This is a genomic window from Cellvibrio sp. (assembly GCF_039207905.1).
Taxonomy (GTDB): domain Bacteria; phylum Pseudomonadota; class Gammaproteobacteria; order Pseudomonadales; family Cellvibrionaceae; genus Cellvibrio.
This window is the reverse complement of record NZ_JBCECX010000011.1, coordinates 59445-116732: the sequence shown is the minus strand read 5'-3', so window position 1 is coordinate 116732 and position 57288 is coordinate 59445. Positions and strand designations below refer to the sequence as shown.

Genomic DNA, 57288 nt, shown 5'->3' with positions numbered 1-57288 from the left:
TTGGTAACTCTGCGTTAGGTTCTTCTATTGAAGAAGAAGTAGAAAAGCTGACTTGGGGTGCACGTTGGGGTGCTGATACGGTGATGGATTTGTCCACCGGTAAGAATATCCACGAGACCCGCGAATGGATTATCCGCAACTCACACGTACCAATCGGAACTGTACCGATTTATCAGGCACTCGAAAAAGTAAATGGTATTGCCGAAGACCTTAATTGGGAAATTTTTCGCGATACATTGATTGAGCAGGCGGAGCAGGGTGTTGATTATTTCACCATCCACGCGGGCGTATTGCTGCGTTATGTTCCGCTTACCGCCAAACGCGTGACAGGTATTGTGTCGCGCGGTGGTTCGATTATGGCCAAGTGGTGTCTGGCGCATCACAAAGAAAACTTCCTCTACACGCATTTCGAAGAAATTTGCGAAATCATGAAAGCTTACGATGTGAGCTTCTCATTGGGTGACGGCTTGCGCCCCGGTTCGATTGCGGATGCGAACGACGAAGCACAATTTGGCGAGTTGGAAACACTGGGTGAATTGACCAAAATCGCTTGGAAGCACGATGTGCAATGCATGATCGAAGGCCCGGGTCACGTGCCAATGCACATGATCAAAGAAAATATGGAAAAGCAGTTGGAAGTATGCGACGAGGCACCTTTCTATACGCTTGGCCCATTGACCACGGATATCGCTCCCGGTTACGACCATATTACCTCAGGAATCGGTGCCGCCATGATTGGCTGGTATGGTTGCGCTATGCTTTGTTATGTAACACCGAAAGAGCATTTGGGGTTACCTAATAAAGACGATGTAAAAGAAGGTATCATCACCTACAAAATTGCTGCTCACGCCGCCGATTTGGCTAAAGGTCACCCGGGCGCGCAATTACGTGATAATGCATTGTCAAAAGCGCGCTTTGAATTTCGCTGGGAAGATCAGTTTAATCTTGGGCTTGATCCCGACACCGCGCGTTCGTACCATGATGAAACCTTGCCAAAAGATTCGGCAAAAGTGGCGCACTTCTGCTCCATGTGTGGGCCAAAATTCTGCTCTATGAAGATCACGCAAGAAGTGCGCGATTACGCGGCTAAGAATGGTACTGATATTTCGGTTATTGGTGATCATCAAGTCATTAAAATGATTGATGTTGAAGCTGAAATGAAACAAAAATCCAAAGAGTTTTTGGAGCAAGGTTCCGAGCTGTACCATAAAGTCTAGAGTAATATGCAAGATCGCGCTTTTGGAGATAATTCAAAAGCGCGTCGACCAACGACAAACCTTCACAATAAGACGCTATGATTAAAAAACCGGAATTTACCCGCACGGATGTAGAGATCATTCGCCGCGAAGAAATGTACAAGCGTTTTTTTCGCGTTGAAAAAGTATTTCTTCGTCACAAACTATTTGATGGTGGTTGGGGCAAGGAAATTGGTCGCGAATTATTTGTGCGCGGCGAAGCAGTTGCCGTTGTGCTTTATGATCCCGCTAATGATTTGATTGGTATGGTCGAGCAATTCCGTATTGGCGCGCTCAACGAACCTAATGGGCCCTGGTGCTACGAAGTTGTAGCGGGTATGTTGGAAGAAGGTGAATCGCCTGAAGACGTCGCTCGCCGTGAGCTGATTGAAGAAGCAAATGTTACTCCCTACGCGATGGAGTATATTTGTAATTATTTGTCCAGCCCTGGCGGTTGTGATGAGAAATTACATTTATTCTGTGGCCTGTGCGATCTGAGTCAAGCTGGCGGTATTTACGGATTACCTGAAGAAGGGGAAGATATTCGCGTTCACGTTTTAGCCGCAGATGACGTATTCGCCGAGTTATTAAACGGTGCTTTTAATAACGCCGCCGCGTTGATTTGTTTGCAATGGCTGCAACTGAATCGTAATCGCCTGCGCTCAGCATCTGCAATAAGTGAATAATTTTTTTCAGCCATTGACTTAATATCGAGTCTGGCTAACACTTCCTTCAAGAGCGTTTTAATCGATACCGATTGCGCTCGCTGTCTCTAATGTATTTGTTAATTCCTTTTCATACTGTTAAAGGCCTCTATGTTCACATTGCGCGCTGCCAAAGCCCAACCTGAATACGTTACTTATAAAGAGCGTTACAAGGTGGATTTACCTTTGCAGATGGCTGAATGTGAAACCAACTATGCTCGCTTGAGTAAATTGCTGGTCAAGCAGCAAGCTGATGGTGTGGCGCAAGATGAGTTTCGTTTTATGGTGGCCCGCGGTCATCAGAATTGGCTACATCTGTTGCGCATCACTGAGCGTTCACCTTACACCACCACTCTGGAGTTAAGCCGTACTGCTATCGGTCAGAGTTCCACTTGGTTGGCGATGCCCAAATTGACCCTGCGCATGTATCACGATGCCAAATTGGCTGAGGTCCTGGCCTGGGAAGGGCACAAGCGTCTGCGCCCTCGCTATGAGTATCCCAACCAATCCATGTACCAAAGTGATGAAAAGTATCAACTGAATCGCTTCCTCGGTGAGTGGCTGACGGTCTGCTTGGAGCATGGCCACAGTTTGGATGAGAATTTTTGTTTTGAGTAAAATCGTCTTTTAGGTGTTTTTAGAGGTCTATTCTGGCGCCTCAATAATTGCCTGCTTCTTGTTCGGATCGTAAAAAATGATCGCGAATAATTCTTAACTTCCTCACATTTTTTACACTTCTTGGGCGTAAAACGGGCTTTTTCCACAGTTTCAGGGTGGCGTAAAGCATGATTAGCGTATATCGTTGCGAGTGAAACTTATCCGTTTTGACACTTAAGTCCACGCGAAGATTGAGAGTGGAATTCAGTCTGTTAATCACAGAAACCGACTATCGAAGGACGAGAGCCGACAGTGCGTCTGATTCAGATAACCGATTGCCATTTGGGGCCGCAGCACAGCGAAACCCTTTTGGGGTTAAATACCGACCAGAGCCTTGAGGATGTGCTACTGCTTATCCAACAGGCAGAGCCACGTTTTGATCATTTAGTTTGCACCGGTGATGTCGCCAGTGCTGGCCACATAGATTGCTATCGCCGCTTCGCCCAAACTATCCGCAGTCATTTCTCCCAACCCATGAGCTGGCTCGCCGGCAACCACGATTCAGCCGATATTATGGAGTCGGTTCAGGAGTCTCTTGGTATTCAGGGGCGTTTGGTAGAGCTGGGGGAATGGTTGTTGGTATTGCTGGATTCCAGTGTGCCGGGGCAGGTCTACGGCCAGCTTGCGGCGAGCGAGTTGGACTTTCTCGAACATGTGCTCGAATCCCATCCCGACAAACACATCATTGTTTCCCTGCACCATCAGGTTGTCCCCGTGGGAAGCGAATGGATTGACCAATATGTAGTGCGCAATTCAGACGCGTTGTTTACCTTGGTCGACGAATACCCGCAGGTGAAATTGATCGTATGGGGTCACGTGCATCAGGATTTCGAGATGCAACGCAAAGGTGTCACCCTGGTTGCTACTCCTTCTACTTGTGTGCAATTTAAACCTCAATGTGATGACTTTACCGTGGACACCCAAATGCCCGGTTATCGCTGGTTTGAGCTGAACGATGATGGCACCTTTGCTACCGGCATCGCTCGCGTCACCAATAAGCAATACGTGATTGATTACAAGTCAGCGGGTTATTGATCGCCTATGGCTGCACTGCTGTATATCCACGGTTTTCTCAGTTCTCCCCTCTCGTTCAAAGCGCAGCAAACTGCACAATGGTTGGCGGTGTATCACCCGGAAATTGAATTTCACTGCCCTCAATTAACGCCTTATCCCGCCGACACCCAGCAGCAGCTGGAATCTCTGGTTGAGCGTTTATTACCTGAGCCGGTGTATGTAATGGGTAGTTCGCTCGGTGGCTTCTGGGCGACTTGGCTGGCGGAGAAGTACGATTTGCGCGCGGTGCTTATTAATCCGGCCGTGCGACCGCAGGATTTTATGCCGGCTTATTTAGAGGTTGACCTGAAAAGTTATCACACGGATGATAGCTACCGCTTAAGTGCGCACCATATCGACGAGATTATTGCAGTCGATGTGCCTGTGACGCGCCCGCAAAATTATTGGTTGTTGGTACAGACAGGCGATGAAACCCTGGAATACCGGCAAGCCGTGAAAAAATATCACTCGTGCAAACAGACAATAGAAGAAGGCGGAGATCACTCCTTTCAGGGGTTCGAGCGTTTTCTTGATGATTGCATTACCTTTTTTAAACATTCGATACGTTGAAAATAAGATGGCTAATTATTCCGCAGAAGATATTGAAGTACTCACGGGATTAGACCCGGTTAAAAAACGCCCCGGTATGTATACCGAAACTACGCGCCCCAACCATCTTGCACAGGAAATTATCGATAACTCCGTAGACGAAGCCCTTGCGGGTCACGCCAAATCGATCAATGTTATTTTGCATAAAGATCAATCGATCACTGTTATCGATGATGGCCGTGGTATGCCGGTGGATATCCACCCCGAGCAAGGCAAACCAGGCGTAGAAGTTATTCTGTGTACGCTCCATGCGGGCGGAAAGTTCTCCAATAAAAACTACCAGTTCTCCGGTGGTTTGCATGGTGTAGGTGTTTCGGTGGTAAACGCCTTGTCCGAAAAATTAATCGTGACAGTTAAGCGTGACGGCAATGTTTACCAGATGGGTTTTTCCAACGGTGATAAAGCCAGCGATCTGGAAATTATCGACACCTGCCCAAAACGTCAAACAGGAACCAGCGTTCACTTTTTACCGAACCCGATTTATTTTGATTCCAATAAATTTTCTGTTAGCCGCATGCGTCATGTGTTGCGTGCAAAAGCGGTGTTATGTCCCGGCTTGGCTGTTACCTTTTTGGATGAGCAAACCGGTGAAAAAGATGAATGGTATTACGAAGATGGCTTAAAAGATTATCTTGCCGGTGCTACGCAAGAGTGGCTTACGTTACCAGAGCATCCTTTCGTAGGTGATTTCAGTGGCCAGACAGAGGCAGTGAGTTGGGCATTGCAATGGCTGCCGGAAGGTGGCGAATTAATTCAGGAAAGCTACGTTAACCTGATTCCAACGGCGCAGGGCGGAACCCACGTAAATGGATTGCGCACCGGTTTGTTAGATGCACTGCGCGATTATTGTGAATTCCGCAATTTAATTCCGCGTGGCATAAAACTCGCACCGGAAGATCTGTGGACAGCATGTTGTTTTGTTCTCTCATACAAACATGCCGACCCTCAATTCTCCGGCCAAACCAAAGAGCGTTTAACATCCCGTGAAGCGGCTGCGTTTGTATCAGGGATTACTAAAGATGCATTTGCACTCTGGTTAAACCAGCACACAGAAGACGGCGATAAGCTCGCAGAATTTTGTATCAGCAACGCGCAGAAACGTGTGCGTGCCAGCAAAAAAATTGAACGTAAACGCGTGACCCAAGGGCCGGCATTGCCAGGTAAATTAGCCGACTGTTCCAGCGGTGATCCAGCGCGCAGCGAATTGTTTTTAGTGGAAGGTGACTCAGCAGGCGGTTCTGCTAAACAAGCACGCGATCGTGAATTCCAGGCCATCATGCCGCTACGCGGAAAAATCCTGAATACTTGGGAAGTTGATTCAGGTGAAATTCTGGCAAGTCAGGAAGTGCACGATATTTCTGTCGCGATTGGGATGGACCCGGGCAGTGAAGATCTCAGTGAATTGCGCTATCACAAAATTTGTATCCTTGCGGACGCTGACTCGGATGGATTGCACATCGCTACTTTGTTGTGTGCGCTGTTTGTAAAACATTTCCCAGTGCTGGTGCGTCGTGGCCATGTATTTGTTGCTATGCCACCGCTTTATCGTATTGATATAGGTAAAGAGGTTTATTACGCATTGGATGAAGGCGAAAAGAACGGTGTTCTTAATCGCATCGCAGCTGAAAACAAAAAGGGCAAACCCAACGTGCAGCGCTTTAAAGGTTTGGGTGAGATGAACCCGCTGCAATTGCGCGAAACAACAATGGCGCGTGACACTCGCCGATTGGTGCAACTCACCATCGGTGAAGATGACGGCACTATGCAAGTGATGGATATGATGCTTGCGAAAAAACGTGCAAGCGATAGAAAAAATTGGCTGGAAGAAAAAGGTAATCTGGCTGAGGTTTAAGATTCAGTTTTTTCTGGCAGTTGATTATTAAAAAAGCCTGTTTCATTTTTCGGTGTTAACGCATCGAATAAATGGAACAGGCTTTTTAATATCTAACGATTAAGCAGATTAAACTTAGAAGTTAATATCTTTCTCAATATCTTGCAGTTTTCTTCTAGCAAGCGCGAGGTTTGCTTTTGATTTATCCAGAACGTAATAAACGAACACGCCTTCTTTGCGCGACATCGGGCGTAGTAAGTGGTATTGCTTGCCCAGTGTAATCAACATATCTTCGATAACATCATTCAAGCCAAGTGAACGCATGGTTTTCAATTTTGCTCTCACGACTTCGGTATTACCTGCAGCAGCTACTTCAAGATCTACTCCGGTACCGGCAGAGCCGAGCATCATTCCGCTGCTGGAATCTACTACTGCGCAGCAGAGAGCGCCGTCAAGGGTGAGAAGTTCGTCGAGGCATTGTTTGATAGTTGACATAAAATTTTCCTATTAATTAATAAAAGAATGTATCGCGATCATTTTGCTAGAGATTGAGTCTAGCCCAAGGTTTTTGCATCTTTAATGAGCGTGTGCAAATTGCTAATTACACTGGGCCATTGTGCCCAATCAGTTTTTCCGAGTTTTGCCAGAGTGATCAGTAACATGGTTTCACCGCAGAGCTGGACTCGCAGAATTCCGCGCTCATGCTGTACAAAAATATTGTTCAAATTTCCCATAGCATCAAATATTTGGCCGTTTTTGTGATGCAATGCCCAATAATCGCGGGCGCCTTCGGCCATAACGGTAAATTGATCCTGACTTGATGATGAGAAATAAATCATTCCGGTATCAACGGCAACCAACGCGCAGGCAATAATTCCCGGCGTAGTGGCAATTGAATTCAATTCTGTTTCAATAAACTGATAGTTCAAATGCTTCTTAACCTTTTACTAATTTCACTGCATTGATATATCACTTGCGCCAGGATTGCAGATTGTCCGGCCACCACGTTAAGAATATAGCTGGTGCCAGCTAGTTCGACATGAGTAATGTAAACAAAACCATCTTCGGTATTTACAGTAACGCTTTTGCTTTTACCAAGTTGAACCTCTTGTGACACTACGGCGCCTATGGCAGCAATTGAGCTTGCCATGGCCGCGATGCGGGCGGGATCGAGTGCTTTTGAAACAGCGCTGGCGAGATCAAAACCGTCGCCGCTGGAAATAACAACGGCCATAAGACCGTTCACTTCGTTAAGCAATTGCTGACATTCTGTATATGCGGTGTTGCGGATGTGTTCTGGAGTATTCATTCGGTTCCTATGCGTTAATTAAATCTGCTTCGGCTTGCGCCATTAATATGTCGATCAGCATGGTTACATCTTCCGCGCGGCGTACATCCACGGGGATAACCGGTAGGGTCAGGTTTTGGTTTTCTAGTTTTATTGAGAAATCATCCAGCGATGGATTAGGGTAAGCTTCGGTTCTGCCCACGCCGATCACGCAAGGCGTTGTTTGCAATTCGTGTGAAAATCCGTTGAGATAAACTTCCAGGTCTTCAAGCGGAGCAGGGCGCGAGTTATCAATCAGGATGATTAACCCAAACGCATCTTTCACCAAAATTTTCCACATGAAATCAAACCGGCTTTGGCCAGGTGTGCCAAACAATCTCACGCGATCACCATTGGCAAGATTGATTTGTCCGAAATCCAAACCCACTGTAGTTGATGCTTTAGCCAGAGTAGGGTCAGTGTTGGCAACATCAGTAACTATGGTTGCGGTTTCGCTAATCGCATTAATAGCTGTGGTTTTTCCGGCGCCGGTTGTGCCTGTGAATACCAGTTTATATTCGTTCATATGCCTTCACTTTTTATTATGTTTTACCTAGTCCCAAACGATCTCGTAACTGCGCAAAAAAAGTTTTTTTGGCTGCAGGTTGAGATTCAATTGCTACTGTAAACGCTTGACGGGTAGGGATTAACACTTCACTTAAGAGGAGATTTTTTCTTTCCAGTTCAGATAAAAACTGCATGCAGAAACTTTCATTGTGACCTGAGAGCGTGACCAGGTCAGGAACGGTTTTACTGCCACGACTTAGATATACCGCCAACAGCATGTAATTTTTGTGCAGAGCAAGCAATTCAGCGGGAGGCCACTTTTTCAAACGATAGGTTTTTTGCTGCGCTGAGGGTTGTTCGGCAGATATTGGTGCAGCAGGTTCGTTGTTGGATTGGATAAATAACAGCGTATCAACGAGTTCATCTGCACGAAATGGTTTGAAGAATACGTGGCCGGAAAAAGTATCGCCACGGCGCTTGATCATAATAAGTTGCGTGGTGGGTTTTAATATAAAAGGTGCAAAGCTTTTTTCGGCATTGTAAATGAGGATTGCGTCACATTCGCCGCTATCTACCAGATTCCAACCGCCATCCAAGCGTGAGCTAGTGCGCAAAATCGTCCGGATTAAATCTACTTCGGGTTTTATCAATCCGAAGTAACCAAGGTTCAGTTTGGCCGCCATAACATCGTTGTCTCAAGATCCTGAATTCCAAGACTTAATTGTAGCATTTATAAGTAAATTACATATTCATTTACAAAAATTAATGCCTATATGCTTTTTCGCTCTATACGTTTGCCCTAACAAAATGGTTCACACTCTTAAAAATCGTGGCTACACTTTCCTCATAATTCAATAATAGCGAGTCAGGATCTAATCATGAAAAATAACATTGGTCGTTTGCTGTTGTCCTCTACTGTAGGTTGTTCACTAATTCTGTCCGGTTGTGGTGGTGGTAGCGGTACCGAAAAGCCCCCAGCTCCTCCGGCGGCGGATGTTTATAAAGTCGGTACCAATCCGCGTTTTGATCCCGTCATTTCCGATGTCCCCTTTAATACTGATTTGGTGTTTGCTGCTGCGGCTACATCAGACGGTACTGCGAGCCTTGGTGCAGCGACTGATCCTGTGCGAGCTACCATCAATCAACTGGATGGTTTTTCCACCTCAGCCTTTTTCGATATTTTAATTAGCGGTAGTGTTGATCCCGCTTCGGTGCTTGCATCAAAAAGCGTGTTTTTGATTGAGTTGAATGCAGGCGGTAAAGATGCACTAAATCCCGCTAATATCGTGGGTGTAGTGGGTTTGGCAACTTATGATGCAACTGTTGTTTCGCAAGATGGCGGAACCAACAATACCATCCGTATTCGTCCTACCAAACCACTTAAATCCAAAACTAAATATCTGGTTGCGATTACCAGTGACGTTAAGGATTCCAGCGGTAGTGCGCTGACTCGCTCCTGGACATACAACGCGCTACGCGACACAACTTACGAAACGCTCGCCGGTTTGGCACCAGTGCGCACTGCAATTGTTGGTTGGGAAACGCTCGCGAGTGGATTCCTCGCAGCGGCGAGTGGCGGACAATTATCGGCAGCGGCAGCCAAAGATAAATTGGTGCTGACCTATACCTTTACCACTGGTGATCCTGTTACTCCATTGATTGCGATGGCTGCACCGCGTGCAGCAATTGCGTCTACTCAAATTGCGGCGGGAGCATCACCGTCAGCTGCGGTTTCCAATGCGGTAACGCTCGATTCAATGGGCTTGTTACCCACGCCAAAAAAGCGTGATCTCGCTATTGCTGGCGCAACAGGAATTGATTTCAATAACTTTAGCAGCGCCCTTGCTGCGAACGTTGGCAAGCTCTACACCGGCTATATCAAAGTGCCTTATTACCAAACTGCGGCGACTGGTTTGGCATTTGGGGAATATTTGAAGCGTACCTGGAAGCCAGATCTCACTCTCGCAGGTGCCTTGGGTGTGACAGTTCCGACTGATGTGGATGGCAGCTACAACGTTACCTACCGCTATCCGTTTGCGGCAAAAACAGGCGATGAATCAATTCCTCTGCAAGTCACACTGCCGCAAGATAATTGGGTACCGGGTTATGCCGGTGCCGCTAACTGTGGCCAGATTTACGCGGCGACCGGTTATCCAACTGTGATTTATGTTCACGGCATTACCAGTGATCGCACCTCGGTAGTTGCCCTCGGCCACACCTTGGCGAGTCGCTGTGTAGCGACTGTGGCGATTGATCTTCCCGTCCACGGTGTTCCTGCAAACAGTGCATTTGTAAACGCACTGAACGTAGAGAAGAGCAAGTTGCTTCCATTTGCCACGCTTTACGGTGCTAACGCTCCGCACGAGCGTCACTTTAATGTGGCTGGTTCTGGTGGTGCACCGGCACCGATGAATTTTGAGACCCCGGGTACTACCGATGGCTCAGGTGCGCAATTTATTAACCTCGGTTTCTTGACGAATACGCGTGATAACAATCGTCAGGCGGTGATGGATTTGCTCAACCTCAATGCCAGTCTTGGCGGTATTAATACCGAGATTAAAAAGTCAGTGAGCACTGGCTTGGATGTAAATCGTGTTTATGTCGTAGGTGTATCGCTTGGCGGTATTTTGGGGAGCGTATTCACCACGGTGAACCAGATCGCTATCGCAAACGATGCTCAAGCTGGCTTGCCATCAAACCTCAATCCAATTCGCGGTCTGGTAACGAGCGGAGCGGGTACTCAGGTTGCGCAGATTCTGGTGAACTCCGCTACCTTCGCGCCGATCATTAATAATGGTTTGGCCGCGAGTGGTGTGAATGTGGGGACCAGTAACTACGAGCGTTTCCTCTACGCTGCGCAGAGTGCGATGGACTCGGGTGATCCGGTGAACTTTATGCAGCCATTGGCGCAGTTGGGTGTACCGGTATTGGTGCAGCAAATCAATAACGATGCAGTAATTCCTAATGGTGCAGCTAGCGCTCCATTGGCAGGAACTTCGGCGATGGCATCGCTGCTGAACACTACGCAATTAGGTTTAGGTAGCACCCAGTTGGGGCGTGGTTATGTAAAACATACTGCGGGTGGGCATTCATCCCTGTTGCGTCCTGAAGGTGGTGCGCTGCAAGTGACTGCTGAATTGCAGGCGCAAGTGGTTACCTTCGTGTTAAACAACGGCGGCGTCGCTGTCGGTAGTGGCGCTCCGGGCAATATCGAGTTACCTGCTAACTAAGCTCCGTTAATTTCGTCGATGCAAGACAATAAACCCCGGCTATCTTAAGGTGATGCCGGGGTTTATTTTTTTATCGAACTGTAAGTATTCCGCAACCATGGCGTAATATCTGCTACATAGTTTATATGCGCTAAATCTTTCCGGCATTCTTGTGTTCACACCTGTTTTTCGGGATTATGCCGCCAGCTATTCATCCTGATAGAGATGGATTATTTTTAATCAGCCTTGAGTTCCCAGCATGACCCCACGCAATTACTTATACCTGTTAAAAAAGTACGATGAATACCAACCGCAGATCGAGCGTTTACTGGAGTCGATTGTGACTTCGCTATCGCCCAATAAATTTGGTGCATCCAATGAGCAGCTGAAAGAAATTGTGGGGCGCTTGCATGAGTCCTATCCATTTGTCGAATTAATTTATTGTCTGGACGACCAAGGTGTACAAATTACTGAGTCAGCTGCATCGCCAACCGTTCCTGATCCAAAACGTCGCGAGCCGGGTTTTGGTTCTGACCGCAGCAATCGCGTTTACTACGCGCGCGCGCGCGACAACATCGCTCCTGCAACGGTTACCCAACCTTATCTTTCCAGCGCAACGCACCAGTTAGCAATTTCGGCCGTGCAACGTTTTGTTGATCCCGAGGGCGCTACGCGTTATCTGGTGATTAATTTCAATCTGGAAAAACTTATCACTTTCTTAAATGGCGATAGCTTGCGCCGCATGGTTCACCCGTTCTTTCAGGTTATTTACGGCATCATTGGCGGCATGCTGGTGCTGGTTTCCTGCTTGCTATTGTTCACAGCAGGCAGCTCGATATTTGAGGTCGTGAATGAGCATACTCCTACGCAAGCTTTCAAATTCGTCATTCTGGTAACTTTAGGTTTGGCAATTTTCGATTTGGGTAAAACGATTCTCGAAGAAGAGGTGCTGTTGCACAAAGATATTCATCACACAGGTTCGACGCGCCGTACTATCAGCCGTTTTATGTCGGCGATTGTCATCGCTGTATCGATTGAATCTTTATTGTTGATGTTTAAATCGTTGCTGGGCGACGCAACTCATTTGAATTCAGCGGTGTTAATGTTGTTTGCTGCGGTTGCTTTATTGGTTGGCTTGGGTGTTTACCTCAAACTTACTAGCGAAAAAGAATAATCCATGTCCACTAAAACCAAAAGTGCATTTGTCTGCAATGAGTGTGGTGCTGACTACAAAAAGTGGCAGGGTCAATGCACTGAATGTGGTGTATGGAATAGCCTGAGTGAAGTGCGGTTGGGGCCAACGCCAAGTAATCGCACTGCAAAGTTTGAAGGTTATGCCGGTGGTGCCACTGGCAATAAAATCCAAACGCTCGCTGAGATATCACTCAATGACGTACCGCGTTTTACCAGTGGGGCAGGTGAGTTTGACCGCGTGCTCGGCGGTGGATTTGTGCCCGGTTCGGTTGTTCTGATTGGCGGTAATCCCGGTGCAGGCAAATCGACGCTACTGTTGCAAACCCTGTGCAATCTTGCGCGCTCTATGCCTGCGCTTTACATCACTGGTGAAGAGTCATTGCAACAAGTGGCGATGCGCGCGCAGCGTTTGGGTTTACCGACTGATCAGTTGCAAATGCTGAGTGAAACCAGCGTCGAAAGTATTTGTACAACCGCACAAAAAGTCGCACCGAAAGTAATGGTGATTGATTCAATTCAAGTAATGCATATGGAAGATATTTCTTCCGCCCCCGGTTCGGTATCGCAAGTGCGCGAAAGCGCTGCCTATCTCACTCGTTTTGCCAAACAAACCGGTACGGTATTAATCCTCGTTGGTCATGTTACCAAAGACGGTTCGCTCGCTGGCCCTAAAGTGTTGGAACATATGATCGACTGTTCCATTTTATTGGAGGGGGATAACGACTCCCGCTTCCGCACTTTGCGTGGCCACAAAAACCGTTTTGGTGCCGTCAATGAGTTAGGTGTTTTCGCCATGACCGAACAAGGTATGCGCGAAGTGAATAATCCCTCGGCAATTTTTTTGCAGCGCGCCGAAGATGCATCATCCGGCTCTGTTGTGATGGTGATGTGGGAAGGCACGCGCCCACTCTTGATAGAAATACAAGCGCTGGTTGATGATAGCCACTTGGGCAATCCGCGTCGTGTTGCGGTGGGGATGGATCAAAATCGCTTGGCAATGTTGCTAGCGGTGTTGCATCGCCACGGTGGCATTATGGTGGGTGATCAGGATGTATTTGTGAACGTGGTTGGCGGGGTAAAAGTGATGGAGACCAGTGCGGATTTAGCATTGTTGCTCGCAGTTGTCTCAAGCTTTCGTGACCGCGTTTTGCCGCAAGATTTAATTGTATTTGGCGAAGTTGGCCTCTCAGGTGAGATTCGTCCGGTACCGAGTGGGCATGAGCGTTTGCGCGAGGCAGCCAAACATGGATTTAAGCGCGCGATAGTACCTTTCGCTAATGCGCCGCGTGAAAAGAATTTGGGGATTGAAGTTGTAGCGGTAAAAAATCTGCAGGAAGCGCTAAACGCACTTTGATAAAGACGGATTTATTATTTCGGAACTTTCAGCTCAATCAGATGGCGTTCAATCTTTTGCAGTCGTTCCCAAGCATCGCGAAAGTTAGGAATGGAAAAGAATAAAGCATCCAGACTGCCATCTTGTTGTGCAAGTTCCAAACCCTGTTGAATGCGCTCGGCTAAACCGCTGTCGTTAACAAAAAAATAAATGGGTTGTGGATAATGGATTGCCAGATTTTTTTCCACCGCCAAGTCCAGGTGTCCGTAATTTCTCAGATCAGATTCGACCTCCTGAAGCCCACGCGCCATGTAATCGAAACGCTTTAGTTTTAACATCCTGAACATGGGCTTGTAAGCGTAAGAAGTGACTAACGGCAAACCATTAAAGCGATAAATTTCGGTATCGCTCCATTGCGTACCTGTGCCGATTTTAAATTTCTGTAAATCAACTGCCGTTTTGACCTCATCGAATAATGGTTGGTCAGCAGCGCGAATCAGCAATAATCGATATTCATTAATACCGCGGATTAAACTGAACTTCACCGGGATCAATTCTTCCTCGCGTTTTTTATTACTGCTGCCCCAGACGATATCCAATACGCCTTGTTTGACCAACAAACGTGCGCGTTCGCGATTAACTGCAATGGTGTGGTGATCGAGTTGGATCTGCTCTAATCCATCACTGGTTTTGGTCAGCGCCAGATGCAAAGCCTCTTCGTAAAAGCGGCTTGTGGTATCGGGTTCAAGCGAACCCGCTTTGGGGAGTGTCAGGCGTAGGAGTGTTTCAGCCGTTACCGATTGGCTAAAACAAAGCGGCATCAACAACAGAAAAAAGAACGCCAGATACTGCATAGAGATGTTCTGGTTAATGGTTATTTTCGATCAAGGTTAATAGTTCATACAGCAGCGTTTTATCAACCGGTGTATCAGGTTGGAATTCAAAGCCTAATAAATGTTCACGTACGTGAATTAAACGGCCATGGAGATTTAATAATTTTTTCGGGGAAGTCACTAAAGCAATTTCATCCAATTGGATGTGTACGCGCAAGGCATCACCTTTTTGCAGCAGGTGCTCACCCAGAATCGCCAGGCGCGCGCCGGACTCTGAAAGATCCAGCACATTCGCTTCCCATTTTTTGGAGGAGTATTGTAGTTCGGCGTAAGCGCGCAACGGAAAGCGCGCGTGTCGTCGTTGATCTGCACTGCCTGTGTTTTCAGAAACGATTTCATCACTCATTATTTTGGAAAGCTCCGCCGATAAGTATTTATCCGGCATCTATGTTGTGTCTTGGTTGGATTAGTAGTCACTGATTAATTCAGAGAGTTCTCTTTCTGCGGCTGCGGCATCGCCCAGATTTAATTCGATCAGGCGGCGCAAATGGCTAACGCTATCGATATCAATTGATGCGCAGACCAAGCCGGTTTGGTTGTGATGTTGATGTGCGACGGTGACGGACATGGCGATGCAAGTGTTGTCGGACAGCAGGATTTTCACCAACACGGGTTGGTTCGGGTTCACTTCAGCTGGCAATGTTTGTTGCAGCAATAAACCTTTCAAGGAAATATCCAACAGGCTTGCGCGCCAGTGGAATTCGCCCTGTGCCAGTTCGACATGGGCATCAAAAAGAATGCGGCTAAATTTGCGGCGCTCGTTAGCGGTATTTTTGTTGTTGGTATTGGTCATAGTTTGTTCTATCTGTCACGGTGAGGTCTTGCGCAACAATCCGGTTTTTGGATGCTGCAGATATGCTTTCTCCAGTGTAGCCCTTGGCAGCCGTTTCGCCATTTTTCCAACGCTCGGATTCATCCATTTGCCACTGGTATCTAGCGCCACCTATAATCCCGACACGTTTGATAACAGGCTGATTCTTATGACAGATTTTCGTGTTGGTATCGATCTCGGCGGCACTAAAACCGAGGTGATCCTGCTCAATGGCAACAGCGAGGAGCTGTTCCGCACCCGCATTCCTACTGTTCGCGATGACTATCCTGCAACCCTGCGCGATATCGCCAATTTGGTCGGGCAGGCAGAAGCGGCGGCGGGGCAGAATCACCTGCCGGTGGGGATAGGCATCCCCGGTACCATTTCGCGCAAAACCGGCTTGGTGAAAAACGCCAACTCCACGTGGCTCAACGGCAAGCCTTTCCAAAAAGACCTTTCCGATTTCTTGCAGCGCGATGTCAAAGTCACCAACGATGCAAATTGCCTGGCGGTATCCGAGGCAACTGATGGTGCAGGGCGCGGATACGATTTGGTGTTTGCTGGAATTCTAGGCACCGGCTGCGGCGCTGGTGTGGCATTTCAGGGCAAACCAATTGTTGGCCCTAACGGTGTTGCGGGCGAGTGGGGACACAACCCTTTGCCCTGGACGAGCGACGCCGACCTGAGTGCGCGCCCGTGTTATTGCGGTCGCGCCGGATGTCAGGAGACATTTCTCTCGGGGACAGGCTTGTGTCTCTCCTATCAATTCGCGACCGGCGAAAAAGTCAAAGGCAATGAGATTGTTGCCTTGGCGCAAACTGGCGATAAAACTGCAGTTGCGGTGTTGGATAATTATTTTGACCAGTTGGCGCGTGGTCTGGGTGCGGTGATCAATATCATGGACCCGGACGTGATTGTGCTGGGCGGCGGCGCTTCCAATATTGCCGCTATCTATACGGGAGTGCCCAAACGCTTATCCAAATATGTGTTCGGTGGTGAGTGCGATACGCCGATCAAACCTGCAGTGCACGGTGATTCCAGTGGCGTACGCGGCGCTGCCTGGTTGAATCCTCTTGCGTAGCTTTTATTTAGTGATCGGCAACTTTTTAATGGCTGCCAACAAAAAGCCCGTCCGCTTGGTGATGGGCTTTTTGTTTTTAATCTTGTGCAGCTTTAGTCAGGCGCAGGTCGCTACGGATCAAACAAAAATTCCACAGCGCATTGCATCACTTAATATTTGTATCGATCAATTGCTCTGGGAATTACTGCCGCATGAGCGTTTGGTTTCTATTAGCTATCTCACTGCGAATCCGATTTGGTCGCCTATCGCTGAACAGGTTCGCGGCGTGCCGTTAAATCATGGATTGGCGGAAGAGATAGTGCCGTTAAAACCCGAGGTGGTTTTTGCGGGCGAATTTGATGCGCCCAATGCAATTGAATTATTGAAAAAACTCGGCTTGCGTGTTGAGCGATTACCATTACCGCGCAAGCTGGACGACATCAATGTACAGATTGTGCAACTGGCCGAATTCATCGGTGCACAACAAAAAGCACAGCAAATGGTGCAGGACATTAACCACAAGGTTGCGGAACTAAAAGCAGCCAATGTTGGCAAAACCCCGCTGACGGCATTTTGGTATTCCGCTAATGGTGTCGTGATTGGCGATGGAACTTTGGAGCATGAATTGATGCAACTCGCCGGATTGCGCAATCTGGCGGCAGAGCGGGGCATGTTCAGTTTCAATCAGCTCGATCTGGAATTATTGCTCAGTGCAAAACCACAAATTTTAATTGTGGAGGAGAGCAGTGATGAAGCCTTTTCCCTCGCGAAAGAATATTTATCGCACCCGGCACTCAAGCATGCTGATTTTAAAATCGTTGTGTTACCCGCGGGTTTGTCGGGTTGTGCGGCCTCGGTGATTGGCGATGTCGCGAATGCGTTGAAGCTGGCGCTCGCAACAGATACTAGTAATCATGCTAAAGATGCAAACCATTAATTAACCTCACAAGAAGAGTTTATTTTGCGAACTACTATTTCGTTTACGGCGTTAACCGGTACTTTGTTAGTGGCACTTGTCGCTGCCGCTGTACTTGCGCTGAATACCGGGCTTGCTGATATTGAAGTCGTCGTGGGTTTACAGGATTTTTTTAATGGCGAACAAAGTCTGGCGGCGAATGTCGTCGGGCAAATTCGTTTGCCGCGTTTGATTCTGGCGATAGTCATAGGCGCAACCTTGGGAATGTCGGGCGCAGCTATGCAAGGGTTGCTGCGCAATCCGCTCGCTGATCCCGGCGTATTGGGGGTGAGTAGTGGTGCTGCATTTGGGGCGATAGTCACGCTGTATTTTGGCATTGCTGCCAGTGCCTGGTATTGGCTGCCGGGCGCGGCGATTGTCGGTGCGTTGTTTACCTTATTTATGGTGTATTTGCTGGCGGGAATGCACAGCAGTATGTTGGCGTTAATTTTGGCGGGCACGGCCATGAGTTCCATCATGGTTGCGTTTATTGCAGTCGCGTTAAATTTTGCACCCAGTTTATACGCGATGCAGGAAATTGTTTTTTGGTTATTGGGTTCGCTGGCTAATCGCCATTTTGATCACGTGTATATCGCGCTGCCGCTCGCGGTTATCAGTTGGATTATGATGTTGAGCCGCAGCCGTTTTCTTGATGCGCTTAGCTTGGGTGAAGACAGTGCACGTTCACTGGGTTTTAATAATCATCGCGAACGCGGTGTTTTATTGTTGGGAATTGCAATCGGTGTAGGTGCTTGCGTTGCGGTGAGCGGCGCGATTGGTTTTATCGGTTTAGTGATTCCACATCTGTTGCGACCTTTTGTTGGTTATCGCCCGGGGCGTTTGATGTTTGCCAGTGCACTGGGCGGAGGCTTGTTGTTGGTGCTGGCCGATATTCTGGTGCGCCAGTTTGATAGCGCTCGCGAATTGAAAATCGGTGTGGTGACATCATTAATCGGTGCACCGTTTTTCCTGTTATTAATTTTAAAAACCCGTTCACGGTGGGCATGATGATGACAGCAACACTCAGCGCCCAAACGATTTCATTCGCACGTGATGGCAACCACATTCTCGATAATGTGGCCATGCAATTATCATCTGGAGAAATTGTAGGTTTGATCGGGCCGAACGGCGCCGGTAAAAGTTCACTTTTGCGCGTGATGGCCGGTTTGCAACAGGCTGATACAGGTAGCGTTAGCTTGTCATTGGATGATGCGGATAAAAAATCATTAAATGACTTTTCCGGTCGCGAGCGTGCGCAGATTCTCGCTTACTTGCCGCAGCAAGAAATTCCTGCATGGCCTTTACAAGTGGAGCATTTGGTTGGCCTTGGTCGTGCTCCTTGGCACACGCCACTGACTGGAAAATCCCCGGCGGACAAACAGGCAATCGAGCGCGCGTTGGAGCAGACTGAATTGCAATCGCTGCGTCAGCGTATTGTGACTACACTTTCCGGTGGCGAATTACAGCGTACGTTATTAGCTCGTGTGTTTGCGGGCGAACCGCAGATTATTCTCGCCGATGAACCTATCGCCGCGCTCGATCCTTATCATCAATTGCATATGATGGAATTGCTCGCTGAACACGCTCAGCAGGGCGGGGCAGTATTAGCGGCGTTGCACGACCTGAGTTTGGCGGCACGCTTTTGTTCTCGTTTGGTGTTATTGCATCGTGGAAAAGTTGTTGCCGATGGCAGCCCGATTGATGTGTTAACAACCGAAAATTTACAACAGGTTTACGGTATAAGCGCGTATGTTGATTGCCGCGATGAAGGTGTGGTGATTATCCCGCGTAAGCGGGTGCTTTAATATGGTTTCGCGCAAGCGGGTTGTTTAGATAGCAAGGTGCGAAAGGTCTTGCGGAATTTTTACTAAGACCCGCCGTGAATCCATCCCTGGAGGCTCGACTTCGGCATCCATGCCTCAGACGGTCTCAGTAAAAACTCCGCAAGACCTTAAATAGTTTGTGCTTAATACTGAGGTTGAAAAAATGAAAGCAGGTGTATTTAAATTTGGAGCCAATCTCTGGCCGCCACTATTTTTCTCCGGTATCAAGTTAACCTATCTCGCAGCAGATTATCGCGAAGCGCATGTCACCTTAAAGCTGCGTTGGTATAACCAAAATTACGTCCGTACCCAATATGGCGGCAGCTTATTTTCCATGACTGATCCTTGGTACATGCTGATGATCATGAACAATCTCGGGCGCGATTATTTTGTGTGGGACAAACACGCCGAGATAGATTACATAGCTCCCGGCAAAACCCATGTACATGCTCACTTCAGTATTAACGATGAAATCCTTGATGATATTCGTGCAAAAACCGCCGGCGGTGAAAAATACGTGCCCGAGTTTTTGGTTGAAATCAAAGATGATGACGGTCAATTAGTTGCACGGGTAAAACGCCGCGTCTATATCAAATTAAAACCTCGTGCACGGGATAATTAAATTTAACTCTCGCACGTCTGATAGCTGGAAAATTTTATGATTAATGTTGCTCTCTGCTCTTACGGTATGTCGGGTAAAGTATTTCATGCTCCGCTTATTACTGCGGAATCTGGTTTGCATTTGCATACCATTTTGCAGCGCAGTGAACCTACAGCGTTGGCAGATTATCCTCAGGCCAATGTTGTAAAAACCTTTGAAGAAATTCTTGCCAATCCGGATATTCATTTAGTGGTAGTAAATACGCCGAATGAATTGCATTACCCCATGACAAAAGCGGCCTTAGAAGCTGGCAAACATGTAGTGGTGGAAAAACCCTTTACCCTGAGCCTTGATGAAGGTAATGAATTAATTGTACTTGCGGGTGCGCAGCAAAAAATTCTGGCAGTTTTTCAAAACAAACGTTTAGAGAGCGATCATCTTGATGCGCAAAAAATAATTGCATCGGGTGCGCTCGGGCGTATTGTCGAAGTGGAATGGCATTACGACCGCTACCGTACTAATGTCACTCATAAAAAATGGAAAGAAGACAAACTTCCCGGTTCCGGCACCTGGTTTGATTTGGGGATTCACATGGTAGATTCCATGTTGAGTTTATTTGGCAAGCCTAAAGCTGTGTATGGCGATATGCGCAGCTTGCGTCGTGCGGAAGGATCAACGGATTATTTCAATGTGATTTTTCACTACGATGATATGCGCGTAATCTTGCGCTCCAATACGTTTGTCAGTGAGAAAGGCGCAACGGTAAGTATTCATGGTGATAAAGGTTCATTCCTGAAATTTGGTCAGGATGTACAAGAGGCGCAAATGATGCGTGGCATGATTCCCGGTACTGCGGGATGGGCGCAACCGGGGGAAGATAATTACGGCGTGTTGCACGCTCACAACAACGGCGAAGCAACGCGCACAATTATTCCTGGCCAGCGCGGCTGCTACGAACATTATTATCAAAATATCGCCGCTGCAATTAACGGAGAAAGCGCGCTGGAATTTATGCCGCAACAGTCTTTGCTCGGCGTTGAGTTGTTATTGGCAGGTGAAGAAAGCGCTAGCCGACAACAACTAATCCAACTCTAAATCTGGTGTAGTAACTTATTTCGGTGTCGGGAAATTCCGGAGATTGATCATGAGAAAATATTGGTTATTGTTAGCTGTGTTATTCGTTTCATCCAGCGCGCTTGCGGGGCGCATGCCGGATAGCATTGAAAGCGTTGAGTCTATCGGTAAGGGTTATGTAAAACTGAATATCGCCAAAAATTCTCCGGATGCGGAATACGATTATCAGGTCGTCAGCGCCATCGACATTAAGCGCTTGGTTGGCAGCTCAGATAAAAAGACCTGTTTTATTTTTTATTTCACTGGCATAGAAACACTGAAAATTCCGGTATCCAACCAGGCTTGTAGTGCGATTGTGAAAGAATTAATCCTCGCGCAAAGCTGATAGCCTTTCATTTTCACCTTCTTAACCTTCAGTATTATTTTCACTTGAGGTTGCGACGATCATCACACTCTATCGTCGCGACCGCCATTGTCTTGGCGTCAAAATTCCCATCCGTACTTAGTGGCACTTGTTTGGTTCCAAAGCTAGAACTTCCCACCCAAAGTCGAACCGCAAATCGAAAACTGGGACTGGCCTTTCATTCTCTGCCGTTTTAGGATTTTTTTGCCCGCTATAAATCATGTTTTCCCGGGGTTAGGTTTGGTTATAGCGGAAAATAAATCCCAATAAATGTCTAATCAACTTGAGTAGCTACAACGGGTATGGCCGTTATAGTTGCCGATGAAGGAGAATGTGAAAGTGCAAATAATCAACAAGCGTTCCGCCATTTCTCGTGTTAAAACCCTAGGTCTTTCAGCTGTTGTTGCCAGTGCGGCATTTCTGGGAGCGGTCGATGTAAGCGCGCATGGTTATGTTTCCTCACCAAAAGCCCGCGTCATCATGTGTAAGGAAAATGGTATTGAGAACCCAACCCTTCCTGCGTGCGCCGCTGCAAAAGCGGCAGGCAATGTTGGCTTTTATTCGCCACAAAGTATTGCGATTGGTGGTGTGAAAGATAACCATCAATCGGTAATTGCTGACGGTAAATTGTGTAGCGCCGGTGTAGGTGGTTATGGCGGTCTTGATCTGGCCAGAACCGATTGGCCTGCTACCTCGGTAGCGGCTGGGCCGCGTGAATTTGTATGGACTAACACTGCACAGCACCGCACCATGTACTTCCGTTATTACATTACCAAGCAGGGCTACAACCCGGCGAATCCATTGAAGTGGTCGGATCTGGAGCAAATCCATCAGTCTGCACCAACGGGTCAGGAAGCAACGTCTCGCCACGTGGTGACTCTGCCTGCACGTACTGGTAAACACGTGGTTTACAGTATTTGGCAGCGTGATTACTCAGATGCACCGGAAGGCTTCTATCAATGTATTGATGTGCAGTACGGTGGCTCTAACTCAAGTATTACAACTACCAGCAGTTCAGTACCATCGTCTTCACGCTCATCTGTTTCAACGTCAAGCATAACCAGTGATACCTGTGCTGGTTTGTCTACCTGGAATTCAGCGACTGCGTACACCAATCCACAGCAAGTGAAGTTCAACAACAGACGTTACCAAGCTAACTATTGGACTCAAGGCAACAACCCTGAGTTGACCAATGGCCAATACAACTATTGGTTGGATCTGGGCGCTTGTAATAGCAACCCAACCAGCTCGGTTGCACCGTCTTCAAAATCAAGTTCAGTTGCACCATCCTCAAGATCAAGTTCATCAACACCGACTACTGGCGGCAACTGCTCTTCGCCTAACTATGTAGACGGCGCAACCTATGCAAACAACGCGCTGGTGAAAAACGCTGGCAGTGAATACCGTTGCATCGTTGGCGGCTGGTGTACTGTTGGTGGTCCATACGCGCCGGGCACTGGCTGGGCTTGGACTAATGCATGGACCCTTGTGCGTAGCTGTAACTAATCCATAGCATGTTCGATAAAAACGGCAGCTCAGGCTGCCGTTTTTTTTGCCTCTGCAATAGTTGCGTATACTTGATCCAATAAGATTGCCCACCGCTCGCTTATCAGGCTCAAGCAATGACTCAAGACCTCTCGCGCAACACCAATCGTTTTATTGCCTTCTCGGTATTTTTTACCGCACGCGCCTACTATCCGGTGCTCGCTATTTTATTTCTCGATCTTGGGCTGACGCTCGATCAATTTGTCTTCCTCAACCTTATTTGGGCGCTCACCATTTTTTTATTCGAGGTTCCCTCGGGCGCTCTGGCCGATACTTTTGGGCGCAAACGATTGTTAGTTGCAGCCTCGGTGTTGATGGTGATTGAAATGCTGTGCCTGTTGTTGGCGCCTACCAACGGCGGTGCATTGTTGCTGGCACTTTGTGTTATCAACCGTATCTGTTCCGGATTATCAGAAGCTTGTGCAAGCGGCGCGGATGAGGCGCTGGCTTACGATTCATTGCCACAGGAAAATCGCGCAAGCGCTTGGGATAAATTACTCGCGCAAGTAATGCGTTGGCGCTCGGCCGGTTTTGTGGTGGCGATGATTATTGGCGGTGTGCTGTACGATGCTGACACGATCAATGCCATCTTGCCGGACAGTTTTCATATGAGCGATGAAACTGCGCATCGCCTGCCAGTTGCATTGGTATTGATACAGGCTTTGGTGTGCGTTGTTATCAGTTTGCGGATGCAGGAGCCCGAGCACAGCAATGCTGGCTCAACCGTTGCGCATGCCGTTAAATTAGTAGTGTCTACCGCGCGCTGGGTGTTTACCACGCCGGTGACCTTGGTGGTGATACTGATTGGTGTTGCGCTGGATTCCATCGTGCGCAATTTCGCCACCATCACCAGCAGTTATTATCGACTAATTGAATTGCCGGCGTGGACTTACGGTTTTCTCGGTGCTGCGATGGGATTGTTTGGCTGGTTTGTGCCGGGAATTGCCAAGCGTTTAAATGCGCGTTTCAGCATGCTAACCAATCTGGCTTTGATTGCAGTTATGACGCTCATCAGTTTGGCTGCGCTGGTGCCTGCATGGCCTATCTACGGCGCTATACCAACGCTGTTGTTAATGTCGATGATTGGATTTCTCACCTTCACCGTTAGCCGCGTATTACACGAGCAAGCTGATTCCTCGCGGCGCGCTACTGTGCTGTCGGTGAAAGGGTTGGTCTTTAATCTGGGTTACGGCCTATTTAGTTTGGGCTTTTCTGCGCTGCTCGCGAGCTTTCCTGATTCGCCTGAAGGTGCCTCATTGCGTAATGCGTTGCTGTGGCAGATTCCATTTTTTATCGCCGTTACAACTGCGTTGCTTTGCTTGGCGTTTTTTAAATTGCGCGCCCGAGCAAACGGTTAAGCGCATATAAACTGACGCACCAAAACAGGATCAGCAGCGACAGCAGTAAGATGGCGATGAACGCAAAAATATCCGGTGCTTTCATTAGGGTTGTCATCAGTGAATCCTGATAATAGAAAAACCACTGGTGCCCGTCGGGAAACACCTGCACATGAAACCAATAAAAAACAGCAGTAGGGCCAACAGCCAACACGACAATCGTGACCAACGCGAAACCGGCCAAAAATCCCAGCAGGATTTTTTTAACGGCCGGCAACTTCAGTTTTTTATAATAGGCATAAGCAATTAAACCTATCCAGATTAGCAGGCAAATTATTCCTGTTAGATAAAACACATCAATCAAGTTAGCGACATCTTGCAGGTGAATTATTTCCGCTTCGTGCATCAGTGCCGTGCGCTCGCCGGTTTTTAGCGTGTAACTGATCTCGCCCAAACCTTTGCCGCTGGATTGCACTGCATCGCTAATCTCGCCAAAAAGCCGCCAGTGCTCTGCCGGTGCGGTGAATTCAAAATCCTCTTTAAAGCGGTTGAGCGGAGCATATTCAGCGATGTGTTTGTCCAGATGCAGCAACTGGTAGCCGCTCGGGTACGCAAAATGAAATTGCGCCAACAAATGCCAACTCACCAGCGCGAGTGCGATAAGTTGGCAGGTGAAAAATAATGGCCAGAAAATAAAACGTTTAATCATGTCGAATAACTCGATAGCGGCAAAAATGACAGCGCGGCAAAAATAACACGTAGCTCTTGTGCGCGGCTAGGGTTGCAGCGCGGTGAAGTGTGTCTCCATTATTTAAGCAGCTTTAAAGAAAAAAGCCGCAGAATCATCTGCGGCTTGCTTGCTCCGGCCTTTACCCAGCCAGTCTTTTACTTTGCGGTCAGTATCCTGCCGCTCGGATTTGCGTTTAGCTTTGTTGGTTTTTTCATGCACACCACCTTTACGCATTATCGGGTGGAATGCATGGCCATTGCGTTTTTCCTGTTTCATTGCCAGTTCCTCGTTTGGTTAGCCTTTAATACATAAGACTTGTTTAAGTGTGTGTACCACTTCAATCAGGTCGGATTGGTTGTCCATCACCGTATCTATATCCTTGTACGCCGCTGGAATTTCGTCGATGACGTTTTTGTCCTTGCGGCATTCCACCCCTTTGGTTTGGGCAATCAAATCCTCTTTGCTAAACAGGTTGCGCGCCGCTGTGCGGCTCATTTTCCTGCCTGCACCGTGGGCACAGGAACAAAAAGAATCTGCATTACCTTTGCCGCGCACAATAAATGACTTGGCTCCCATACTGCCGGGGATAATCCCGAGTTCATCAACGCGCGCGCTTATTGCTCCCTTGCGTGTCACATACACATCAGCACCAAAATGGTTCTCGCGACTGACGTAATTGTGATGGCAATTAATCGCGTGGCGATCTGCATGGAATGGGGGCAGGAAAGGTGCAATTGCCCGCACTACCAAGCCCATCATTTCCTCGCGATTGATACGCGCATATTCCTGTGCCCAATTTACCGCTGCAACGTAATCCACAAAATACTCGCTGCCTTCGGTGAAGTAGGCGAGGTCTTTGTCTGGCAAGTTATGGATATGTTTGCCCATATCCTTTTTCGCCAGCTGGATAAAGTATTGGCCGATGGCATTGCCAATTCCGCGACTGCCGGAGTGCAACATCACCCACACGTCCTTACTGTCATCCACGCAGATTTCAATAAAGTGGTTGCCGCTGCCCAGTGTTCCCAATTGCTTGGTCCAAATGGTGTTGGGCTGCTTCAACATCTTCATCACCGTCGGATGTTTTTCAAAAAGCCACTCAACACCATGCGCCAATTTGTTGCAGCTACTGGTGCGCACGTTAATGGTTTTGTGCGCTGCCAAACCGACGGGCACCGCGCGTTCGATTGCACTGCGCATCGCTGCCAGGTTATCCGGCAGCTGCGCTGACTTAATCGACAAACGCACTGCACTCATCCCGCAACCAATATCCACACCGACTGCAGCGGGGATGATGGCATTGAGCGTCGGTATTACCGAGCCGACAGTTGCACCAATTCCCAAATGGACATCCGGCATAGCTGCTATGTGCGAATGCACAATTGGCAGCTGTGCGATTTTTTTCAATTGGGTCAGTGCTTCGTTTTCAATATCCTTGGTGTAAATCTTTACCGGTTTGAAACCATTACCGGCATTTTTGTTCAATTCTATTTTTACAGGCATAAAAATCCCTTAAACGATTGTTAACAATCATTTTTTTGCACTAGAAAATAAAACCTTCGCGCTGGGTAATTGCAATTCCAGTAAAGAAAAAGCCCCGATCAGTTTCCCGATCAGGGCTTTGGGTATTGCGCCTGGCTCGGAAGGTTCGTATTGTTGACCTTCCAAGCGAGTACTCAGAAGGTTTATGCGTTGATATCGTTCGCGTAAGTCATGTTGAGTACTCCTATAGTTGTGCAAGCGAGCTTGCGGTTTGGATGCTACCGAGGCAAGGCCGCGGAAATTGGGCGCGATAATACGCTGAAAATTTTCACTGTCAATAATCTGGAATTATTTTTTCCGGATGGTTGGCGATCTTGCATAGGTTGGTTTTAGTTTTGCTTTGGTTTTGTGTTGATGCGTCACATAAATGTCGCAATTTTGTCATAGACTCCCCGTGTTATTGAGCGAATTCAACTAGGCATGGTGAAGCAGTTCACCCGCGCCTTTTACCAGAGAGATGATATCGTGCCAGAACTAATAGCTCCTCCTGCCAAGAATACCTTTCACACCTACGGAATCTGGTTGTACACCGAAAAAAGCCGCGCGATCAAAGACTTGAAAAAAGAGCGCAGCCCAAGTGTGCATGGAGATAAACACTGGGACTCCAGTTATTTGTTAATGGATTATTTCACTCACAATCCGCTCAAGAAAAAAAGCCGGGTGTTGGATGTCGGTTGCGGTTGGGGGCCAACCTCGATTTATCTGGCGAGCAGTGGTCACGGTGTTACCGGCCTGGATGTTGATGATGAGGTGTTTGCCTTTCTGGATATTCAAGCTGAGTTGAATGGTGTCGAGATTAAAACTCGCCAAGGCGCAATGGCGTCGATGAAAAAAGCGGATCTTTCCAAATACGATGTGATTGTCGGTGGCGATATTTGTTTTTGGGATGAGTTGACGGACGAGTGGTTTGCAATGCTCAAACGCGCTGCCAGTGCGGGCGTTAAAAAGTTGGTGCTAGCCGATCCGGGCCGCAGTCCATTTTTGAATCTGGTCGATAAATGCTACGACCGCTGGGATTGCGAAATGTTTACCTGGTACTGCTTTGAACCCAAACGTTTTACCGGCAGTATTTTAGTGGTAAACCTTGATTCTTGATGTGATTGGCAAGCAGCATTAATCAAGAGAGCATCGTCCCTGATGCGGGGTAAATTATTCTGTTCATGAGAAAATCCTTCTCGTATCGTTATTCTTGAATGTTGTTTTTAGTAAGGTTTACGCCTCGGTAGTTTCGGTCTCGATCAAGCGAGTGCCGAATACCTTGGTGTAATCCAACTGCACATTGTCTGGCTTCTGTAGTTCCTCTCCTGACTTTTGCAGTACCTCCACCACTTTTTCCACTTCTGTGTTTGGCGCTGCGGGCACAAACGGTGCAACGGGTTTAACGTGCTCGTAACGGCCTGACGCAATCACTTCATTTTCATCCAGTGCGCGTTTCAACATCTGCTGCACCTGTGCACTCGGCGAGTCGGCAGGGCAGGCGATCATATCCATATAGTCGATTCCCAAACGGTAAGGTGGCCAACCATTTTCCAAACCGGTTTTTACCAAGTCGCGATAACAATTTTTAGCGCGCGCCACATCTTCTGGATTCTTGCGATCAAACAATACCGGGATTGTTCCAGAAAGCGTGCGCGATGAACGTGAGGTAACGGCGAGCAGTGGATCAAAACCGTTATCCATTAAGCATTTGCTCATCACCGTGCGGTAGCGTTCCACTTCATCTGCAGTAAATGGCACTAGCGGCGCATACCATAAAATACCGGCACCATCTTTAGCCGGATGAGAATTTACATCGAGTTTTTTTGCGGTGGGATCAAGTGCATAGGCGATTTTTAAAAAGGCAACGATCGGATATCCTTCAACTGTCCCTAGCGTATTTACCAGCGCTCCAAAATGGCGACGCAGCGATGAGAATCCCCAAGAGGGTAAATAGTTTTCCAGTTGTTGCAGTAAACGAATTTCATCGGGACTAAAACTCCAAACGCGGCAATTTTTTAAACGGCGACGAATATCTTTTACCGAACCCGCCACTGCAGCGCGTGAGCCGTATAAAGTACCCAAGCCTGTCCATGCGGAAATGTTGCGTTCTTTGGCGAGTTTTTTTAAATAGCCGGCGCGTTCATCGCCTTTCAGTGGCGATGCTAAAGGTGTATCCACTTGAGTGGAGAGAATGCGGCAATCGTTCATCATAATTATGCCGCCGATGCCGGGAATATCCTCGGTGAGTTTGTTCAACTCAGTTTGGCTGGCGATAAACGCATCGTTACTCTTCCATTCAAATACCAGAATGCGTGTGGCTTCCGGTGAACGCGCCAATTGCACACGCGCTTTAGTGACTATGCCAAAGCTGCCTTGGCGTAAAAGCCCTGCCCAGGAATAACCTGTGCCTGCGTTCCAACGCTTCGCCATTTCGGCACAACCCAGATCCTGATATGTGTGGCGAAACTCGGTGCCGTTACCCCAAAACCCTTCCAGTTCACTGATCGCATTAAAGTGATCGGCAATGGGTGTTAAACCATAACCGCCGTCCAACGCATTGCCGAGAATATTTCCGTTCGGTCCGACGCCAGTGGTCGGCACTAATAAATCCGCGCCGCTTTTTTTAATCGCCGCATGCAAATCGGCTTGGGTAACACCGGGTTCAATTAATGCGGTCGAAGAATTTACGTCGATATAAACGCGGCGCAGTTGTGATAGATCCACAATAAAACTGCGGCTATCCACAGGCAGCGAAGTTCCATAACCAAAGTTGCGGCCGCCACTGATCGGCCAAAGTGGAACTTTAAATTCATTAGCGAGCGCCAACACATCCTGGATTGCATCAACTTCTTTAATAATGATGGCTCCGGACGGCAAACGTTGGCTGGCTCCGGTATCTGCACCATATTGAAAAGCCGCTTCCTCACGACTCAAGACTTTGGCACCGGGGATACGCAATACTTCGCTGAAAAAAGAGGTAGTCATGTTCATCTTCCTTTCAAATGCTGAATGACAAAAATTGCTTGAAGAGCAAAGGGTGGGCTTATTTACTGCGTGCGCATAAATGTTCAAAAAAACGGCACTTGCACGGCAGTCAAGCAAGCATCAGCAAGAACTATGACAAGAATAAATTTCTTATTAATTTCAACGACTTTAATTACTGCTGAACAAATATGTGCCAGCGAATTGACGTTTCTAAACACAAAAAATTAATGTAATAAAAATGATTTTGGCGACAGGATTCAAAATGAATTAATTGTAGTAAATGAACGATTTTTATTGCAGGAGGAAGCAGAGAGAAAAAAATGAAATCGATGCAGGAAAAATAGGGGGAAGCAAAAAATAAACTATCTAATGTGCAGAGTGAAATTTTTAAAAAGGCGGGCAATGCCCGCCTTGATTATTAAGCTAATAATTTTTCCAGCGTCCGCTCATAAATCTTAGTCAGCTTTTCCAAATCATCAGCGCTAATGCATTCATTTACTTTATGGATGGTGGCGTTGATCGGGCCAAGCTCCACAACCTGCGCTCCCGTTGGTGCAATAAAGCGCCCGTCAGAAGTGCCACCGGAAGTAGATAATTCGGTATCAAGACCGGTTTCCGATTTAATTGCATCCACAACTGCATTTACCAAATCACCGCGCGGAGTTAAAAATGGTTGGCCGCTTAAAATCCACTGCAAATCATAATTAACCTTGTGCTTATTTAAGATTGCCTCGGTGCGCTCACGCAAAATAGTTTCGGTAAGCTCAGTCGAAAAACGGAAATTGAAAACAACTTCTACTTCGCCAGGGATTACATTGGTAGCACCGGTTCCACCATTAATATTGGACACTTGAAAACTGGTCGCAGGAAAAAATTCATTGCCATTATCCCAATGCTCCGCCGCGAGTTCTGCCAAGGCGGGTGCAAGTTTGTGGATAGGATTATCTGCCAGATGTGGATAAGCCACATGCCCTTGAATGCCTTTCACTTTTAAAATGGCACCGAGCGAGCCGCGGCGACCATTTTTAATCACATCGCCCACCACCTTAGTGCTGGATGGTTCACCCACAATGCACCATGCCATTTTGGTGTTGTGTGCTTCCAGCCACTCAACAACTTTAACCGTACCATTAATCGATGGGCCTTCTTCATCGCTGGTGATCAGAAAGGCGATACGCCCTTTGTGATTCGGGTGTTGGGCGATAAAGTTTTCGCACGCGATAACCATACAGGCGAGCGACCCTTTCATGTCCGCTGCACCGCGCCCATGCAGCATGCCGTCAATAATGCGCGGCTCAAAGGGCGGGTTGTTCCAATTTGTCTCTGGTCCAGTGGGCACTACGTCGGTATGGCCTGCAAACGCGAGTATGGGGCCGTTTTCACCATCCACTCCATCACGGATCGCCCAAAAATTATCTACCTCGCCAAAGCGTAAGCGCGAAGTTTTAAAGCCAATAGCTTCAAGGCGCTGGATCATCATCTCCTGACAGCCATCATCTTCAGGGGTTACCGAGCGGCAGCGGATCAAATCTGTAGCGAGTTGCAGGGTGGGGGTTAACGCAGTAGTCATCGTGTTTTCCAGAATATAAAAAAGATAGGCAATTCTACAGGTTTGCCTAAATCGGCTCTAGCAACGAGTTTGGTATTCAATACCAATAAAAAAACGAGCCAGTAGGCTCGTTTTTTATTTTTTTAATTGAGATCAGCTTAACCTGCCAATCCCACGTAAACCTCATGCACATCATCATCGTTATCAATCGCAGCAAGGAATGCTTCGACTTCTTCCAATGCTTCGCCGGATAAGCTCACGGGGTTTTTTGGTTTGTAGCCGATCTTGGCGGAGACTACGGTAAAGCCTTGGTCGGGCAGGGCTTTTTGTACCAGATCCAAATCGGTTGGGTCGGTGTAAAAGGTTGCGGTGCCGTCATCATCCAATTCGAAGTCTTGTGCGCCTGCTTCAATCGCCGCAGTTTCCACATCGGCGTCAGCATTTACAGCAGTGGCTTCGATAATGCCAAGGTGATCAAAGTCCCATGACACGGAACCTGATGTGCCCAATTGGCCTTTACGGAACAAACCGCGAATATTGGAGATGGTGCGGTTCACGTTGTCGGTGAGGCATTCAACGATCACTGGAACTTGATGCGGTGCGTAACCTTCGTAGGTTACTTTTTCGTAGCTGGCTGCGCCGTCGAGTTGACCTGAGCCTTTTTTAATTGCGCGTTCTAAAGTTTCGCGCGTCATGGACGCTTTTTTTGCTTGAACGATAGCAAGACGCAGGCGCGGGTTCATGTCTGGATCAGCACCGCTGCGTGCAGCGATCATAATTTCTTTGGTGAGTTTGGTAAAAATTTTACCTTTTGCACTAGCGGCTTCTTCTTTGTGTTTTGCTTTCCATTGTGCGCCCATAATTATCGCCTCATTGGGGCGCTACATATTGCGCCCATCGTCTGTGTTAGGGCGCCGCTTTCTGCGCCCGTTGTAATTTATTTTGCATTTATCTGGGCGCTGTAAGCAGCGCCCTTACTATTAATTTACATGCAGTGCTGCGTTTAATTGCAATGCACTTTTATTGGTGACTACTTCCACGCGGCCAGTGATGGAGTTGCGACGGAATACCAGATCAGAAACGCCGGCGAGTTCGCGAGCTTTCAGGGTTTTCACTTCGCTTCCTGCATCGTCCAATACCACTACTTTTGTACCCGCAGTGATGTAAAGGCCCGATTCTACTTTGCAGCGGTCGCCCAATGGAATACCAATACCGGCGTTGGCGCCGATTAAAGATTCTTTGCCAACGGAGATCACGATATTACCACCGCCGGAGAGGGTGCCCATAGTGGAGCTGCCGCCGCCCAAGTCAGAACCGGCACCAACGAATACGCCAGCAGAGATGCGGCCTTCGATCATCGCTGGACCTTCGGTACCTGCATTAAAGTTAACAAAACCTTCATGCATGATGGTGGTGCCTTCACCCAAGTATGCACCCAAACGTACGCGTGCGGTGTGCGCTACACGAACGCCTTTAGGTACAACGTAGTTGGTCATTTTCGGGAATTTATCTACGCAAGATACTTCCAGCTCTTCGCCATTCAAGCGTGCTTGCAATTGACGCGCAGGCAGTTCGTTGACATCGATTGCACCCTGGTTGGTCCAGGCAACATTTGGCAGTACACCGAAAATGCCAGCGAGAATGGTATTGTGTGGTTTAACCAAGCGGTGTGAAAGCAAATGTAATTTCAAATAGCCTTCAGGAACAGAAGCTGGGTTTGTATCTGTGGCGAGCAAAGTAGCAACCAAAGGACGCTTGCTATTGATGAGTGCTTTGGCAATGTCAGCTTGAGCTGTGTCGCCTGCAGCGGAGAGTGCTTGTGCGATTTCATCTGCTTGACTGTTGGTTAATGCAATTGCCTGATTGCCTTCGGTGTAGCCAACAATATTTGCGATAGCACTTGCGCTGGCTTCTGATGGGTTAAGTTGTGGCAGTGCATAAAATACTTCTAGCCATTCACCTTTTGAATTTTGTGTGCCAATACCTAAACCGAGTGCGTAGAGTTGAGTCATAATTTTTCCTGACAATAGTTTCAATAATTAATTAAAAAGTGTTGCGTATTCTGCGTCTTTAAAACCGACGTGTTTTTGCTTACCGGTATCAAGCAGTGGGCGTTTGATCAGCGTTGGATTAGCGCTAACAATTGCTGGTGCAGTAGCTTCTGAAAACGTGGCTTTGGTGGCTTCGTCCAATTCTTTCCAGGTTGTACTGCGTTTGTTGATCAGTGTTTCCAGTCCGATCTCGGAAATCCAACTGCTAACTTGCGCAGCGGTCAGACCATCTGCACGAAAATCGTGAAAGTGGTAATCCACTTTGTTTTGTTCAAGCCAGGTGCGAGCTTTTTTTACTGTGTCGCAGTTTTTAATGCCGTATAACGTAGTCATAAATTTAAGGCTTCAATACAATTTTGGGTTTCTTGCGGGTCGGATAACAAGTCTTGCAAATTTCACAAGCGGTGCCGTCGCAACCTCGGGCCGAGCAAAACTCGCGGCCGTAATAAATAATTTGCAAATGCAACGCATTCCATGTGTCTTGCGGGAACAATCGTTTTAAATCCTTTTCGGTTTGCACTACATTTTTGCCGTTGGTTAATCCCCAGCGTTGTGCGAGGCGATGGATGTGAGTATCCACCGCAAATGCGGGATGACCAAACGCTTGGCTCATCACCACACTCGCTGTTTTGTGACCAACACCGGGTAAGCGCTCCAACGCTTCCCAATCGGCGGGGACTTGGCCTTGATGTTCATCGATCAGCATTTGTGACAACACTGAAATCGCTTTGGATTTTTGCGGCGATAAGCCGCAAGGGCGAATAATTTCCTGAATTTTTTCGACTGGCAATTTGGCCATGTCGTAAGGATTATCCGCCAGCGCAAACAGCGCTGGGGTCACCGTATTTACGCGTTCGTCGGTGCACTGCGCGGAAAGCAAAACCGCAACCAATAATGTGTAGGCGTCTTTGTGTTGCAATGGAATCGGCGGATTCGGATAAAGTGTTTGCAGCTTGTGCAAAATAAACTCGACCCGTTCCGCTTTAGTTAAATTTTTCTCGCCACTCATAAAGATTGTACAAACGCCTTGATTCGCTCGGCTGCTTGAATGCATTCGGCCAGTGGTGCAACCAAGGCGAGGCGCACATGATTTTCGCCAGGGTTAATGCCATCTGCTGCGCGGGCCAAATAACTGCCGGGCAAAACGGTTACTTTTTGCTGAGCATAAAGTTGTTGGGCAAAGTCTTCACCTTTAATTGGCGTTTTAGGCCAAAGGTAAAAACTGGCATCCGGTTTTTCTACGGCTAATACACCATCCAGTATTGCTAATACTGCATCGAACTTTTGACGATAAGCTTCACGGTTGTCGATTACGTGGCTTTCGTCTTGCCAAGCCGCCAGGCTGGCGAGCTGCGTTGGTACAGGCATGGCGCAGCCGTGATAGGTACGATAAAGCAAAAACTTTTCCAGTATTTTTGCATCACCACCGACAAAGCCTGAACGCAAGCCGGGCAGATTGGAGCGTTTGGAAAGGCTATGAAATACCACGCAGCGAGAAAAATCATCGCGCCCTAATTCAGCACAGGCTTGCAGTAATCCTACCGGTGGATTTTGTTCATCAAAATACAGCTCTGAATAACATTCGTCAGAGGCGATTACGAAATCGTATTGATCAGCAAGGGCAATCAATTGTTTTAACTGCGCACTGCTCATGACTGCGCCGGTTGGATTGCCGGGCGAGCAAATAAATAATAACTGGCAACGCTCCCACACCGCTGCAGGTACTGCTGCGAAATCGGGGATAAAATGATTGTCCGGTGTGCAGTTTAAAAAGTAGGGTTCTGCACCCGATAAAATCGCTGCACCTTCATAGATTTGATAGAAGGGGTTAGGCGATACAATCAGCGGATTTGGTTTGTTGCGATCAACAATCGCTTGCGCAAATGCAAACAGCGCTTCGCGTGTGCCATTCACGGGTAATACGTGTTTGTCTGCGGTGAAAGTTCCGGTATTTAATTGAAAGCGCTTGGCTGCCCAAGTGGCAATGGCTTCGCGTAATTCAGGCAAACCTTTTGTGGTTGGATAATTGGAAAGCTTCCCCAGATTTTTTACTAAGGTTTCCAGTACAAACGCGGGCGGCTCATGTTTGGGTTCGCCGATCGATAGCATAATATCGTTAAGTTGCGCCGGTGGAGTGACTGCGGCTTTGAGCGCGGCAAGTTTCTCAAACGGGTAGGGATGAAGCTGGTTTAAATCCGGATTCATAATCGTATGGCCAAGCTAAATTAAAGTTTGTCGACGCGCTTATCCAGCTGTTCGCGAATTTCCTGTTGTAGTTTTTCGCAAACATCGGGATCACTCAAAGGTTTACCTTCGTTGGTGACGATAAAGAAAATATCTTCTATGCGTTCGCCAAGCGTAGCAATGCGCGCATTGAGTAATTGGATATCAAAATCCATAAAGATACGGCCAATGCACGCGAGCAGGCCGGGGCGGTCGGGGCTGATTACTTCCAACACGCTGCAATTGCGAATAATGTCGGTATTGAGTGAGGTGCGAGTAGGTGATGCAAAATATTTCAGGCGGCGCGGAGTGCGGCGACCAATGACTTCGCGATAGTTATCATTCACCAAGCCGAGTTCGTCGATTAACGCTTGCTGGATTTGTTTGAGCAGAGTTGGATTGTTGCCTAGCGGTTCACCGTTTTCGTTGAGCACAAAAAAGGTATCAATGGTGTAACCGGCTTTGGAGCTGTAAATCTTCGCATCTTGAATGCTGAGGTTACAGTTGCTCAGTGCAGTAGCTGCGGCAACAAACACATTTTTTTGGTTCTTGCTGTAAACGAAAATTTGTGTCGCACCAGCCAATTCTTTGCTACTGGTTTTTTTAATCAGTACTAGCGGTTTGTCGTCGGTACGTGCGGCAATTGCCTGTGTGTGCCAGGCGATATCGGCAAAGTTTTCACGCAAGAAATAATCGTCGCCCATGTCGCCCCAGAGCGCGAGCACCTGTTCTTTACTCATGCCTTTGCGCGCAAGTTTACGAATCGCTGCTTGTTGGGTTTCTTCAATCAGATCTTGCTTATCAACGTTATTTTCCAAACCACGGCGCAATGCGCGGCGCGTATCCAGATATAAGTTGCGCAACAAGCTCGCACGCCAGGTGTTCCACAATTCTTTGTTGGTGCCGTTAATATCGGCAACGGTCAGACAGTACAGATAATCCAGATGCAACTGATCGCCCATGGCGAGTGCAAATTTATGGATGACTTCCGGATCGGAAATATCCTGTTTTTGCGATACTTGTGACATCAACAGGTGTTTTTCAACCAGCCAGCAAATCAAGCGGGTTTCGCGTGGGGAGATTCCGTGGCGTACGCAAAATTCTTCGGCATCCACGGCACCCAGTGTTGAGTGATCGCCACCGCGGCCTTTGCCGATATCGTGATACAAACCAGCGATATAAAGCAGCTCCAGCTTCGGCAGTCGGTTCATAATAGTTGCAGCGACCGGGAAATCTTCTTTTGCGGACGGCAGCAAAAAGTTACACATGTTCTGCACTACTTTTAAGGTATGCGCATCCACTGTGTAGATATGGAATAAATCGTGTTGCATCTGCCCGGTAACTAAACCGAACTCAGGCAAATACAAACCGAGAATACCGTAGCGCGACATACGCTTTAATTGTTCAACCAAACCGGCAGGATGCTGCAAGAGTTTGATAAACATTTGCGTGTTTTTTGGATTGGAGCGGAAGTTGTCATCGATTAAATGACGGCTCTCGCGAATCCAGCGAATGGTAGATGCACGCACACCTGCGATCTGTGGGTTTTGCGCCATTAGCACAAACATTTCCAGCAGTGCGGAAGGGTTTTCTTCAAACACGTAGGTGTGGGTTGCCTCGATAAAATCATCGCGCAACTGAAAGCGTTCGTTAATCGATACGACGCTTTTGGTTTTGCCTTTTTTTAGAATAGCTTCAGACAAAAATTGCAGCACTACATCGTTAAGCTCGCGCAATGCCAGCACCGTGCGATAGTACTTATGCATGAACTGTTCAACGGCAAGTCCTTCATGGTTATCGGTGTAACCAAATATTTTTGCAATTTCGCGCTGGTAATCAAACAGCAAACGCTCTTCCGGTCGCTTGGCGACCATATGCAACGCATAGCGTACACGCCATAGATATTCTTCACCCGAGTTGAGTAGTGAAAACTCTTCGTCGGTAAAAAATCCTTTACCTTCTAATTGTCGCAGGGTGCGCACGCCGAAGTAGCGTTTAGTTACCCAATTAATTGTTTGGATATCGCGCAAGCCGCCCGGTGCATTTTTGATATTGGGTTCGAGGTTGTATTCTGTATCGTTGTATTTTTTGTGGCGATCCAGTTGTTCCTGGTATTTCGCGCGAAAAAACTCTTCAATCGGCCAAATTTTATCGGGCGTTGATGCTTGCAGTAATTCGTAGCGCAGCGATTGGTCGCCTACGAGTGTGCGCGATTCCATAATGTTGGTGGCAACGGTGATATCGGTGCGCGCAATTTCAATGGTTTGTTTAACCGTGCGCACGCTACTGCCGATTTCGAGGCCTATATCCCACAGCAAGGTGAGGAATTTTTCGATATTGTCTTTGCAGCTTTCAAAAATTTCCGGGCGATGCAGGATCAATAAATCGATATCTGAACCGGGATGCAATTCGCCGCGACCATAGCCGCCCACTGCTTCAAGGCTGATGCTTTCCGGCCACTCAAATTGATACCAGGCGTAGTGCAATACACAATCGATAAACAGGGCGCGTTCGTAAACCAGTGCGCGAATATCTTCGCCTTCGATAAAGCGACGATTCGCTTGAGTGCCTGCCGCATTAATCGCATCTTTGAACACAGTAATGATCGGTTTTTCTGCGAGTGCGCGACGAAAGCGGCTTTGATCGAAGAAAAATAATGGCCGTTCAAAGTAGGGCACCGCTGATATCGACATGGGCTTGCTGGGTTCCTGAGGCGATTGAATTTGCGTAGGTTGTTTTTCAGCGGTTGATGCGGGTTTGTTAAAAACCCGCTTTAAAAAATTGGGCAGGCTCATTGGTTAAAAAACTTCGCCGGTGCGCGCGGTAAGTACTTCAACACCATCTTTGGTGACTACCATGGTGTGTTCCCATTGCGCCGAGAGGCGGCCGTCTTTTGTTTCGACAGTCCAGCCATCGCTCTTTAATTTGGTGTGCGGTTTGCCCGCATTGATCATTGGCTCAATGGTGAAGGTCATGCCTTCTTTTAATTCCATTCCGGTACCGGGGCGGCCGTAATGCAGAATTTGCGGATCTTCATGAAATACTTTTCCGATACCGTGGCCGCAATATTCGCGCACTACCGAGTAATAACTACCTTCGGCGTGCTGTTGGATTACATGGCCGATATCGCCCAAACGGCAGCCGGGTTTAACTAGCTTGATCGCTTTGTACATGCATTCCTGGGTGATATTCACCAAGCGCTCGGCGTGAGGAGCGGGTGCACCGACAAAATACATCGCACTGGTATCTCCGTGGTAACCCTCATAAATCACGGTGACATCGATATTGATAATGTCGCCTGCTTTAAGGACTTTTTTCTCGGACGGAATACCGTGGCAAACCACTTGGTTGACGGATGTACAAATAGACTTGGGAAAGCCGCGATAGCCAAGGCAGGCAGGGATGGCTTTTTGTACATTCACAATATGGTCGTGACAGATTTTATCCAGCTCTTCAGTGGTAACACCGGGTTGGACAAAAGGGCCAATCATTTCCAGCACTTCAGCAGCCATACGGCCAGCGACGCGCATTTTTGCGATTTCTTCCGGAGTTTTGATAGTAACTGACATGAATTCGGGCAATCTCGGCGGGTGATTAAAAGTTGCAGCATTCTAAACGATTCAGCCCCTTTTTGACCAAAATCCAGTGTAATTGTTGCCAGTCGGTTTATTTAAGATGAAATAACCAAAGTTAATATATATTAAGTGTAAATAATAATTACTTGTATTTGTATGTTTATAGCACTAACTTTATCAAAGATGAATTTTGATCAAGAGAGGCTCGCTATGCATGCCCAACTTACTGCTTCGGAAGACCAACAGCTGATTCTGGATGCTTGGGTGCAGGCGATTCAGTCAGGTAACCAGGCCTTTTCGTCTGGGAACAATAAAAAGGCGCGGGTTAGTTATCAGACTGCCTTGCGCGTAGTGCGCTCTATGGTTAAGTCGACTGATGGTTGGGGGTATGCAATTCCCGAGCATCAGGTAGATGCCATCATGGCTGCTTTAGTGGTGAGCCAACACAATCTGGCGGATTTGTATGTGCATGCCGGTTTGCTTGGGCGAGCGGCGGAGCATTTGTGTGCGGCGCATCAGGCGATTTTTGATTTGCTTCGCCATCCGGTTGATTCGGTGGCGGAGCTGGCACAGCGGCATCTGAATATGACCCGCATGGAGCTAATGACCTTTCTGCAAAGTTACGGTGATTATCCTCTGATCAGCCAAACACTCTGCGCAACCCAGATGCCTTTCCCTCGAAATTCTCCGCTCACTCATTGAGTGCGTCTTTTTAACCCCGAAACAAGGAACTCAAACGATTATGACTTACACACTTCCTGCGCTTGATTACGCATACGACGCTCTTGAGCCTCACATCGATACCAAGACGATGGAAATCCACCACAGCAAGCACCATCAGGCTTATATCAACAACCTGAACGCGGCTATTAAAGATACCGAATACGAAAGCCGTACGTTGGAGCAGTTGCTCAACGGCATTCAGTCGCTCCCTGAAAAATTGCGCGATGCGGTGCGCAATCACGGCGGCGGCCACGCTAACCACAGTTTGTTTTGGAAAGTGATGGCTCCTGACGGTGGCGGTGAGCCAAGTGGCGCATTGGCGGCGGCGATTAATGCTGACTTGGGTGGATTGGATGCATTTAAACAGGCATTTACGGCGGCTGCACTTACTCGTTTTGGTAGTGGTTGGGCGTGGTTGTCAGTGACTCCAGAGAAGAAGCTGGTGGTTGAAAGTAGTGGCAATCAGGACAGTCCTCTAATGAGCGGTAATACACCGATCCTCGGTTTGGATGTGTGGGAGCATGCCTATTACTTGCTCTACCAAAACCGTCGCCCTGAATACATTGCGGCGTTCTACAATGTAATTAGTTGGCCTGAAGTTGAGCGTCGCTACCAAGGCGCGCTGGCATAAGGGAGCAATAAACGAATGAGCAATGCGACCTCTGGCGAGAATACGGGTTTGATGACGGCGTTCCTTAACTGGATTCGCGCATCCTTGTTTCGCCGTACCTTGGGGATAACCATCAATGTGTTGGGCTTGGCGGTGTTGGTCTACACCTGCTGGGGTGAGTTGGAGCTAATGCCCAATGTGCCCCAGGCGTTACATGGAGGTTTTATTGCTGCAGGATGCACAGCATTGGGGGCATTGCTCATCCTGTTATTTCGCAATCTGTCCGGCAAGGTTCAGGATGGTCTTTTGGGGTTTGGCGCGGGCGTTATGCTCGCGGCTTGCGCCTTCTCTTTAATAATTCCCGGTCTGGATGCTGCCAGAAATATTGGTCTGAATGGTTGGCAAGCAGCTGGCACCATTGGCCTCAGCTTGGCGCTCGGTAGCGGTCTAATGTTGTTGATCGACAGTCGTCTGCCACACGAGCATTTCATTAAGGGAGTGGAGGGGCCAGCCTCAATCATTCGTCGCACCTGGCTTTTTGTATTCGCGATTACCTTGCACAATCTGCCCGAAGGTCTGGCGATTGGCGTTGCTTACGCCAGCGGTACAGAGGTGGGCGATGCGTTGATGACCGGTATTTCCATTCAGGATATTCCAGAGGGATTGGTGGTCGCCATCGCGTTGGTGGCTGCGGGTTATTCGCGTACCAAGTCGATTCTTATCGGTGCAGCATCGGGATTGATTGAGCCGGCCGGAGCGGCGCTGGGTGCGGGTATTGTCAGTCACTCAATTCTGCTGCTGCCGTGGGGTTTAGGTTTTGCAGCGGGCGCAATGCTGTTTGTGGTCAGTCACGAAATTATTCCTGAGTCGCACCGCAAAGGCCATGAGATCCATGCCACCAGCGGTTTAACCATCGGCTTTATTTTGATGATGATTTTGGATAACGCGTTCCAATAATTCATCTGCACTGCAAATCGAACAAAACAAAAAAGGGGCCTTTTGGCCCCTTTTTTATCTAGCTGCTTTATATGCAGGCGATTACACCGCTCGGCTGCGCAGGGTCGATAGCGCATGTATCACGCCGCGCAGTTCTGCCAAACCTTTCATGCGGCCTGCATAAGAATAACCGGGGTTGATGCCGGCTTTGCCGATTTCATCGCCCATTAAATGGCCGTGATCGGGACGCATCGCAATTTTAGGAAGATTGACTCCTGCTTTGGTGCGACGTTCTTCTTCATCTAATAGCGCATCAATCAAGCCGACCATATCGTTGTCACCATCGAGATGGTCAGATTCGTAGAAAGAGCCATCATCTTCGCGTTTGATATTGCGCAAGTGTACAAAGTAAATGCGCTCACCGAATTCACGAGCCATGGCGACCAGATTGTTATCGCAGCGCGCGCCGTAGGATCCTGCGCACAGGGTCAGCCCATTTGCCGGGCTTGGCACAGCTTCAAGCAAAGCGCGCGCATCATCCGCAGTAGAAACGACGCGTGGTAAACCAAACAGTGAGAACGGTGGATCATCGGGGTGGATTGCCATGCGCACGCCGGCTTCTTCGGCGACAGGAATGATCTCGCGCAGGAAGGCAAACAGGTTGGTGCGCATACCTTCATCGCCCATTTGGATAAACAGGTCGATAGCGGCGCGTATGCCGTCGCGGTCGTAAGAACCTTCGCCGCCAGGTAAACCGGCGATGATGTTCTTCTCTAGCAGGACTTTTTCTTCGTCGGTCATTGCATCAAGGCGCGTTTTGGCTTTGGCAAGCACGTCAGGACGATAGGATTGTTCGGCGCCAGGGCGCTTGAGGATGTAGGCATCATATGCGGCAAAATCGCTCATCTCAAAACGCAGCGCGCGGGCATTGTTTGGCAGGGTGTAATTAAGGTTGGTGCGGGTCCAATCGACCACAGGCATAAAGTTGTAGCACACATCGTAAACACCGGCGGCGCCGACGTTGCGGATCGACTCTTTATAGTTGTCGATATATTGCTGGAAATTTCCGGTGCGGGTTTTGATGTCGTTATGTAGCGGAATACTTTCGATAACCGCCCACTCAAGGCCGCTGGCCTCGATCAATTGTTTGCGCTCGATAATGTCGGCCATTGGCCAGACCGCACCGGTCGGAATATGGTGTAGGGAGGTCACAATGCCGGTCGCCCCTGCTTGGGCGATGTTTTGCAGGCTAACGGTATCTTTAGGGCCAAACCAGCGCCAGGTTTCTTTCATCTTATTACTCTCGGGATGTTTTTCGAAATTATGGGTGGGGTTGATATCACTAGTGTACAAGTTGAAATGTGCGCAGCCTAGAGCCTAAGCAGTTCCTTACACTGGCAAAACCTTTACAAATATGGGTTTTGGTTTATTTGCGCGGATTTATATGGTATAAAGCGCGCCTCTTTTTGGGATGAGTTCCACTTACCCATGAAGAAATCGTAGTTTTTAACTTAATTTACCAACGTCACACATATACCGACACGCAAAACCTGGGTGCCCAATGCTCGCTTCCGCGAACATGATGGTTGGTTAGCGGGGTGTATGGAGGCCTAACCCAGTAGGAATACTAAAATGCCACAAGTAAGCATGCGCGACATGTTGTCTGCCGGTGTCCACTTCGGTCACCAAACCCGTTACTGGAACCCAAAGATGGGTAAATACATCTTCGGTGCACGTAACAAGATTCATATTATCAACCTTGAGCACACCGTTCCTGCATTCAACGAAGCTTTGGCTTTGGTGCAGCAAATGGCTTCTCAAAAGAAAAAGATTTTGTTTGTTGGTACCAAGCGCGCTGCGCAAAAGACCATCAAAGAGCAAGCTGAGCGCGCTGGTCAGCCGTTCGTAAGTCACCGTTGGTTGGGCGGCATGCTCACTAACTACAAAACCATCCGTGCTTCTATCCGTCGCCTGTCTGACCTGACTGCTCAAAGCCAGGACGGTACTTTCTTGAAATTGACCAAGAAAGAAGCCCTGATGCGCAGCCGTGACATGGAGAAGCTGGAGCGTTCAATCGGTGGTATCAAAAACATCGCTGGTCTGCCAGATGCAATGTTTGTTATCGATGTTGATCACGAGCGCATTGCAATCCAGGAAGCTAACAAGCTTGGTATTCCTGTAATTGGTATCGTTGATACCAACAGCAATCCAGAAGGCGTTGATTATGTAATTCCAGGCAACGACGACGCCATCCGCGCGATCAAGTTGTATGTATCTGCTATCGCTGATGCATGTCTGGAAGGTGCTAAATCATCTTCTTCAGTTCCAAATAAAGATGAATACGTAGCTGCCGAAGGCGCTGCTGAGTAATCTCAAGTAGTAATCAAACGACCATAAAGCTCCAGTAGCCTGCGTGCAGGCACTGAGTTGTCGGAAGAGGGGGCTTGGCCCCCTTTTTTCAAATTGAATTCGAACATTTCTATAGAGGAAACAACCATGACAGCTGTTACTCCTGCATTGGTAAAAGAACTGCGCGACCGTACTGGTTTGGGCATGATGGAATGTAAAAAAGCGCTGGGCGAAGCCAATGGTGATGTTGATCTGGCGATCGAAAACCTGCGCAAAGTATCTGGCTTGAAAGCTGCTAAGAAAGAAGGCCGTACCGCTGCTGATGGCGTTGTTGCTGTTAAAGTTGCTCCGGACAACAGCTACGGTGTAATCGTTGAAGTTAACTCTGAGACTGACTTCGTTGCACGCGATGCTGGCTTCCTTGCTTTCGTAAATACCGTATTGGATAAAGCATTCACTACCAAGCAAACCGACGTAGCTGCTGTTATGGCTGGCGAGTTGGAAGCTGCTCGTGAAGCTCTGGTGCAAAAAATCGGTGAAAAAATCAGCGTTCGTCGCATCAGCTTGGTTGATGGCGGTGTAGTTGGTGGTTACTTGCACTTGAACAACCGCATTGCGGTATTGGTTCAATTGGAAGGCGGCAGCGAAGAAGTTGCTAAAGACGTTGCTATGCACGTTGCAGCAGTTAACCCACAAGTGGTTAGCTCTGACCAAATGCCAGCTGACTTGGTAGAGAAAGAAAAAGAAATCATCCGTGCTCAACCAGACATGGCTGGCAAACCAGCTGAGATCGTTGAGAAGATGATTGGTGGTCGTATCAGCAAGTTCCTTAAAGAAGCTAGCTTGGTTGATCAAGCATTCGTTAAGAATCCTGAGCAAACTGTTGCGCAATTCGCTAAAGCTGGCGGCGCTACCGTGAAAAACTTTGTGCGTCTTGAAGTGGGCGAGGGTATCGAAGTTGCAGTAGTAGACTTCGCTGCTGAAGTTGCTGCACAAGTTGCTGCTTCAAAAGCCTAATTAGCTCTCGCTAATCTGGTTGATAAAAACCCGCACAGGGTGACTTGTGCGGGTTTTTTATGGTTTTTAGATTGGCGGGGGAGGGTGGGTTTTGTCTGGTTTGGGTTCTGTATGTAGTCTTTCGCACATTGCCTGGGGTGAAAAAGAGGGATGGCGCCACCACCCGTCAGCCTTTTTTCTGTTACACTGCACCGATTTTTTCGACCCCTCAGTATGGGCGGGTATTCGCGGCTAACTCATTGTTTTGGAGAGCATTTATGTCCAGCCCCAGAGATAAAAAGTACAAGCGTATTTTATTGAAACTCAGCGGTGAGGAGCTGATGGGTACCGAAGGTTTCGGTATTGATCCCAAGGTTCTAGACAAGATGGCGTTGGAAATTGGTCAGTTGGTCGGTATAGGTGTTCAGGTTGGTTTGGTAATCGGTGGCGGTAACTTGTTCCGTGGTGCAGCGCTGAGTGCGGCGGGTTTGGATCGCGTAACTGGCGATCACATGGGCATGTTGGCCACTGTAATGAATGCTCTTGCGATGCGTGATGCTCTGGAGCGCTCCAATATTTCTTCTCGTGTTATGTCCGCTATTCCGATGAGCGGTGTGGTTGAGCACTATGATCGCCGCCGTGCAGTGCGTTTCTTGAATTCCGGTGAAGTGGTTATTTTCTCTGCCGGTACTGGCAACCCTTTCTTTACTACCGATTCTGCTGCTTGTTTGCGTGGTATTGAAGTCGATGCAGACATCGTCTTGAAAGCAACCAAGGTTGACGGTGTTTATTCGGCTGACCCGAAAAAAGATCCAACCGCAACCAAGTACGATCGTCTTTCTTACGATGAAGTCTTGGATAAAAAATTAGGCGTAATGGATTTGACTGCTATTTGTTTGTGCCGCGAGCATGACATGCCGGTACGCGTATTCCGGATGAATAAAACCGGTGCACTGCTGAATATCGTTGTGGGTAGCAACGAAGGTACTTTGATTGAAGAGGATAAATCATGATTAATGACATTAAAAAAGACGCTGAAGCGCGCATGAAAAAAGCAGTTGAAGTGCTTGGTCTTAACTTCAACAAAATTCGCACCGGTCGTGCACACCCGAGCTTGTTGGATGGCATTCTTGTCGATTACTACGGTACTCCAACACCATTAGCGCAAGTGGGGAATATTAATATCGAAGATGCGCGCACGCTGTCGATAAGCCCTTGGGAGCGCAATCTGGTTCCTGCGATTGAAAAAGCGATTATGAAATCTGATTTGGGTTTAAATCCATCAACCAACAACGGTTTGATTCGTATTCCATTGCCGATGTTGACTGAAGAAACACGTAAAAACTTTATCAAGCAAGCGCGTGCAGAAGCTGAAAACGGTCGCGTTGCGGTGCGCAATGTGCGTCGCGATGTATTGGGTGATGTAAAAGCATTGTTGAAAGATAAAGCAATCGGTGAAGATGATGATCGTCGTGCACAAGACGAAATTCAAAAAATCACTGACAAATATATTGCGGAAGTTGATAAAGCGCTCGCTGCAAAAGAAGTGGATTTGATGGCTGTTTAATCCGCATCATCTGATTGGATTTGGTTTGCGTTAACCAAATCCAATCCACTCACAGAAACACAATAACATCACTACAAAAAGTAAAACGGGCTATCGATTTGTCGATAACAACCCGCCGCCAGGAGAGTATGCGTGACTGACAATAGTCTTCGCCATGTAGCGATCATTATGGATGGCAATAATCGCTGGGCCAAGCAGCGCGGTATGGCGGGAGTTTCTGGCCATAAGGTTGGTGTTGAGCGTATTCGCGATGTGATGGCTGCCTGTCAGGAAGTGGGGGTGGAAGTGCTCACTGTTTTTGCTTTCAGTAGTGAGAACTGGCGCCGCCCGCCGCTGGAAGTTGAAGCGCTGATGTCGTTGTTTCTGCTTTACCTCAAAAATGAAGCCAAGGCGCTTAAGAAAAAAGATGTCGCTTTGCGCGTAATTGGTAATCGCGAACGTTTTAGTCCCTCTATTCAAAAATCTATCGCTGCCGCAGAAGAATTGACCCGCGGTGGGAAAACTACTTTGGTAATCGCCGCGGATTATGGTGGCCGTTGGGATATCGCCCAGGCTGCAAAAAAGATGGCGCAGCAGGTTGCGGCAGGTGAATTGGACCCTGCAACCATTACTGAAGATTCATTGCACGAGCACACATGCCTTGCTGATTTGCCGCCGCTGGATTTATTAATCCGCACGGGTGGCGAGGTGCGTATCAGCAACTTTTTATTGTGGCAATGCGCTTACGCTGAATTATTTTTCAGTGACAAACTCTGGCCTGATTTTGATGGCAACGAATTAAAAAAGGCTGCTAACAGTTTTCATGAGCGTCAGCGTCGTTTTGGGATGACGGGCGATCAAATTGATGCGGGAGCTCTCAATGCTTAAGCAGCGTGTTATTACCGCTCTGGTGCTTGCCGCAATTTTTCTGACGGCATTGTTTGGTTTGCCTGCAGGTTATTTCTCTTTCTTTATTGGTGCGGTGGTATTGATCGGCGCGTGGGAGTGGGCGAACTTGTCCGGGTTGCCCGCTGTGTGGCAGCGGCTCGCTTACTCTGTTGCGGTATTTGCATTGCTTGTTGGTGCTGCGCTCTATTTGGGTTTTGAAGGTGAGGCGAGCCCACGTCTCAATAATCTCGCTATTCGCGATTTATTAATTGTCGGCTGCAGCTGGTGGGCAGTGGCGCTGCTGTTGGTGCAGGGTTATCCCAGCAGTGCGGTGCTCTGGGGGCATAAGTTATTGCGCTTGTTGATGGGATTGCTGGTGTTGATCCCGACATGGGTTGCGTTAGTGTATGTCCGTCAGCAAGCTAATGGTGCCTGGTTGGTGCTGCTATTAATGCTGATTGTGGCGCTTGCCGATAGCGGTGGTTATTTTGCTGGTCGTCGTTTTGGCAAGCATAAGTTGGCGCCGGCGGTTAGTCCGGGCAAAACCTGGGAGGGTTTTGCTGGTGGATTTCTAGCAAATTGCTTGTTAGCGGTGATTTTGAGCCAAGCCTTGAATACCAGCCTGCTATTAATGTTGGTGTTGGTTGTCCCCACCAGTTTGATTTCAGTATTGGGCGATTTGCTTGAAAGTATGGTCAAGCGCCATGCCGGCGTGAAAGACAGTGGCAGCATTTTGCCCGGTCACGGTGGGATTCTGGATCGCGTTGATGGCATTACTGCCGGTGCGCCGGTTTTTGCGTTGGCGCTGCTTGCCAGTGGCGCGTTTGCAGCGGGTGCGGGTGTTTAATCTATGCCAAATGCCCCGCAAAAGATCACCATCCTTGGTGCGACTGGTTCAATTGGCGTTAGCACCCTTGATGTAATCGCGCGCCACCCCGACCGCTATCAGGTATTTGCGTTAAGCGCCGATCGCCGTTGGCAGGTTTTGGCGACCCAATGTTTGATTCACAAACCACGTTACGCTGTGCTTAATGACTCACTTGCTGCGGCTGAGTTGGAGCGCGAGCTGCGTCGACAAGGCTGTGCAACAGAAGTATTGCAAGGTGCTGAAGCTTTAGCTGCTGTTGCGGCGCATGATGAAGTCGATACGGTGATGGCGGCCATAGTAGGGGCCGTCGGCTTATTGCCAACTCTTGCCGCAGTCAAGGCGGGTAAGAAAGTATTGCTCGCTAATAAAGAGGCCTTGGTAATGGCGGGGGGCTTGTTTACCCGTGCAGTCGCTGAACATGGTGCCGTGTTGCTGCCCATCGACAGTGAGCACAACGCTATCTTCCAATGCCTGCCTAACCATCGCGCTGATTATCTCGCTGATGGCTTGAAGTCGAGCGGAGTGCGCAAAATTCTGCTGACTGCCTCTGGTGGCCCATTCCGTAATACCCCCATTGCCGATCTCTCTAACGTCACCCCCGAGCAGGCTTGCGCTCATCCCAATTGGAGCATGGGGCAAAAGATTTCGGTTGATTCAGCGACCATGCTGAATAAAGGTCTGGAGCTGATAGAAGCGTGCTGGCTGTTTAATACCCGCCCACAACAGGTTCAGGTTGTGATACATCCGCAGAGTGTCATTCACTCAATGGTCGAATATATTGATGGTTCGGTTCTGGCGCAGTTGGGGAATCCCGATATGCGCACGCCCATCGCTCATGCATTGGCATGGCCGGAGCGAATTGAATCGGGTGTCGCGAGCCTTGATTTGATCGCGACTGCCAGACTGGACTTTACTGCGCCGGATTATGAGCGCTTCCCATGCTTGCGCCTGGCGCAACAAGCGGCAGAGACGTCGGGCACTGCACCAGCGTTACTAAATGCAGCCAATGAAGTTGCCGTGGTGGCTTTTTTGAACCGTGCAATTCGCTTTGATCAGATAGCTGCAGTAATCGATCACGTGCTTTCATCTCTCCCATCTTGTGAACCCCAGAGTCTGGTGCATGTCCAAAGCGCCGATGCTGAGGCTCGCGCTATAGCTCAGCAATTTATTGCACGCTGGTGACTATTATCCTGAGGTTGTATCTATGGATTTAATCCAGACCGTTTTGTCTTTTCTGGTGGCATTGTTAATTCTGGTGTCTATCCATGAATTCGGTCATTTCTATGTTGCTCGCTTATGTGGTGTGAAGGTTCATCGCTTCTCTATTGGCTTTGGCAAGGTGCTGTGGTCGTGTCGCGATAAGCATGGTACTGAGTTCGCGCTTGCCGCCTTACCTTTGGGTGGCTATGTCAAAATGCTTGATGAGCGCGAGGGAGCTGTTCCAGTAGAGGAGCGCCATTTAGCGTTTAATACCAAAAGTGTCTGGCAGCGAATCGCAATTGTTGCTGCTGGCCCTGCCGCTAATTTCGTTTTAGCTATAGCGCTGTTTTGGGTGTTGTTGCTGCAAGGCCAGCGCGACCTGATTCCTCTTATCGATACTGTTGCTCCTGGCTCGATTGCCGCCCAAGCTGGCCTTGAAAAGGGACAGGAAATAGTAGCTGTTGATGGAGAGTTGACCCCGACTTGGCAGGCCCTTAACAAGGCGTTACTAAATCGTCTTGGGGAAACTGGCACTATACGTTTTAAGGTGGCGTACCCAGACTCTCATTTCCAATATGAATCTGATGCGCAGCTGGTTGATTGGTTGCGCGATTCAATTGATCCTGACCCGATTAAAGGATTGGGGATTGGCCTGCAATTACCAAAAATTCCTGCTATCGCGGGAGAGGTTGTTGCCGGTGGTGTGGCGGAAAAGGCAGGTTTGAAGGCTGGCGATAAAATTATCCAGGTCGATGATTTGGTAATTGAAGATTGGCGTACCTGGGTTGAATACGTGCGCAAACATCCCGGTGATTCGCTTCAAGTGAGTGTGGAGCGCGAAGGTCAAGTCTTGCCGTTTACGCTTACTCCTGAGGCTTCGGAAGAGGGGGGGCAGCGAATCGGGCGCATTGGGATAGCTGTCCAGGCCTACGAAATGCCTGAGGAAATGATTCGTTCCTATAGCTATTCTTTTGGCGGAGCCTTCCTTGCCGGGATCAATAAAACTTGGGAAACCTCGGGATTTGTTCTTTTATCAGTCAAAAAATTGATTCTTGGCGAAATTTCTACGAAAAACTTGAGTGGACCGATAACCATTGCTAAGGTGGCGGGCTCTTCGGCCGAGAGCGGTCTGAGGAGCTTTATTGGTTTTGTCGCCCTGTTGAGTGTCTTCCTGGCGGTCTTCAACCTTTTACCTATCCCGGTACTGGATGGCGGTCACTTATTTTATTACTTCATTGAAGTAATTAAGGGGAAACCGGTGTCCGACAGAGTGCAGATGCTGGGGTATCAGGTTGGACTTTTTCTGGTGATCAGCTTAAGTGTACTGGCGCTGTATAACGACATAATGCGGCTTTGATCTGGCAATCTCTTGTGCCGGGCTGCGACCAACATTCATTTATGATTAGAACAGATTCTATGAAGCGAGTTTTGATGCGAATTTTTGGCTGTTTTCTAGCGCTCTTCCTATCCGTTGCGGTACAGGCGCAAACTTTCCGTGTAAGTGATATTCGCGTGGAAGGATTGCAGCGCGTTTCTGCTGGTACGGTATTTAGTGCTATGCCGATCCGTGTTGGTGATGTTCTCACCCAAGCCGATATTCAAAACGCAACGCGCGAGTTGTTTAAGGTGGGTTACTTTTCCGATGTTGCTATCAAGCGCGATGGCGATGTTCTGGTATTGGTGATCAAAGAGCGCCCGGCCATTAACAAAATTGAGCTTAAGGGCAACAAGGCCATCAAAACCGAAAACCTGATGGACAGCCTCAAAGACAACAACTTGTCAGAAGGCCAAATTTTCCAGCGTGCAACCTTGGAGGGTATCACTCAGGCTCTGCAACGTGAATATGTAAACCAGGGGCGTTACGGCGCGAGCGTGAATATCGAAATTGAAGATATGCCACGTAACCAGGTGAAGGTTTTGGTAAACATTGATGAAGGTAGTCCTTCCCGTATTAAACAAATCAATATCGTTGGTAATCACTCTTATACAGAAGAAGAGTTGATCGATTTGTTTGAGCTGAAAACGACCGGCATGTGGTCGTGGATTTCCGGTAACGACAAATACAACAAAGAGAAAATGAAAGGAGATTTAGAGCGCCTTGAATCCTGGTATATGGATCGCGGCTATCTGAACTTCAAACTCGATTCATCACAAATTTCTTTAAGTCCGGATAAATCAAAAATTTTCGTCACCGTTAATATCACTGAAGGTGAGATTTATAAGGTGAGTGATATTGAACTGGCGGGTGATCCTGCTATTGACGAAGAAATTATTCGTCGCATGATTTTGATGCAAAAAGATCAGGTGTTCTCGCAGATATTGATGACTACGTCAGAAGAGTATGTAACCAAGCGTTTAGGTAATGAAGGTTATACGTTTGCCAAAGTAGAAGGTATGCCGGAGCGCAATGATGCAGATAAGACAGTAAAAATTACGTTCTTTATCGAGCCGGGCAAGCGTGCTTACGTAAATCGTATTAACTTCCGTGGCAATACTAAAACTGTCGACGAAGTATTGCGCCGTGAAATGCGTCAGATGGAGGGGGGCTCTGCTAACTCTGCACAAATCGAAAACTCCAAAGTTCGTTTGGAGCGTTTAGGCTTCTTTAAAGAAGTGAAAGTAGAGAACAAAGAAGTTCCTGGTACTTCAGATCAAATCGATGTTGAATACACCGTGGAAGAGCAGCCATCAGGAAGCATGGGCTTGCAAGTTGGTTATGCGCAATATTCCGGCTTATTATTCTCAGCGAGCATCCAGCAAAACAACTGGTTTGGTACTGGTAAGCAAGTAGGTTTTAGCTTCAGCCATAACCGCTACCAAACATCTTACAACTTTAACTACAACGACCCGTACTTCACTCCTGATGGTGTAAGTCGCGGTATGAGTTTGTACTACACCAAGAGTGACTATGGTTCATACAACATCACTCCATACAGCACAAACGTTTATGGTGGTAAGTTAAATTTTGGTTACCCAATTTCTGATATTGAGCGTATAGGCTTCGATATTGGTTTGCGTAGTTTGGAAGTTGAACCGACAGGTTATTCATCACAAGAAATTATCCGTACTCCATATTGGGATTCGAGTGTTGGTTATATTACCCAATCTGAAAACTATGCATTGAATCAGCAACTTGTTAATGGCATTGATTTCCCGAATGGAAGTTACGAGCGCAAAGTATTTACCGAAGATATGTTGGGCGAACTTGGTTTCCTTGATATCTACGGCGATACCTTTAACGATGCACAAGTAAGTATGTATTGGTTGCGTTCGACTTTGAACCGTGGTGTTTTAGCTAACCGTGGTGCTTCGCAGCAGCTTACTTTTGAGTTGTCGTTACCTGGCGGTGATTTGCAGTACTACAAATTCGACTATAACGGACAGATTTTCAAACCTTTGACCCGCTCTCTGACTTTACGTTTGCATACGCGGTTAGGTTATGCCGGTGCATACGGTGATTTGGACGAGTTGCCATTCTTCGAACATTATTATGCTGGTGGCTTCGGTTCAGTTCGTGGATTCGAGCGTAATACTCTTGGCCCACGCAGCTCTCCCCAGCGTAGTGCGGTTAGCACTCCCACTATTTGGGATGACTTAAATGGTGACGGGATTATTAGCGCAGGTGAAACTGGCGGTGCCGCTTATGTATTATGTGAAGATCCGGAAGCTGCTGGCGTTGGCGCTAACTCTCAAGGTTATCCGCGTATCTGTAATCCTGGTGAGTTAATCAGTGATTTAATCGTGGGCAGTACTTACACCAGCCGTACGCGCGGAGCTTTCGGTGGCAATGTATTAATTCAAGGTGGTGCGGAAATTTTATTCCCTCTACCGTTTATTAAAGATCAACGTTCCTTACAGACTACCTTCTTCTTTGATGCAGGTAATGTGTTTGATACAGATTGTGGTGCGACTCAAGTGAATTGTTACGGAGTCGATCTTAGTCGTATTAATACATCAGTTGGTTTTGGTTTAACGTGGATTTCCGGTTTTGGTCCGATGACTTTTAGTATTGCAGAGCCACTGCATGAAAATGAGGCGGATCGAACAGAAGTGTTCCAGTTCTCCTTGGGGCAAACCTTCTAACAATAATGTTTTAACTCATATTTAAAGAGGAATAGATTGTGACTGTTACACAAAAAATGTTTGCAGTAGTTGCATTGTCATTAATGTCTGCTGTCTCTTGGGCCCAGGGTAAGGTAGTAGTACTCGATCCTACTGGCGCAGTAATGGGTACTACTGCAGCAAAAGCTAAATTTGAAAAACTGCAAAAAAGTGCAGAATTTGCGGCAGCTAAAACCAAGCTGGATGGTTTGGCGGCCGACATTAAGGCATTGCAAGCTGAGTATCAGAAAAACAGTGCTGTGTGGAGCAAAGAGCAAGTTGCAGAAAAAGAAAAGAAACTGCAAAGCCTCGGACAAGATTATCAATTTCAGGGCAAAAAATTGCAGACTGAACAACAAGCATTGATGCAACAAATCATGCAAGAGCTTGGACCTAAAATGGAGGCTGCCGTTAAGCAACTCGTTGAGTCCGAAAAGATCACCATGATTATTGATGCAAAAGCAGTAATGATGTCAAAACCAGAAAACGATTTGACGCCAAAAGTTACAGAACTGCTCAACAAAGCCAAGTAAGCTCAGGTTTTTTTGCATAATGAAGCGTTCTTATCTGCTGTCAGAATTGGCACAACTGCTCGATGCTGAGCTACATGGCAATTCACAACAGGAAATAAGAGCGCTTGCTTCTATACAATCTGCTGATATTACTGATCTGACTTTTATCGCTAATCCAGCGTATAAAAAGCACTTGTCATCGACCAAAGCGGGCGCAGTATTGATTAATGCTACTCTCGCCGACGAGTTTCCAGGCAATAAGCTAATAGTCAAAAATCCCTACCTTGCCTATGCTCGTCTCTCAGCGCTATTTGAATTTCGTCGCGATACTCCTTTAGGTGTGCATCCAACTGCCGTTGTAGGGAGTGAGTCTATTCTTGGGAAAAACGTTTCTATCGGTGCGAATGCAGTAGTGGGTGAGGGCGTAACTTTGGGTGATGGTGTGATCATTGGGCCTGGCTGCTACGTTGGTAACGATAGTGTTATTGGCGAGCGCACCCAGCTGGCAGCTAATGTCAGTATTTATCATGGCATTACCATTGGTTCCGATTGCTTATTCCACAGCGGTTGTGTAATTGGAGCAGACGGTTTTGGTTTCGCTCCCAATGCTGGTAGCTGGATTAAAATCCATCAACTGGGAAGCGTACAAATTGGTAGTAGGGTGGAGATTGGTTCGTGTGCCTGTATAGATCGAGGTGCATTGGATGATACGGTTATTGATGATGGTGTAATTATCGATAATCTGGTTCAAATAGCCCACAATGTTCGCATTGGGCGAAATACAGCGATAGCGGCACATACAGCCATCGCTGGCAGTACTACAATTGGAGCTGGTTGTACTATCGCCGGGGCAGTGGGTATTGCCGGACATTTGGTCTTAGCTGATAACGTGCATATCACTGCTATGTCTTTGGTGTCGGCGTCTATTTCTGAACCGGGCTCCTATTCGTCTGGGACAGCAATATCGCCGACGAAAGATTGGCGTAAAAACGCAGCACGTTTTCGCCAATTAGATGCATTAGCTACACGTTTAATAAAACTTGAACGCACTTATGGTGCGGAATAAATTTTCATTGATTGCTTGGGGTTTGTACCATGATGGACGTTAACGAAATTCGCGAATATCTTCCGCATCGCTATCCATTTTTGTTGGTGGATCGTGTTGTGGAATTGATTGAGGGCGAGTCAATTATTGCGTACAAAAATATTACCGTTAACGAAGAAGTGTTTAATGGTCACTTTCCCCAGAGTCCTGTATTTCCCGGTGTAATGATTATTGAAGCTATGGCGCAAGCTTCAGGGATTTTGGGCTTTAAAACCATGAACAAAAAACCACAGGATGGTTCTATTTATCTCTTTGCGGGGGTAGATGATGTTCGTTTCAAGCGTCAGGTTATTCCGGGTGATCGCTTGCAATTGGAGTCTCGTGTTATTTCTGAGAAACGTGGTATTTGGAAATTTGAATGTAAAGCCAGTGTTGATGGTGTGTTGGCAGCATCTGCCACTATTCTCTGCGCTGATCGCAAAGTTTAATTCGCACTAGCCTTAAATTAGCGAGAAATTATTTTGATAGATCCCACTGCAATTGTTCATCCTAATGCCAAGCTTGCGGCGGATGTGAAAGTCGGTCCATGGACAATTATTGGACCCGATGTCGAGATCGGTGAAGGAACCGTTATTGCGTCGCACGTTGTATTGAAAGGTCCGACTGTTATCGGTAAGCACAATCAGATCTACCAATTTTCAACTGTTGGTGAAGATACCCCTGACCTGAAATACAAAGGTGAGCCAACGCGGCTTGTGATTGGTGATCATAATATTATTCGCGAAGGTGTAACTATCCATCGTGGTACGGTTCAAGATCGTGCAGAGACTACTATTGGTGATCATAATTTGTTGATGGCTTATGTACATGTGGGACATGACAGCGTAATTGGTAACCACTGCATTCTGGTGAATAATGTGGCGCTGGCAGGTCATGTCCATATTGGTGACTGGGCAATTCTCAGCGGATTCACCTTGGTTCATCAATTTTGCAAAATCGGCGCCCACAGTTTTTCTGGAATGGGAACCGCGATTGGTAAGGATGTCCCCGCGTACGTAATGGTCAATGGTAGTCCGGCAGAAGCAAAAAATATCAATGTGGAAGGCCTGCGTCGCAGAGGTTTTACTAAAGAAGATATTAATGTGCTGACTAAGGCCTATAAAACAATTTATCGTCGTGGCCTCACCTTGGATGAAGCATTAATCGAATTGCAACCACAGTCAGCAGATTGCCCGCCATTACAGGTATTAATTGATTCTTTAAACACATCTACACGCGGAATAGTTCGTTAATTATTCGTTCGATCCACTGTGCGATTTCTCCGCACAGGTCTCTCACTAAAAATGCAATAACAACCGGAGGGCTGAGTGTCTGATCACATACATATAGGTATTGTTGTCGGAGAAGCCTCCGGAGATATTCTCGGCGCAGCCTTGATGCAAGAGCTGCGCAAACACTTTCCAAACGCAGAATTTTCCGGGATTGGTGGGCCACGTATGCTGGCGCAGGGTTTTCATTCCTATTTTCCACAAGACCGTTTGGCCGTGATGGGGTTGATTGAACCTTTAAAACGACTCCCGGAGTTATTGCGGATACGTAAATTTTTACGCGAACACTTTATTGCCAATCCACCCTCAGTATTTATTGGCGTTGACTCGCCTGACTTTACTATTCCTTTGGAAGCATCCCTTAAAGAAAAAGGAATTAAAACCGTTCATTACGTCAGCCCCTCCGTATGGGCTTGGAGACAAAAACGGATTTTTAAAATTGCAAAAGCAGTAGATTTAATGCTCACACTATTGCCATTTGAGGCGAAGTTTTATCATGAGCACAATGTACCTGTGGAGTTTGTTGGTCATCATCTCGCGGATGAAATTCCACTTGCGGTAGACAAGCTTGCCGCGCGCAAAATATTAGGTTTGCCAGAAGAAGGTCGTATAGTCGCTTTGTTGCCGGGTAGCCGCGCAAGTGAAGTTGAACGCATGGGCGAATTATTCATGCGCACAGCTGTGCACTGTCTGGAACAAGATCCAAGCCTGCAATTTATCATTCCAGCGGCTAGCCCTGATCGCTACCGCCAGCTGCATATAGAATTAAATGATTTTGTGGATTTTCCGATTGAATTGATTAATGGCCATTCCCACGACGCTATAGCAGCGGCGGATGTGGTGTTACTTGCATCGGGAACTGTAGCCTTAGAGGCATTGTTGCTGAAAAAGCCAATGGTTGTTGCTTATATTGTGGCACCTATTAGCTACAGAATTTTATCCTGGTTAGTGAAAACTCCGTGGCTTGCGCTTCCCAATCTGCTCGCACAAAAAACACTTGTGCCTGAGTTGATCCAGCATAAAGCTACACCAGAAGCACTTTGTGCTGAAGTGATGAATTATTTTGAAAATCCCGATGAAGCATCAGCATTGAGCGAAACCTTCATGCAAATGCACGTTGAATTAAAGCGTGACGCTAGCGCACGTGCTGCAGAGGCTGTAGCTCGATTAATCCACAAAAACTAATGTTAGTAGGTGCTTCTGTGTTTGAACCATTTGTCAGTGTTTATCAAGGGGTATTTTTTGCTGGTTGTGATGAGGTAGGGCGAGGCCCCTTAGCTGGCGACGTGGTCGCTGCCGCAGTTATTCTCGATCCTGAAAATCCGATTTTGGGTTTGGATGACTCCAAAAAGCTTACTGAGAAAAAACGCGAGCAATTGTTTGGCGAAATC

At 47.7% G+C, this 57288-nt stretch carries 59 protein-coding genes (2 of these 59 running past the window's edge); 37 read left to right on the top strand and 22 right to left on the bottom strand.

The window, feature by feature from the left end; genetic code table 11:
* The 6 genes from thiC to parE form a co-directional block, all read left to right on the top strand.
* A protein-coding gene (gene thiC / locus AAGC78_RS08800) for a phosphomethylpyrimidine synthase ThiC (RefSeq protein ID WP_435783690.1) crosses the window boundary here: on the top strand, positions 1–1217 show its 3' portion. 694 nt of this gene lie to the left of the window's left edge; only the last 1217 of its 1911 coding nucleotides appear in the window; its start codon lies beyond the left edge, outside the window; the stop codon is at positions 1215–1217.
* 77 nt (positions 1218–1294) lie between these two features.
* Positions 1295–1921 (top strand): NUDIX domain-containing protein, encoded by a 627-nt coding sequence (locus tag AAGC78_RS08795; protein WP_435783689.1) that lies wholly within the window; start codon positions 1295–1297, stop codon positions 1919–1921.
* Between the two features lie 129 nt (positions 1922–2050).
* Positions 2051–2557 carry a DUF1249 domain-containing protein gene (locus AAGC78_RS08790; RefSeq protein WP_435783688.1) on the top strand — a complete coding sequence of 169 codons (507 nt, stop codon included), beginning with the start codon at positions 2051–2053 and terminating at the stop codon, positions 2555–2557.
* Between the two features lie 270 nt (positions 2558–2827).
* Positions 2828–3631, top strand: a complete 804-nt coding sequence (gene cpdA, locus AAGC78_RS08785; protein WP_435783734.1) for a 3',5'-cyclic-AMP phosphodiesterase — start codon at positions 2828–2830, stop codon at positions 3629–3631.
* A gap of 6 nt (positions 3632–3637) precedes the next feature.
* The gene (locus AAGC78_RS08780; protein WP_435783687.1) at positions 3638–4219 is read left to right on the top strand and encodes a YqiA/YcfP family alpha/beta fold hydrolase; all 582 of its coding nucleotides are present in this window, start codon (positions 3638–3640) and stop codon (positions 4217–4219) included.
* 7 nt (positions 4220–4226) lie between these two features.
* The gene (gene parE / locus AAGC78_RS08775) at positions 4227–6110 is read left to right on the top strand and encodes a DNA topoisomerase IV subunit B (protein ID WP_435783686.1); all 1884 of its coding nucleotides are present in this window, start codon (positions 4227–4229) and stop codon (positions 6108–6110) included.
* A gap of 114 nt (positions 6111–6224) precedes the next feature.
* Here parE and AAGC78_RS08770 read toward each other — a convergent pair whose 3' ends face one another.
* From AAGC78_RS08770 to AAGC78_RS08750, 5 genes are read right to left on the bottom strand one after another with little or no spacing between them, the layout of a single operon-like run.
* A complete protein-coding gene (locus AAGC78_RS08770) occupies positions 6225–6584 on the bottom strand; it encodes a hypothetical protein (RefSeq protein ID WP_435783685.1) in 360 nt (119 codons plus the stop codon).
* Positions 6585–6643: 59 nt separating this feature from the next.
* A complete protein-coding gene (locus tag AAGC78_RS08765) occupies positions 6644–7018 on the bottom strand; it encodes a roadblock/LC7 domain-containing protein (RefSeq protein ID WP_435783684.1) in 375 nt (124 codons plus the stop codon).
* Positions 7015–7398 (bottom strand): roadblock/LC7 domain-containing protein, encoded by a 384-nt coding sequence (locus AAGC78_RS08760; protein ID WP_435783683.1) that lies wholly within the window; start codon positions 7396–7398, stop codon positions 7015–7017. The genes AAGC78_RS08765 and AAGC78_RS08760 overlap by 4 nt, the downstream gene beginning before the upstream one ends.
* 7 nt (positions 7399–7405) lie before the next feature.
* Positions 7406–7942 carry a GTP-binding protein gene (locus AAGC78_RS08755; RefSeq protein ID WP_435783682.1) on the bottom strand — a complete coding sequence of 179 codons (537 nt, stop codon included), beginning with the start codon at positions 7940–7942 and terminating at the stop codon, positions 7406–7408.
* Between the two features lie 16 nt (positions 7943–7958).
* The gene (locus AAGC78_RS08750; protein WP_435783681.1) at positions 7959–8519 is read right to left on the bottom strand and encodes a hypothetical protein; all 561 of its coding nucleotides are present in this window, start codon (positions 8517–8519) and stop codon (positions 7959–7961) included.
* Between the two features lie 282 nt (positions 8520–8801).
* On the opposite strand from AAGC78_RS08750, the gene AAGC78_RS08745 reads away from it, so the two are divergent.
* The 3 genes from AAGC78_RS08745 to radA all read left to right on the top strand — a co-directional run bounded on the left by AAGC78_RS08745 (position 8802) and on the right by radA (position 13680).
* Positions 8802–11153, top strand: a complete 2352-nt coding sequence (locus AAGC78_RS08745; RefSeq protein ID WP_435783680.1) for an Ig-like domain-containing protein — start codon at positions 8802–8804, stop codon at positions 11151–11153.
* A 238-nt stretch (positions 11154–11391) separates the two neighbouring features.
* The gene (locus tag AAGC78_RS08740; RefSeq protein ID WP_435783679.1) at positions 11392–12306 is read left to right on the top strand and encodes a PDC sensor domain-containing protein; all 915 of its coding nucleotides are present in this window, start codon (positions 11392–11394) and stop codon (positions 12304–12306) included.
* A 3-nt stretch (positions 12307–12309) separates the two neighbouring features.
* Positions 12310–13680 carry a DNA repair protein RadA gene (gene radA / locus AAGC78_RS08735; RefSeq protein ID WP_435783678.1) on the top strand — a complete coding sequence of 457 codons (1371 nt, stop codon included), beginning with the start codon at positions 12310–12312 and terminating at the stop codon, positions 13678–13680.
* Positions 13681–13694: 14 nt separating this feature from the next.
* Here the strand turns inward: radA and AAGC78_RS08730 are convergent, their stop codons facing one another.
* From AAGC78_RS08730 to AAGC78_RS08715, 4 genes are read right to left on the bottom strand one after another with little or no spacing between them, the layout of a single operon-like run.
* Complete coding sequence (locus AAGC78_RS08730; protein WP_435783677.1) at positions 13695–14513, bottom strand: hypothetical protein; 819 nt, start codon at positions 14511–14513, stop codon at positions 13695–13697.
* 13 nt (positions 14514–14526) lie between these two features.
* Positions 14527–14898, bottom strand: coding sequence for a PilZ domain-containing protein (locus tag AAGC78_RS08725; RefSeq protein WP_435783676.1), 372 nt, complete (start codon positions 14896–14898; stop codon positions 14527–14529).
* A 60-nt stretch (positions 14899–14958) separates the two neighbouring features.
* The gene (locus AAGC78_RS08720) at positions 14959–15345 is read right to left on the bottom strand and encodes a PilZ domain-containing protein (protein WP_435783675.1); all 387 of its coding nucleotides are present in this window, start codon (positions 15343–15345) and stop codon (positions 14959–14961) included.
* Complete coding sequence (locus tag AAGC78_RS08715; protein ID WP_435783674.1) at positions 15314–15472, bottom strand: hypothetical protein; 159 nt, start codon at positions 15470–15472, stop codon at positions 15314–15316. The genes AAGC78_RS08720 and AAGC78_RS08715 overlap by 32 nt, the downstream gene beginning before the upstream one ends.
* 60 nt (positions 15473–15532) lie before the next feature.
* Between AAGC78_RS08715 and AAGC78_RS08710 the strand changes: the two genes are divergently transcribed.
* The 9 genes from AAGC78_RS08710 (at position 15533) to AAGC78_RS08670 (ending at position 24182) form a co-directional block, all read left to right on the top strand.
* The gene (locus AAGC78_RS08710) at positions 15533–16444 is read left to right on the top strand and encodes an ROK family protein (RefSeq protein WP_435783673.1); all 912 of its coding nucleotides are present in this window, start codon (positions 15533–15535) and stop codon (positions 16442–16444) included.
* Positions 16445–16472: 28 nt separating this feature from the next.
* Positions 16473–17360 (top strand): ABC transporter substrate-binding protein, encoded by an 888-nt coding sequence (locus AAGC78_RS08705; protein ID WP_435783672.1) that lies wholly within the window; start codon positions 16473–16475, stop codon positions 17358–17360.
* Between the two features lie 24 nt (positions 17361–17384).
* The gene (locus AAGC78_RS08700) at positions 17385–18386 is read left to right on the top strand and encodes a FecCD family ABC transporter permease (RefSeq protein WP_435783671.1); all 1002 of its coding nucleotides are present in this window, start codon (positions 17385–17387) and stop codon (positions 18384–18386) included.
* Complete coding sequence (locus AAGC78_RS08695; RefSeq protein ID WP_435783670.1) at positions 18383–19183, top strand: ABC transporter ATP-binding protein; 801 nt, start codon at positions 18383–18385, stop codon at positions 19181–19183. The genes AAGC78_RS08700 and AAGC78_RS08695 overlap by 4 nt, the downstream gene beginning before the upstream one ends.
* Positions 19184–19364: 181 nt before the next feature.
* Positions 19365–19823, top strand: a complete 459-nt coding sequence (locus tag AAGC78_RS08690) for a DUF4442 domain-containing protein (protein WP_435783669.1) — start codon at positions 19365–19367, stop codon at positions 19821–19823.
* Between the two features lie 36 nt (positions 19824–19859).
* Positions 19860–20897: a Gfo/Idh/MocA family oxidoreductase gene (locus AAGC78_RS08685; protein WP_435783668.1), complete on the top strand. Its 1038-nt coding sequence runs from the start codon at positions 19860–19862 to the stop codon at positions 20895–20897.
* 49 nt (positions 20898–20946) lie between these two features.
* The gene (locus AAGC78_RS08680; protein ID WP_435783667.1) at positions 20947–21261 is read left to right on the top strand and encodes a hypothetical protein; all 315 of its coding nucleotides are present in this window, start codon (positions 20947–20949) and stop codon (positions 21259–21261) included.
* A 351-nt stretch (positions 21262–21612) separates the two neighbouring features.
* Positions 21613–22785: a lytic polysaccharide monooxygenase gene (locus AAGC78_RS08675; protein ID WP_435783666.1), complete on the top strand. Its 1173-nt coding sequence runs from the start codon at positions 21613–21615 to the stop codon at positions 22783–22785.
* Positions 22786–22901: 116 nt separating this feature from the next.
* Entirely contained in the window at positions 22902–24182 is a 1281-nt protein-coding gene (locus tag AAGC78_RS08670; RefSeq protein WP_435783665.1) for an MFS transporter, read from the top strand.
* Here the strand turns inward: AAGC78_RS08670 and AAGC78_RS08665 are convergent.
* The 3 genes from AAGC78_RS08665 to AAGC78_RS08655 all read right to left on the bottom strand — a co-directional run bounded on the left by AAGC78_RS08665 (position 24154) and on the right by AAGC78_RS08655 (position 26394).
* Positions 24154–24870, bottom strand: a complete 717-nt coding sequence (locus AAGC78_RS08665) for a DUF1461 domain-containing protein (RefSeq protein ID WP_435783664.1) — start codon at positions 24868–24870, stop codon at positions 24154–24156. The two genes, AAGC78_RS08670 and AAGC78_RS08665, sit on opposite strands and share 29 nt — an antisense overlap.
* Positions 24871–24972: 102 nt before the next feature.
* On the bottom strand, positions 24973–25167 hold the full coding sequence (locus AAGC78_RS08660; protein WP_435783663.1) for a hypothetical protein: 195 nt from the start codon (positions 25165–25167) through the stop codon (positions 24973–24975).
* An 18-nt stretch (positions 25168–25185) separates the two neighbouring features.
* Positions 25186–26394: an RtcB family protein gene (locus tag AAGC78_RS08655; RefSeq protein ID WP_435783662.1), complete on the bottom strand. Its 1209-nt coding sequence runs from the start codon at positions 26392–26394 to the stop codon at positions 25186–25188.
* Between the two features lie 504 nt (positions 26395–26898).
* Here AAGC78_RS08655 and AAGC78_RS08650 point away from each other — a divergent pair.
* Positions 26899–27528, top strand: coding sequence for a class I SAM-dependent methyltransferase (locus AAGC78_RS08650; RefSeq protein ID WP_435783661.1), 630 nt, complete (start codon positions 26899–26901; stop codon positions 27526–27528).
* A gap of 117 nt (positions 27529–27645) precedes the next feature.
* Here AAGC78_RS08650 and AAGC78_RS08645 read toward each other — a convergent pair whose 3' ends face one another.
* The 9 genes from AAGC78_RS08645 to map form a co-directional block, all read right to left on the bottom strand.
* Positions 27646–29397 carry an FAD-binding oxidoreductase gene (locus AAGC78_RS08645; protein ID WP_435783660.1) on the bottom strand — a complete coding sequence of 584 codons (1752 nt, stop codon included), beginning with the start codon at positions 29395–29397 and terminating at the stop codon, positions 27646–27648.
* A gap of 418 nt (positions 29398–29815) precedes the next feature.
* Positions 29816–30967: a succinyl-diaminopimelate desuccinylase gene (gene dapE / locus AAGC78_RS08640; protein WP_435783659.1), complete on the bottom strand. Its 1152-nt coding sequence runs from the start codon at positions 30965–30967 to the stop codon at positions 29816–29818.
* A 137-nt stretch (positions 30968–31104) separates the two neighbouring features.
* Complete coding sequence (locus AAGC78_RS08635) at positions 31105–31806, bottom strand: YebC/PmpR family DNA-binding transcriptional regulator (RefSeq protein WP_435783658.1); 702 nt, start codon at positions 31804–31806, stop codon at positions 31105–31107.
* A 120-nt stretch (positions 31807–31926) separates the two neighbouring features.
* On the bottom strand, positions 31927–32958 hold the full coding sequence (gene dapD / locus AAGC78_RS08630; RefSeq protein WP_435783657.1) for a 2,3,4,5-tetrahydropyridine-2,6-dicarboxylate N-succinyltransferase: 1032 nt from the start codon (positions 32956–32958) through the stop codon (positions 31927–31929).
* Positions 32959–32985: 27 nt separating this feature from the next.
* Positions 32986–33330: an ArsC family reductase gene (locus tag AAGC78_RS08625; protein ID WP_435783656.1), complete on the bottom strand. Its 345-nt coding sequence runs from the start codon at positions 33328–33330 to the stop codon at positions 32986–32988.
* Positions 33331–33334: 4 nt separating this feature from the next.
* Positions 33335–34006, bottom strand: a complete 672-nt coding sequence (gene nth, locus AAGC78_RS08620; RefSeq protein ID WP_435783655.1) for an endonuclease III — start codon at positions 34004–34006, stop codon at positions 33335–33337.
* Positions 34003–35202 carry a succinyldiaminopimelate transaminase gene (gene dapC / locus AAGC78_RS08615; protein ID WP_435783654.1) on the bottom strand — a complete coding sequence of 400 codons (1200 nt, stop codon included), beginning with the start codon at positions 35200–35202 and terminating at the stop codon, positions 34003–34005. Before dapC ends, nth begins: the two co-directional genes overlap by 4 nt.
* A 20-nt stretch (positions 35203–35222) precedes the next feature.
* Entirely contained in the window at positions 35223–37913 is a 2691-nt protein-coding gene (locus AAGC78_RS08610) for a [protein-PII] uridylyltransferase (protein ID WP_435783653.1), read from the bottom strand.
* A 105-nt stretch (positions 37914–38018) separates the two neighbouring features.
* Positions 38019–38789 (bottom strand): type I methionyl aminopeptidase, encoded by a 771-nt coding sequence (gene map, locus AAGC78_RS08605; protein ID WP_435783652.1) that lies wholly within the window; start codon positions 38787–38789, stop codon positions 38019–38021.
* A gap of 216 nt (positions 38790–39005) precedes the next feature.
* On the opposite strand from map, the gene AAGC78_RS08600 reads away from it, so the two are divergent.
* From AAGC78_RS08600 to AAGC78_RS08590, 3 genes are read left to right on the top strand one after another with little or no spacing between them, the layout of a single operon-like run.
* The gene (locus tag AAGC78_RS08600) at positions 39006–39497 is read left to right on the top strand and encodes a hypothetical protein (protein ID WP_435783651.1); all 492 of its coding nucleotides are present in this window, start codon (positions 39006–39008) and stop codon (positions 39495–39497) included.
* Positions 39498–39537: 40 nt separating this feature from the next.
* Positions 39538–40149, top strand: coding sequence for a superoxide dismutase (locus AAGC78_RS08595; RefSeq protein ID WP_435783650.1), 612 nt, complete (start codon positions 39538–39540; stop codon positions 40147–40149).
* Between the two features lie 15 nt (positions 40150–40164).
* Positions 40165–41085 carry a ZIP family metal transporter gene (locus tag AAGC78_RS08590; RefSeq protein ID WP_435783649.1) on the top strand — a complete coding sequence of 307 codons (921 nt, stop codon included), beginning with the start codon at positions 40165–40167 and terminating at the stop codon, positions 41083–41085.
* Positions 41086–41166: 81 nt separating this feature from the next.
* On the opposite strand, the gene uxuA is transcribed toward AAGC78_RS08590, so the two are convergent.
* Positions 41167–42357, bottom strand: coding sequence for a mannonate dehydratase (gene uxuA, locus AAGC78_RS08585; protein ID WP_435783648.1), 1191 nt, complete (start codon positions 42355–42357; stop codon positions 41167–41169).
* 339 nt (positions 42358–42696) lie between these two features.
* On the opposite strand from uxuA, the gene rpsB reads away from it, so the two are divergent.
* The 15 genes from rpsB to rnhB all read left to right on the top strand — a co-directional run.
* Positions 42697–43434: a 30S ribosomal protein S2 gene (gene rpsB, locus AAGC78_RS08580; RefSeq protein WP_435783647.1), complete on the top strand. Its 738-nt coding sequence runs from the start codon at positions 42697–42699 to the stop codon at positions 43432–43434.
* A 126-nt stretch (positions 43435–43560) separates the two neighbouring features.
* The gene (gene tsf, locus AAGC78_RS08575; protein WP_435783646.1) at positions 43561–44430 is read left to right on the top strand and encodes a translation elongation factor Ts; all 870 of its coding nucleotides are present in this window, start codon (positions 43561–43563) and stop codon (positions 44428–44430) included.
* Between the two features lie 257 nt (positions 44431–44687).
* Positions 44688–45422, top strand: coding sequence for a UMP kinase (gene pyrH / locus AAGC78_RS08570; protein ID WP_039911917.1), 735 nt, complete (start codon positions 44688–44690; stop codon positions 45420–45422).
* On the top strand, positions 45419–45976 hold the full coding sequence (frr, locus tag AAGC78_RS08565) for a ribosome recycling factor (RefSeq protein WP_435783645.1): 558 nt from the start codon (positions 45419–45421) through the stop codon (positions 45974–45976). The genes pyrH and frr overlap by 4 nt, the downstream gene beginning before the upstream one ends.
* Before the next feature lie 132 nt (positions 45977–46108).
* Complete coding sequence (uppS, locus tag AAGC78_RS08560) at positions 46109–46843, top strand: polyprenyl diphosphate synthase (RefSeq protein WP_435783644.1); 735 nt, start codon at positions 46109–46111, stop codon at positions 46841–46843.
* On the top strand, positions 46836–47690 hold the full coding sequence (locus tag AAGC78_RS08555) for a phosphatidate cytidylyltransferase (protein WP_435783643.1): 855 nt from the start codon (positions 46836–46838) through the stop codon (positions 47688–47690). Before uppS ends, AAGC78_RS08555 begins: the two co-directional genes overlap by 8 nt.
* Positions 47691–47693: 3 nt before the next feature.
* A complete protein-coding gene (gene ispC / locus AAGC78_RS08550; protein ID WP_435783642.1) occupies positions 47694–48893 on the top strand; it encodes a 1-deoxy-D-xylulose-5-phosphate reductoisomerase in 1200 nt (399 codons plus the stop codon).
* A 22-nt stretch (positions 48894–48915) separates the two neighbouring features.
* Entirely contained in the window at positions 48916–50268 is a 1353-nt protein-coding gene (gene rseP / locus AAGC78_RS08545; protein ID WP_435783641.1) for an RIP metalloprotease RseP, read from the top strand.
* 74 nt (positions 50269–50342) lie between these two features.
* Positions 50343–52994, top strand: a complete 2652-nt coding sequence (gene bamA / locus AAGC78_RS08540) for an outer membrane protein assembly factor BamA (RefSeq protein WP_435783733.1) — start codon at positions 50343–50345, stop codon at positions 52992–52994.
* A gap of 56 nt (positions 52995–53050) precedes the next feature.
* Complete coding sequence (locus AAGC78_RS08535) at positions 53051–53545, top strand: OmpH family outer membrane protein (protein WP_435783640.1); 495 nt, start codon at positions 53051–53053, stop codon at positions 53543–53545.
* Positions 53546–53564: 19 nt separating this feature from the next.
* Positions 53565–54590 carry a UDP-3-O-(3-hydroxymyristoyl)glucosamine N-acyltransferase gene (gene lpxD, locus AAGC78_RS08530; RefSeq protein WP_435783639.1) on the top strand — a complete coding sequence of 342 codons (1026 nt, stop codon included), beginning with the start codon at positions 53565–53567 and terminating at the stop codon, positions 54588–54590.
* Positions 54591–54619: 29 nt separating this feature from the next.
* The gene (fabZ, locus tag AAGC78_RS08525; RefSeq protein ID WP_435783638.1) at positions 54620–55057 is read left to right on the top strand and encodes a 3-hydroxyacyl-ACP dehydratase FabZ; all 438 of its coding nucleotides are present in this window, start codon (positions 54620–54622) and stop codon (positions 55055–55057) included.
* 33 nt (positions 55058–55090) lie between these two features.
* A complete protein-coding gene (lpxA, locus tag AAGC78_RS08520; protein ID WP_435783637.1) occupies positions 55091–55861 on the top strand; it encodes an acyl-ACP--UDP-N-acetylglucosamine O-acyltransferase in 771 nt (256 codons plus the stop codon).
* A 75-nt stretch (positions 55862–55936) separates the two neighbouring features.
* Positions 55937–57082, top strand: a complete 1146-nt coding sequence (lpxB, locus tag AAGC78_RS08515; RefSeq protein WP_435783636.1) for a lipid-A-disaccharide synthase — start codon at positions 55937–55939, stop codon at positions 57080–57082.
* Positions 57082–57288: the beginning of a ribonuclease HII gene (gene rnhB / locus AAGC78_RS08510; protein WP_435783635.1), read on the top strand. Its footprint extends 420 nt past the window's final position; 207 of the gene's 627 nt are visible here — the first part of the coding sequence; it begins with the start codon at positions 57082–57084; its stop codon lies off the right edge, out of view. Before lpxB ends, rnhB begins: the two co-directional genes overlap by 1 nt.

Excerpts from the sequence above, each read along its gene's own strand:
- AAGC78_RS08780 (WP_435783687.1), top strand. The coding sequence starts at position 3,638 with ATGGCTGCACTGCTGTATATCCACGGTTTTCTCAGTTCTCCCCTCTCG.
- fabZ (WP_435783638.1), top strand. The coding sequence starts at position 54,620 with ATGATGGACGTTAACGAAATTCGCGAATATCTTCCGCATCGCTATCCA.
- AAGC78_RS08695 (WP_435783670.1), top strand. The coding sequence starts at position 18,383 with ATGATGATGACAGCAACACTCAGCGCCCAAACGATTTCATTCGCACGT.
- AAGC78_RS08590 (WP_435783649.1), top strand. The coding sequence starts at position 40,165 with ATGAGCAATGCGACCTCTGGCGAGAATACGGGTTTGATGACGGCGTTC.
- AAGC78_RS08645 (WP_435783660.1), bottom strand. The coding sequence starts at position 29,397 with ATGACTACCTCTTTTTTCAGCGAAGTATTGCGTATCCCCGGTGCCAAA.
- frr (WP_435783645.1), top strand. The coding sequence starts at position 45,419 with ATGATTAATGACATTAAAAAAGACGCTGAAGCGCGCATGAAAAAAGCA.
- AAGC78_RS08595 (WP_435783650.1), top strand. The coding sequence starts at position 39,538 with ATGACTTACACACTTCCTGCGCTTGATTACGCATACGACGCTCTTGAG.
- AAGC78_RS08665 (WP_435783664.1), bottom strand. The coding sequence starts at position 24,870 with ATGATTAAACGTTTTATTTTCTGGCCATTATTTTTCACCTGCCAACTT.
- radA (WP_435783678.1), top strand. The coding sequence starts at position 12,310 with ATGTCCACTAAAACCAAAAGTGCATTTGTCTGCAATGAGTGTGGTGCT.
- map (WP_435783652.1), bottom strand. The coding sequence starts at position 38,789 with ATGTCAGTTACTATCAAAACTCCGGAAGAAATCGCAAAAATGCGCGTC.
- rpsB (WP_435783647.1), top strand. The coding sequence starts at position 42,697 with ATGCCACAAGTAAGCATGCGCGACATGTTGTCTGCCGGTGTCCACTTC.
- AAGC78_RS08725 (WP_435783676.1), bottom strand. The coding sequence starts at position 14,898 with ATGAGTGATGAAATCGTTTCTGAAAACACAGGCAGTGCAGATCAACGA.
- parE (WP_435783686.1), top strand. The coding sequence starts at position 4,227 with ATGGCTAATTATTCCGCAGAAGATATTGAAGTACTCACGGGATTAGAC.
- AAGC78_RS08710 (WP_435783673.1), top strand. The coding sequence starts at position 15,533 with ATGACAGATTTTCGTGTTGGTATCGATCTCGGCGGCACTAAAACCGAG.
- pyrH (WP_039911917.1), top strand. The coding sequence starts at position 44,688 with ATGTCCAGCCCCAGAGATAAAAAGTACAAGCGTATTTTATTGAAACTC.
- dapC (WP_435783654.1), bottom strand. The coding sequence starts at position 35,202 with ATGAATCCGGATTTAAACCAGCTTCATCCCTACCCGTTTGAGAAACTT.
- AAGC78_RS08730 (WP_435783677.1), bottom strand. The coding sequence starts at position 14,513 with ATGCAGTATCTGGCGTTCTTTTTTCTGTTGTTGATGCCGCTTTGTTTT.
- AAGC78_RS08770 (WP_435783685.1), bottom strand. The coding sequence starts at position 6,584 with ATGTCAACTATCAAACAATGCCTCGACGAACTTCTCACCCTTGACGGC.
- uxuA (WP_435783648.1), bottom strand. The coding sequence starts at position 42,357 with ATGAAAGAAACCTGGCGCTGGTTTGGCCCTAAAGATACCGTTAGCCTG.
- AAGC78_RS08745 (WP_435783680.1), top strand. The coding sequence starts at position 8,802 with ATGAAAAATAACATTGGTCGTTTGCTGTTGTCCTCTACTGTAGGTTGT.
- AAGC78_RS08715 (WP_435783674.1), bottom strand. The coding sequence starts at position 15,472 with ATGGATGAATCCGAGCGTTGGAAAAATGGCGAAACGGCTGCCAAGGGC.
- dapE (WP_435783659.1), bottom strand. The coding sequence starts at position 30,967 with ATGACTACTGCGTTAACCCCCACCCTGCAACTCGCTACAGATTTGATC.
- dapD (WP_435783657.1), bottom strand. The coding sequence starts at position 32,958 with ATGACTCAACTCTACGCACTCGGTTTAGGTATTGGCACACAAAATTCA.
- AAGC78_RS08660 (WP_435783663.1), bottom strand. The coding sequence starts at position 25,167 with ATGAAACAGGAAAAACGCAATGGCCATGCATTCCACCCGATAATGCGT.
- AAGC78_RS08555 (WP_435783643.1), top strand. The coding sequence starts at position 46,836 with ATGCTTAAGCAGCGTGTTATTACCGCTCTGGTGCTTGCCGCAATTTTT.
- AAGC78_RS08635 (WP_435783658.1), bottom strand. The coding sequence starts at position 31,806 with ATGGGCGCACAATGGAAAGCAAAACACAAAGAAGAAGCCGCTAGTGCA.
- lpxD (WP_435783639.1), top strand. The coding sequence starts at position 53,565 with ATGAAGCGTTCTTATCTGCTGTCAGAATTGGCACAACTGCTCGATGCT.
- rseP (WP_435783641.1), top strand. The coding sequence starts at position 48,916 with ATGGATTTAATCCAGACCGTTTTGTCTTTTCTGGTGGCATTGTTAATT.
- AAGC78_RS08755 (WP_435783682.1), bottom strand. The coding sequence starts at position 7,942 with ATGAACGAATATAAACTGGTATTCACAGGCACAACCGGCGCCGGAAAA.
- tsf (WP_435783646.1), top strand. The coding sequence starts at position 43,561 with ATGACAGCTGTTACTCCTGCATTGGTAAAAGAACTGCGCGACCGTACT.
- AAGC78_RS08535 (WP_435783640.1), top strand. The coding sequence starts at position 53,051 with ATGTTTGCAGTAGTTGCATTGTCATTAATGTCTGCTGTCTCTTGGGCC.
- AAGC78_RS08795 (WP_435783689.1), top strand. The coding sequence starts at position 1,295 with ATGATTAAAAAACCGGAATTTACCCGCACGGATGTAGAGATCATTCGC.
- AAGC78_RS08685 (WP_435783668.1), top strand. The coding sequence starts at position 19,860 with ATGATTAATGTTGCTCTCTGCTCTTACGGTATGTCGGGTAAAGTATTT.
- AAGC78_RS08705 (WP_435783672.1), top strand. The coding sequence starts at position 16,473 with ATGGCTGCCAACAAAAAGCCCGTCCGCTTGGTGATGGGCTTTTTGTTT.
- AAGC78_RS08610 (WP_435783653.1), bottom strand. The coding sequence starts at position 37,913 with ATGTCGATATCAGCGGTGCCCTACTTTGAACGGCCATTATTTTTCTTC.
- AAGC78_RS08790 (WP_435783688.1), top strand. The coding sequence starts at position 2,051 with ATGTTCACATTGCGCGCTGCCAAAGCCCAACCTGAATACGTTACTTAT.
- AAGC78_RS08670 (WP_435783665.1), top strand. The coding sequence starts at position 22,902 with ATGACTCAAGACCTCTCGCGCAACACCAATCGTTTTATTGCCTTCTCG.
- AAGC78_RS08680 (WP_435783667.1), top strand. The coding sequence starts at position 20,947 with ATGAGAAAATATTGGTTATTGTTAGCTGTGTTATTCGTTTCATCCAGC.
- AAGC78_RS08625 (WP_435783656.1), bottom strand. The coding sequence starts at position 33,330 with ATGACTACGTTATACGGCATTAAAAACTGCGACACAGTAAAAAAAGCT.
- AAGC78_RS08760 (WP_435783683.1), bottom strand. The coding sequence starts at position 7,398 with ATGAATACTCCAGAACACATCCGCAACACCGCATATACAGAATGTCAG.
- AAGC78_RS08655 (WP_435783662.1), bottom strand. The coding sequence starts at position 26,394 with ATGCCTGTAAAAATAGAATTGAACAAAAATGCCGGTAATGGTTTCAAA.
- ispC (WP_435783642.1), top strand. The coding sequence starts at position 47,694 with ATGCCAAATGCCCCGCAAAAGATCACCATCCTTGGTGCGACTGGTTCA.
- nth (WP_435783655.1), bottom strand. The coding sequence starts at position 34,006 with ATGAGTGGCGAGAAAAATTTAACTAAAGCGGAACGGGTCGAGTTTATT.
- AAGC78_RS08690 (WP_435783669.1), top strand. The coding sequence starts at position 19,365 with ATGAAAGCAGGTGTATTTAAATTTGGAGCCAATCTCTGGCCGCCACTA.
- AAGC78_RS08740 (WP_435783679.1), top strand. The coding sequence starts at position 11,392 with ATGACCCCACGCAATTACTTATACCTGTTAAAAAAGTACGATGAATAC.
- bamA (WP_435783733.1), top strand. The coding sequence starts at position 50,343 with ATGCGAATTTTTGGCTGTTTTCTAGCGCTCTTCCTATCCGTTGCGGTA.
- AAGC78_RS08720 (WP_435783675.1), bottom strand. The coding sequence starts at position 15,345 with ATGACCAATACCAACAACAAAAATACCGCTAACGAGCGCCGCAAATTT.
- AAGC78_RS08600 (WP_435783651.1), top strand. The coding sequence starts at position 39,006 with ATGCATGCCCAACTTACTGCTTCGGAAGACCAACAGCTGATTCTGGAT.